Annotated in this window: 52 protein-coding genes, 1 tRNA gene, 2 pseudogenes and 1 riboswitch (2 of these 56 cut by a window edge); of the genes and pseudogenes, 26 read left to right on the top strand and 29 right to left on the bottom strand. The window is 65.4% G+C overall.

Features of this window, described 5'->3' with window-relative positions; genetic code table 11:
* The 6 genes and pseudogenes from ptsP to CVUC_RS20840 form a co-directional block, all read left to right on the top strand.
* Positions 1–2,145 carry part of the coding region annotated (ptsP, locus tag CVUC_RS11290; RefSeq protein WP_101685819.1) for a phosphoenolpyruvate--protein phosphotransferase on the top strand (this coding region is incomplete at its 5' end). The annotated region extends 378 nt beyond the left edge of the window, so 2,145 of the 2,523 annotated nt are shown.
* On the top strand, positions 2,142–3,896 hold the full coding sequence (gene nagE, locus CVUC_RS11285) for an N-acetylglucosamine-specific PTS transporter subunit IIBC (protein WP_096032376.1): 1,755 nt from the start codon (positions 2,142–2,144) through the stop codon (positions 3,894–3,896). The genes ptsP and nagE, both read left to right, overlap by 4 nt.
* Before the next feature lie 126 nt (positions 3,897–4,022).
* Positions 4,023–5,264: a Na+/H+ antiporter NhaA gene (gene nhaA, locus CVUC_RS11280; RefSeq protein ID WP_096032377.1), complete on the top strand. Its 1,242-nt coding sequence runs from the start codon at positions 4,023–4,025 to the stop codon at positions 5,262–5,264.
* A gap of 462 nt (positions 5,265–5,726) precedes the next feature.
* Positions 5,727–5,881 (top strand): annotated as a pseudogene (locus CVUC_RS11275) (hypothetical protein).
* Positions 5,882–6,612: 731 nt separating this feature from the next.
* Positions 6,613–7,044, top strand: a complete 432-nt coding sequence (locus CVUC_RS11270) for a hypothetical protein (RefSeq protein ID WP_096032378.1) — start codon at positions 6,613–6,615, stop codon at positions 7,042–7,044.
* Entirely contained in the window at positions 7,023–7,244 is a 222-nt protein-coding gene (locus CVUC_RS20840; RefSeq protein ID WP_096034720.1) for a helix-turn-helix transcriptional regulator, read from the top strand. The genes CVUC_RS11270 and CVUC_RS20840 overlap by 22 nt, the downstream gene beginning before the upstream one ends.
* A gap of 193 nt (positions 7,245–7,437) precedes the next feature.
* Here CVUC_RS20840 and CVUC_RS19735 read toward each other — a convergent pair whose 3' ends face one another.
* Positions 7,438–7,674 (bottom strand): hypothetical protein, encoded by a 237-nt coding sequence (locus CVUC_RS19735; protein ID WP_125469913.1) that lies wholly within the window; start codon positions 7,672–7,674, stop codon positions 7,438–7,440.
* A 25-nt stretch (positions 7,675–7,699) separates the two neighbouring features.
* On the opposite strand from CVUC_RS19735, the gene CVUC_RS11255 reads away from it, so the two are divergent.
* A complete protein-coding gene (locus CVUC_RS11255) occupies positions 7,700–8,974 on the top strand; it encodes a WcaI family glycosyltransferase (RefSeq protein ID WP_096032380.1) in 1,275 nt (424 codons plus the stop codon).
* Positions 8,975–8,978: 4 nt separating this feature from the next.
* Here CVUC_RS11255 and CVUC_RS11250 read toward each other — a convergent pair whose 3' ends face one another.
* Genes CVUC_RS11250 through gmd form a run of 9 tightly spaced genes read right to left on the bottom strand, consistent with a single transcriptional unit; the run spans position 8,979 to position 20,052 of the window.
* Positions 8,979–9,893: a glycosyltransferase family 2 protein gene (locus CVUC_RS11250; RefSeq protein ID WP_096032381.1), complete on the bottom strand. Its 915-nt coding sequence runs from the start codon at positions 9,891–9,893 to the stop codon at positions 8,979–8,981.
* A 3-nt stretch (positions 9,894–9,896) separates the two neighbouring features.
* The gene (locus CVUC_RS11245; protein WP_096032382.1) at positions 9,897–12,500 is read right to left on the bottom strand and encodes an aldo/keto reductase; all 2,604 of its coding nucleotides are present in this window, start codon (positions 12,498–12,500) and stop codon (positions 9,897–9,899) included.
* Entirely contained in the window at positions 12,497–13,099 is a 603-nt protein-coding gene (locus CVUC_RS11240; protein WP_096032383.1) for a putative colanic acid biosynthesis acetyltransferase, read from the bottom strand. The genes CVUC_RS11245 and CVUC_RS11240 overlap by 4 nt, the downstream gene beginning before the upstream one ends.
* Complete coding sequence (locus tag CVUC_RS11235) at positions 13,096–14,274, bottom strand: glycosyltransferase (RefSeq protein WP_096032384.1); 1,179 nt, start codon at positions 14,272–14,274, stop codon at positions 13,096–13,098. Before CVUC_RS11235 ends, CVUC_RS11240 begins: the two co-directional genes overlap by 4 nt.
* Before the next feature lie 11 nt (positions 14,275–14,285).
* Complete coding sequence (locus CVUC_RS11230) at positions 14,286–15,350, bottom strand: acyltransferase family protein (protein WP_096032385.1); 1,065 nt, start codon at positions 15,348–15,350, stop codon at positions 14,286–14,288.
* Complete coding sequence (locus tag CVUC_RS11225; protein ID WP_096032386.1) at positions 15,343–16,644, bottom strand: O-antigen polymerase; 1,302 nt, start codon at positions 16,642–16,644, stop codon at positions 15,343–15,345. Before CVUC_RS11225 ends, CVUC_RS11230 begins: the two co-directional genes overlap by 8 nt.
* Positions 16,645–16,662: 18 nt before the next feature.
* Positions 16,663–18,030 (bottom strand): lipopolysaccharide biosynthesis protein, encoded by a 1,368-nt coding sequence (locus tag CVUC_RS11220; protein WP_096032387.1) that lies wholly within the window; start codon positions 18,028–18,030, stop codon positions 16,663–16,665.
* Between the two features lie 14 nt (positions 18,031–18,044).
* Positions 18,045–19,010, bottom strand: coding sequence for a GDP-L-fucose synthase (gene fcl / locus CVUC_RS11215; RefSeq protein ID WP_096032388.1), 966 nt, complete (start codon positions 19,008–19,010; stop codon positions 18,045–18,047).
* On the bottom strand, positions 18,976–20,052 hold the full coding sequence (gene gmd, locus CVUC_RS11210) for a GDP-mannose 4,6-dehydratase (RefSeq protein ID WP_096032389.1): 1,077 nt from the start codon (positions 20,050–20,052) through the stop codon (positions 18,976–18,978). Before gmd ends, fcl begins: the two co-directional genes overlap by 35 nt.
* Positions 20,053–20,613: 561 nt before the next feature.
* Between gmd and CVUC_RS11205 the strand changes: the two genes are divergently transcribed.
* Positions 20,614–21,798: a glycosyltransferase gene (locus tag CVUC_RS11205; protein WP_205685764.1), complete on the top strand. Its 1,185-nt coding sequence runs from the start codon at positions 20,614–20,616 to the stop codon at positions 21,796–21,798.
* Positions 21,799–21,830: 32 nt separating this feature from the next.
* Complete coding sequence (locus CVUC_RS20835) at positions 21,831–22,064, top strand: tyrosine-type recombinase/integrase (RefSeq protein ID WP_096032391.1); 234 nt, start codon at positions 21,831–21,833, stop codon at positions 22,062–22,064.
* Positions 22,065–22,166: 102 nt separating this feature from the next.
* On the opposite strand, the gene CVUC_RS11195 is transcribed toward CVUC_RS20835, so the two are convergent.
* The 4 genes from CVUC_RS11195 to CVUC_RS11180 form a co-directional block, all read right to left on the bottom strand.
* A tRNA-Ser gene (locus tag CVUC_RS11195) sits at positions 22,167–22,256 on the bottom strand.
* A 204-nt stretch (positions 22,257–22,460) separates the two neighbouring features.
* Positions 22,461–23,306, bottom strand: coding sequence for an MBL fold metallo-hydrolase (locus CVUC_RS11190; protein WP_164468056.1), 846 nt, complete (start codon positions 23,304–23,306; stop codon positions 22,461–22,463).
* Positions 23,307–23,395: 89 nt separating this feature from the next.
* On the bottom strand, positions 23,396–24,103 hold the full coding sequence (locus CVUC_RS11185) for a hypothetical protein (RefSeq protein ID WP_096032393.1): 708 nt from the start codon (positions 24,101–24,103) through the stop codon (positions 23,396–23,398).
* A gap of 98 nt (positions 24,104–24,201) precedes the next feature.
* Positions 24,202–25,230: an RluA family pseudouridine synthase gene (locus tag CVUC_RS11180; RefSeq protein ID WP_096032394.1), complete on the bottom strand. Its 1,029-nt coding sequence runs from the start codon at positions 25,228–25,230 to the stop codon at positions 24,202–24,204.
* Positions 25,231–25,322: 92 nt separating this feature from the next.
* Here CVUC_RS11180 and CVUC_RS11175 point away from each other — a divergent pair, with 92 nt between their 5' ends.
* Positions 25,323–27,812 (top strand): TonB-dependent receptor, encoded by a 2,490-nt coding sequence (locus CVUC_RS11175; RefSeq protein ID WP_010918342.1) that lies wholly within the window; start codon positions 25,323–25,325, stop codon positions 27,810–27,812.
* Between the two features lie 186 nt (positions 27,813–27,998).
* Positions 27,999–29,693 carry an alkaline phosphatase D family protein gene (locus tag CVUC_RS11170; protein ID WP_096032395.1) on the top strand — a complete coding sequence of 565 codons (1,695 nt, stop codon included), beginning with the start codon at positions 27,999–28,001 and terminating at the stop codon, positions 29,691–29,693.
* Positions 29,694–29,802: 109 nt separating this feature from the next.
* Here CVUC_RS11170 and CVUC_RS11165 read toward each other — a convergent pair whose 3' ends face one another.
* Positions 29,803–30,429, bottom strand: coding sequence for a LysE family translocator (locus CVUC_RS11165; protein ID WP_010918344.1), 627 nt, complete (start codon positions 30,427–30,429; stop codon positions 29,803–29,805).
* Positions 30,416–30,835: a phosphoribosyl-AMP cyclohydrolase gene (gene hisI, locus CVUC_RS11160; protein WP_010918345.1), complete on the bottom strand. Its 420-nt coding sequence runs from the start codon at positions 30,833–30,835 to the stop codon at positions 30,416–30,418. The genes CVUC_RS11165 and hisI overlap by 14 nt, the downstream gene beginning before the upstream one ends.
* A 90-nt stretch (positions 30,836–30,925) precedes the next feature.
* On the opposite strand from hisI, the gene CVUC_RS11155 reads away from it, so the two are divergent.
* Both CVUC_RS11155 and CVUC_RS20420 read left to right on the top strand, forming a co-directional pair.
* The gene (locus CVUC_RS11155) at positions 30,926–31,810 is read left to right on the top strand and encodes a DUF817 domain-containing protein (RefSeq protein WP_096032396.1); all 885 of its coding nucleotides are present in this window, start codon (positions 30,926–30,928) and stop codon (positions 31,808–31,810) included.
* Positions 31,807–31,952, top strand: a pseudogene (locus CVUC_RS20420) (hypothetical protein); the annotation flags it as partial. The gene CVUC_RS11155 and the pseudogene CVUC_RS20420, both read left to right, overlap by 4 nt.
* A gap of 5 nt (positions 31,953–31,957) precedes the next feature.
* Here CVUC_RS20420 and folE read toward each other — a convergent pair.
* Positions 31,958–32,596, bottom strand: a complete 639-nt coding sequence (gene folE / locus CVUC_RS11145) for a GTP cyclohydrolase I FolE (protein ID WP_010918347.1) — start codon at positions 32,594–32,596, stop codon at positions 31,958–31,960.
* Positions 32,597–32,791: 195 nt separating this feature from the next.
* Between folE and cysS the strand changes: the two genes are divergently transcribed.
* From cysS to CVUC_RS11115, 6 genes are read left to right on the top strand one after another with little or no spacing between them, the layout of a single operon-like run.
* Positions 32,792–34,183 carry a cysteine--tRNA ligase gene (gene cysS / locus CVUC_RS11140; protein WP_096032397.1) on the top strand — a complete coding sequence of 464 codons (1,392 nt, stop codon included), beginning with the start codon at positions 32,792–32,794 and terminating at the stop codon, positions 34,181–34,183.
* Positions 34,184–34,185: 2 nt separating this feature from the next.
* On the top strand, positions 34,186–34,647 hold the full coding sequence (locus CVUC_RS11135) for an SRPBCC domain-containing protein (RefSeq protein WP_010918349.1): 462 nt from the start codon (positions 34,186–34,188) through the stop codon (positions 34,645–34,647).
* A 6-nt stretch (positions 34,648–34,653) separates the two neighbouring features.
* A complete protein-coding gene (locus CVUC_RS11130; RefSeq protein ID WP_010918350.1) occupies positions 34,654–35,115 on the top strand; it encodes an iron-sulfur cluster assembly scaffold protein in 462 nt (153 codons plus the stop codon).
* A gap of 52 nt (positions 35,116–35,167) precedes the next feature.
* Positions 35,168–35,422, top strand: coding sequence for a membrane protein insertion efficiency factor YidD (gene yidD, locus CVUC_RS11125; protein WP_010918351.1), 255 nt, complete (start codon positions 35,168–35,170; stop codon positions 35,420–35,422).
* A complete protein-coding gene (gene thrS, locus CVUC_RS11120; RefSeq protein ID WP_096032398.1) occupies positions 35,419–37,386 on the top strand; it encodes a threonine--tRNA ligase in 1,968 nt (655 codons plus the stop codon). Before yidD ends, thrS begins: the two co-directional genes overlap by 4 nt.
* On the top strand, positions 37,386–38,312 hold the full coding sequence (locus CVUC_RS11115) for a glycosyltransferase family 2 protein (RefSeq protein ID WP_010918353.1): 927 nt from the start codon (positions 37,386–37,388) through the stop codon (positions 38,310–38,312). The genes thrS and CVUC_RS11115 overlap by 1 nt, the downstream gene beginning before the upstream one ends.
* Positions 38,313–38,531: 219 nt before the next feature.
* On the opposite strand, the gene CVUC_RS11110 is transcribed toward CVUC_RS11115, so the two are convergent.
* Genes CVUC_RS11110 through CVUC_RS11100 form a run of 3 tightly spaced genes read right to left on the bottom strand, consistent with a single transcriptional unit; the run spans position 38,532 to position 41,469 of the window.
* Entirely contained in the window at positions 38,532–38,897 is a 366-nt protein-coding gene (locus CVUC_RS11110; RefSeq protein WP_096032399.1) for a hypothetical protein, read from the bottom strand.
* Positions 38,894–39,793: a hydroxymethylglutaryl-CoA lyase gene (locus CVUC_RS11105; protein ID WP_096032400.1), complete on the bottom strand. Its 900-nt coding sequence runs from the start codon at positions 39,791–39,793 to the stop codon at positions 38,894–38,896. The genes CVUC_RS11110 and CVUC_RS11105 overlap by 4 nt, the downstream gene beginning before the upstream one ends.
* On the bottom strand, positions 39,790–41,469 hold the full coding sequence (locus tag CVUC_RS11100) for an ArnT family glycosyltransferase (protein WP_096032401.1): 1,680 nt from the start codon (positions 41,467–41,469) through the stop codon (positions 39,790–39,792). Before CVUC_RS11100 ends, CVUC_RS11105 begins: the two co-directional genes overlap by 4 nt.
* A 56-nt stretch (positions 41,470–41,525) precedes the next feature.
* Here CVUC_RS11100 and CVUC_RS11095 point away from each other — a divergent pair, with 56 nt between their 5' ends.
* Together CVUC_RS11095 and CVUC_RS11090 are read left to right on the top strand one after the other, a co-directional pair.
* On the top strand, positions 41,526–42,263 hold the full coding sequence (locus tag CVUC_RS11095) for a glycosyltransferase family 2 protein (protein ID WP_096032402.1): 738 nt from the start codon (positions 41,526–41,528) through the stop codon (positions 42,261–42,263).
* A gap of 98 nt (positions 42,264–42,361) precedes the next feature.
* A complete protein-coding gene (locus CVUC_RS11090) occupies positions 42,362–42,784 on the top strand; it encodes a hypothetical protein (protein WP_024265559.1) in 423 nt (140 codons plus the stop codon).
* Here CVUC_RS11090 and CVUC_RS11085 read toward each other — a convergent pair.
* Positions 42,781–43,245 carry a tRNA (cytidine(34)-2'-O)-methyltransferase gene (locus CVUC_RS11085; RefSeq protein WP_012639987.1) on the bottom strand — a complete coding sequence of 155 codons (465 nt, stop codon included), beginning with the start codon at positions 43,243–43,245 and terminating at the stop codon, positions 42,781–42,783. The two genes, CVUC_RS11090 and CVUC_RS11085, sit on opposite strands and share 4 nt — an antisense overlap.
* Before the next feature lie 204 nt (positions 43,246–43,449).
* Here CVUC_RS11085 and petA point away from each other — a divergent pair, with 204 nt between their 5' ends.
* Genes petA through CVUC_RS11070 form a run of 3 tightly spaced genes read left to right on the top strand, consistent with a single transcriptional unit; the run spans position 43,450 to position 46,138 of the window.
* A complete protein-coding gene (petA, locus tag CVUC_RS11080; RefSeq protein ID WP_096032403.1) occupies positions 43,450–44,001 on the top strand; it encodes a ubiquinol-cytochrome c reductase iron-sulfur subunit in 552 nt (183 codons plus the stop codon).
* Between the two features lie 5 nt (positions 44,002–44,006).
* Entirely contained in the window at positions 44,007–45,287 is a 1,281-nt protein-coding gene (locus CVUC_RS11075; RefSeq protein WP_096032404.1) for a cytochrome b, read from the top strand.
* Between the two features lie 5 nt (positions 45,288–45,292).
* Positions 45,293–46,138 (top strand): cytochrome c1, encoded by an 846-nt coding sequence (locus CVUC_RS11070; RefSeq protein WP_010918362.1) that lies wholly within the window; start codon positions 45,293–45,295, stop codon positions 46,136–46,138.
* Between the two features lie 67 nt (positions 46,139–46,205).
* Here the strand turns inward: CVUC_RS11070 and CVUC_RS11065 are convergent, their stop codons facing one another.
* From CVUC_RS11065 to ychF, 5 genes are all read right to left on the bottom strand, one after another.
* Positions 46,206–46,979 (bottom strand): hypothetical protein, encoded by a 774-nt coding sequence (locus CVUC_RS11065; RefSeq protein ID WP_096032405.1) that lies wholly within the window; start codon positions 46,977–46,979, stop codon positions 46,206–46,208.
* A 65-nt stretch (positions 46,980–47,044) separates the two neighbouring features.
* Positions 47,045–47,578: a SixA phosphatase family protein gene (locus tag CVUC_RS11060; RefSeq protein ID WP_096032406.1), complete on the bottom strand. Its 534-nt coding sequence runs from the start codon at positions 47,576–47,578 to the stop codon at positions 47,045–47,047.
* Positions 47,575–48,252 (bottom strand): dienelactone hydrolase family protein, encoded by a 678-nt coding sequence (locus tag CVUC_RS11055; protein WP_096032407.1) that lies wholly within the window; start codon positions 48,250–48,252, stop codon positions 47,575–47,577. Before CVUC_RS11055 ends, CVUC_RS11060 begins: the two co-directional genes overlap by 4 nt.
* Positions 48,252–48,932: a dienelactone hydrolase family protein gene (locus CVUC_RS11050; protein ID WP_096032408.1), complete on the bottom strand. Its 681-nt coding sequence runs from the start codon at positions 48,930–48,932 to the stop codon at positions 48,252–48,254. The genes CVUC_RS11055 and CVUC_RS11050 overlap by 1 nt, the downstream gene beginning before the upstream one ends.
* 64 nt (positions 48,933–48,996) lie before the next feature.
* A complete protein-coding gene (ychF, locus tag CVUC_RS11045; RefSeq protein WP_010918367.1) occupies positions 48,997–50,097 on the bottom strand; it encodes a redox-regulated ATPase YchF in 1,101 nt (366 codons plus the stop codon).
* Between the two features lie 124 nt (positions 50,098–50,221).
* Between ychF and CVUC_RS11040 the strand changes: the two genes are divergently transcribed.
* Positions 50,222–51,052 (top strand): pirin family protein, encoded by an 831-nt coding sequence (locus CVUC_RS11040; RefSeq protein ID WP_096032409.1) that lies wholly within the window; start codon positions 50,222–50,224, stop codon positions 51,050–51,052.
* A 69-nt stretch (positions 51,053–51,121) separates the two neighbouring features.
* Positions 51,122–51,348, top strand: a riboswitch (cobalamin riboswitch).
* A 118-nt stretch (positions 51,349–51,466) separates the two neighbouring features.
* Positions 51,467–53,800: a 5-methyltetrahydropteroyltriglutamate--homocysteine S-methyltransferase gene (metE, locus tag CVUC_RS11035; RefSeq protein WP_096032410.1), complete on the top strand. Its 2,334-nt coding sequence runs from the start codon at positions 51,467–51,469 to the stop codon at positions 53,798–53,800.
* 25 nt (positions 53,801–53,825) lie between these two features.
* On the opposite strand, the gene CVUC_RS11030 is transcribed toward metE, so the two are convergent.
* The 3 genes from CVUC_RS11030 to CVUC_RS11020 form a co-directional block, all read right to left on the bottom strand.
* The gene (locus tag CVUC_RS11030) at positions 53,826–54,575 is read right to left on the bottom strand and encodes a tetratricopeptide repeat protein (protein ID WP_096032411.1); all 750 of its coding nucleotides are present in this window, start codon (positions 54,573–54,575) and stop codon (positions 53,826–53,828) included.
* Between the two features lie 2 nt (positions 54,576–54,577).
* A complete protein-coding gene (gene pth, locus CVUC_RS11025; RefSeq protein ID WP_096032412.1) occupies positions 54,578–55,195 on the bottom strand; it encodes an aminoacyl-tRNA hydrolase in 618 nt (205 codons plus the stop codon).
* Positions 55,196–55,282: 87 nt separating this feature from the next.
* On the bottom strand, positions 55,283–55,658 hold the 3' portion of the coding sequence (locus tag CVUC_RS11020) for a 50S ribosomal protein L25/general stress protein Ctc (RefSeq protein WP_010918373.1). It continues 218 nt past the right edge of the window; 376 of the gene's 594 nt are visible here — the last part of the coding sequence; the start codon falls outside the window, past its right edge; the stop codon is at positions 55,283–55,285.

Below are 55,658 nucleotides of genomic sequence, written 5' to 3'. Positions count from 1 at the left end.
ATCGTGCGCCGCGACCAGGACCGCCAGATCGGCGTGGGCCAGTTCCTGATGGAGCTGTCGCCGATCGCGGGCGCATCGCTCGCCGCTGCGTCCGGAACCGCAGACCAGATCACCCGCCAGATCATCGTGCCCCTGGCCCACGGGATCCATGCCCGCCCGGCCGCGCGGATCGCGCAGATGGCCAAGACCTTCGCGTCGGACCTGACCCTGGTGACCGGCCCGCGCCGGGCCAACGCCAGGAGCCCGGTGGGGCTGATGTCCCTGGCCATCCGCCATGGCGACACGATCCAGCTGCTGGCCTCGGGACCGGACGCCCAGGCGGCGGTGGCGGCCCTGGCCGAGCTGATCGAAGGCGGCATGGGCGAGGGCGCGCCGGTGGCCGCCAAGACCTCCCCGACCAAGACAGAACCCTCCGAACCGCCCCCGCCCGCGCCACTGCCGCGCGACGGGGTGCTGAAGGGCGTGCCGGCCGCGCCGGGCCTGGCCATCGGCAAGGCCGTGCGGCTGTCGACCGCCGAGATCGTGGTGCGCGAGGCCGGCGAGGGCGTCGCCCACGAGGAAGCGGCCCTGGTCGCGGCCCTGGAGACGGTCCGCGCCCGGATCGGCAAGGCCGCCGAGACCGGCGACAAGGCCCGCAAGGCGATCCTGGCGGCCCACCAGGCGTTCCTCGACGATCCCGAACTCTATGCCGGCGCCCATCGCCTGATCGTGGACGGCAAGAGCGCAGGCTTTGCCTGGCGCCGGGCCGTGGGCGGCTATGTCCAGGCGCTGCAGGCGCTGGGCGATCGCCGCATGGCCGAACGGGTCGATGACCTGATCGACCTGGAACGCCAGGTCCTGCGCGCCCTCAGCGGCGAGGAAGAGACGGGCGCGGCGCTGGCGCCGGGCTCGATCCTGCTGGCCGACGAGCTGTTGCCCTCGCAGCTGATGGGCGCAGACCCCGCCGCCCTCGCCGGCTTCGCCACCGCGCGGGGCGGGCCCACCTCGCACGTGGCCATCCTGGCCGCGGCCATGGGCGTCCCGGCCCTGGTGGCCGTCGGCGGGGCGCTGTCGAAGGTCAAGGACGGGGCGACCCTGATCCTGGACGCCGATGCGGGAACCCTGCGCGTGGCCCCCGACGCCAAGGCCCTGGAGGCCGCGCAGACGGCGCTCGCCCAACGCCAGCAGCGCAAGGCCGCCGCCAAGGCCGCCGCCCATGAGCCGGCGGTGACGCGCGACGGGGTGCGTATCGAGGTCTTCGCCAACACCGGCTCGGTCGCCGACGCCCAGGCCGCCGTGGCCAACGGCGCCGAGGGCTCGGGCCTGTTGCGCACCGAGTTCCTGTTCCTGGACCGCGACACGCCGCCCGACGAGGACGAGCAGGCCCGCCAGTACCAGGCCATCGCCGAGGCCCTGGACGGCCGGCCCCTGATCATCCGAACGCTGGATGTCGGCGGCGACAAGGCCGCGCCCTACCTGCCGATCCCGGCCGAGGAGAACCCGGCCCTTGGCCTGCGCGGGGTGCGGGTCAGCCTGTGGCGGCCGCATCTGTTGAAGGCCCAGCTGCGCGCCATCCTGCGGGTCGAGCCGCGGGGCCAGTGCAAGATCATGGTCCCGATGGTGGCCAGCCTTGATGAGCTGCGCGCGGTGCGCGCGGTGCTGGAGGAGGCCAAGCGCGAGCTTGGGATCACCGATCGCGTCCAGCTGGGGGTGATGATCGAGACCCCGGCCGCCGCCGTCACCGCCGACCTGCTGGCGGCCGAGGCCGACTTCCTGTCGATCGGCACCAATGACCTGACCCAGTACGTGCTGGCCATGGACCGGGGTAACCCCGAACTGGCCGCCGGCATCGACGCCCTGCACCCGGCGGTGCTGCGGATGATCGACCAGACCTGCCAGGGCGCAGCCAGGCATCATCGCTGGGTGGGGGTGTGCGGCGGCCTGGCCTCGGACCTGGACGCCACCCCGATCCTGCTGGGCCTTGGGGTCGCCGAGCTGTCGACCACGGCCTCGATCGCGCCGGACGTGAAGGCCCGGGTGCGGGCGCTGTCGCTGGAGGCCTGCCGCGCCCTGGCGGCCCAGGCCCTGGAGCAGACCTCGCCGCAGGCGGTCCGCGCGCTCGTGCAAGGCCAGACCAACACCCCCCTCGGAGGCTTGAACCCATGAGGTCTCCGCTCGAGATCCTGCAGCCGCTGGGCCGGGCCCTGATGCTGCCGATCGCGGTGCTGCCGGTGGCGGCGCTGCTCCTGCGCATCGGCCAGCCGGACCTGCTGGGCGCGCCGGCCCTGGCGGCGGCCACCCACGGGATGTCGCTGTCGGTGGCCAACACCTTCGGCGCGGCCGGCGGGGCGATCTTCGCCAGCCTTGGCTTGATCTTCGCCATCGGCGTGGCGGTGGGCCTGGCCCGCGAGAACCACGGCGCCGCCGGCCTGGCGGGCGTGGTCTGCTATGTCATCGCCACCAAGGGGGTGGAGGCGCTGCTGGTCGCCCCGCCCGAGGTGGCGGCCAAGGCGGTCGAGGGAGCCAAGGATCTCGCCATAGCCGCCTGGAAGGCCAAGGAGATCGGCAAGCTGTCGATCCCGGTGGGCATCCTGTCGGGCGTGATCAGCGGCGCGCTGTACAACCGCTACAGCACCATCCAGCTGCCCGAGTACCTAGCCTTCTTCGGCGGCCGGCGGTTCGTGCCGATCGTGGCGGGCCTGGCCGGCGTCGTCCTGGCCCTGCTGTTCGGCGCGTTCTGGAGCACGCTGGAGGCCGGCGTCGACGGGCTCAGCGGCCTGGTCACCGCGTCGGGCGATCTGGGCCTGGTCGTCTATGGCCTGCTCAATCGCCTGCTGATCGTCACGGGCCTGCACCACATCCTCAACAATGTGGTCTGGTTCATCCTGGGCGACTTCAACGGGGTCACCGGCGACCTCAACCGGTTCGCGGCCGGGGACAAGACCGCCGGGGCGTTCATGAGCGGGTTCTTCCCGGTGATGATGTTCGGCCTGCCGGCCGCGTGCCTGGCCATGCTGCACACCGCGCGGCCCGAGCGTCGCAAGGCGGTGGCGGGGATGCTGGGCTCGCTGGCCCTGACCTCGTTCCTGACGGGCGTGACCGAGCCGATCGAGTTTACGTTCATGTTCCTGGCGCCGGTGCTGTTCGCCATCCACGCGCTGCTGACGGGCCTGTCGATGGCCCTGATGAACATGCTGGACGTCAAGCTGGGCTTTGGGTTCTCGGCGGGTCTGTTCGACTATGTGCTGAACTTCAACAAGGCCACGCGCCCGCTGCTGCTGATCCCGGTGGGGCTGGTCTATGGCGCGCTCTATTACGGGGTCTTCCGGTTCGCGATCCTGCGCTTTGACCTGAAGACCCCCGGCCGCGAGGACGAGGCGCCGCCCTCCGCCCAGGCGGTGACCACCGGCGGCGGGCGCGGGGCCGACATGCTGGCGGCGCTGGGCGGCGCGGCCAATCTGGTCAGCGTCGATGCGTGCACCACCCGTCTGCGGCTGATCGTGGTCGACCAGGGCCTGGTCAACGAGCCGGCCCTCAAGGCGCTGGGCGCCCGGGGCGTCGTCCGGCCCTCCGACAAGGCCCTGCAGGTGGTGCTGGGGCCCATCGCCGACACCGTCGCCGGCGAGATCCGGCACGCCATCAGCGCTCCGCCCGCGCCGATCACCGCGCCGGCTCCCGATGTCTCCCAGGCGGCCAAGGCCCTCCTGGCCGCCCTCGGCGGCGCCGACAACCTCCGCGACCTCTCCGTCCACGCCAGCCGACTGCGCGTCGTCCTCAACGACCCCCAACGCGTCGATCAAGCCGCCCTTCACACCGCAGGCGTGCGCGGCTTTGTTCGCGTGAGCGAGCACGCGGCGCACGTCGTCCTGGGGCCGGAAGCCCAGCGGATCGGCCAGGCGGTTCGCGCGATGATCTAGCCGTCAAAGCCGCTTCGACGGCTTGCCCGTCCGGGTGTCTGATGCGATAGGCCGGGCTTGGGTGGTCGATCGTCTTGGTCGATCAGGGTTTACGTTGGTCGGGCCGCCAGCGCGGAGACCCGCGCCATGCTGCAACGCGTCCGCAAACTGTCCCTTCTGAGAGAGCTTCTGGAAAGCGGGGCCGCCGGCGGTCTGCTTCTGATGGCCTGCGCCGTTCTTGCCCTCTTCGTCGCCAACTCGCCGCTGGCGGAGGGCTATTTCCACGCCCTGCATGTCCCGTTCGCTGGGCTTGATCTGCTGCACTGGATCAACGACGGCCTGATGGCGATCTTCTTTCTGTTCGTCGGCCTGGAGATCAAGCGAGAGTTCCTGGACGGGCAGTTATCGACCTGGGCCAACCGCGCGCTGCCATGCATCGCTGCGGCGGGGGGCGTCGTTGTTCCAGGCCTCATCTACGCAAGTCTGAACGCCGGCAGTCCAGAGACGCTGCGCGGCTGGGCAATTCCGACGGCGACGGACATCGCCTTCGCGCTGGGCGTCCTCTCGCTTCTGGGATCACGCGTCCCGACCAGCCTGAAGATCTTCCTCGCGACGCTGGCGATCGTCGACGACCTCGTGGCGGTTCTGATCATCGCCGTGTTCTATACCGCTGAACTCAACACCGCCGCCCTGATGGGCGCGGGGTTCGTCACCCTGGTGCTGGTGGGCTTCAATCGACTGAAGGTGAAGCGGCTCGCGCCCTATCTGCTGATGGGCGCGGCGCTGTGGTGGCTGGTCCTTCTGTCCGGAGTTCATGCGACCATCGCCGGCGTGGTGCTGGCCATGACCATCCCCTTGCACGCCTCGAAGGCTGCGCCGGACGACGCGACCTCGCCGCTGCATCGCCTGGAGCATGCGCTCTCGCCCTGGGTGGCCTTCCTGGTGGTGCCGATCTTCGGCTTCGCCAATGCGGGCCTGTCGTTCGCCGGCATGACGCCGTCGGTCCTGGCGGAGCCCGTGACGCTCGGCGTGGCCCTGGGGCTGTTCTTCGGCAAGCAGATCGGCGTGTTCGGGGCGGCGTGGCTCGCCATCCGCCTGGGCGTCGCGCGCCTGCCGGTGGCGGCCTCCTGGGCGCAGCTCTATGGGGTCAGCCTGCTCTGCGGCATCGGCTTCACCATGAGTCTCTTCATTGGTCTGCTGGCGTTCCGCGACGCAGCGCTGCAAAACGAGGTGAAGGTCGGCGTGCTGGTCGGCTCGCTCAGCTCGGCCCTGATCGGCGCGACCCTGCTGAGCCTGACGAAAAGGCGGCTACCGGCTGTCGATCAGTCGCGCGATCATCAGGCTGACGCTACCGCGTTGGACGACCTCGACCGCGGAGACGCGCGCTGAGGCCGAAGGCCCTCGAGGCCTACCGCCACCCTATCGACGACCATTCGGAATGAAATGGCGCTCGAAGTGCCAGTTAGTGTCGATCAGCTTGCGTTCTGGACACAAAGCGCGCTAGCAAGCAGCCCCCTCGCCACCCCACCGGTGAGGCAACTTGGGCGGCGCCCTATCGGGGGAGGGCCGCCCGTCCTTGCTTGGGTCAGCACGACACAGATTGCACCCTCGCGTCGCGGCGATGCGAGCGTTACGCTTTTGGGTGTCTGTTTGCAGGGGAGTGGCGGAGAGGGTGTCCGCTACTTGGTGCTTATGGTATTGAATTTCTTACATTTGTAGCCCGCTCGCCCACATTTTCACCCACATTTCAGAACGGCTGCACGAGCGCTTCTTTCCCCCGTATAGGGGGTGATTTCTTGAGATATTGGGGGCCTTTCAGCCTCGGGTGCTGAGGTGGGACCATCGAGGCGGTTGGCCACCCGTCAGCCTGGCGACGCGCCTGTTCTGGTCAGCGACAATGCGAAGACTCGCCAGATGCTGGGCTGGTCTCCGTCGCGCGATCTGGATGCGATCCTGTCCAGCGCCTGGCGGTGGCGCTCGGCGCAGCCGGTCGCGTCGTGAAGTAGCGCCTCCAGGAGGCGGATTTCGGAGCGGCGGTTCGACGGTCGCGCCCGAGATGGGCAAGCGGCGAGGATTGGTATAGCAAGGCATGTCGCGCGATAAGCGTGTTTGGCCTGGGTGATGTGTCTTGTTTTGTCCGATCGCGCTGGCTATTCGGTCGTCTAGCGTAAGGCGGGAGTTTTAAAGCGAATGGCTGAAGAGACCGTGCGTCGTCGGCGTCGGCAGAAGAGAAGCTCAACCGCAGCCAAGCTTCGTCAGCAGGCCAGGATCAGGAAGATTATTTGGATTTCCGTCGGCGTGGCGCTCGGGATCGCTTTGATGGCTGTACAAATTCGGTACTCTTTGTTGAACGGAAATTAGCTTTTAAATCGGAAATATACTGACCTTTCGGAGCCGGTGATTGTCCGATAGATGCTCGCCTGGTAAAATATTCTAGAGAATTCTGGCGAGAAACCTGAGCGCTTTCAACCGGCGGGGCGCGTGCTAATCGTATTGCACTATGACTTGGAGCGGCCAAGGCTCGCCACCAAAGCGTCGCCTGGCCCGAGTACAGACCTCCGGGGGGGGGCATCTCGCCGACTGGGTCTTGGGCTTGGTCGTTCTGAACGCGACCGGGATTGCGGCGCTCTGGCGATGATCTCGAGTAATAAGGGGCGATCCGTTCTCGGCTCTTGAGCGTAGCTCCGGATAGGCGTCCCCCGAGCATCACCGAGTTTTCTCCGCCCTGTCGCCCTACGTGATCAGCGCCATCGCTGCTGCGGAGGCGGTTTCGGCAAGCTCGCTGAAAGGCGATCTCGTCACGCTCGATGCGCTGAACACCGGCCGCGCGTTCGCGCTGCTGGATAGCGGCTGGCGGCTCATGGAGTGCTCGGCGGGGTTCGAAGCGCTCTTCAAGTCGCAGGCGACGCTCAGCGTGAGCCGAGGGCGGCTCGTCGCGAGCCTTCCCGGCGAACGGACGATGGTGGAGCGGTTCCTCGCGGCCTTGATCGGCGTGCGCCGGCTGCGAAACGCACCTTCTCCTCTGCGGCTCCGCTCGTCCGAAGGAGGGCGGGGGCTTGTGTTGCGCGCGGTACCGGTACCGCCGACCAACCAGGTGTTTGAGCTGTTCCAGCCGGCCGCCGTGTTGACCCCGACCGATCTGGACCGATCAAACCGCGTCCGACGCTAGGACCTGATCGCTCTGTTCGACTTGACGCCGAAAGAGGCCGAGATCGCCGCCTTGTTGGTGAAGGCGGCACGATCGAGAGTGTCGCGGTCTCCTGGGACATCAGCGAAAACACAGTCCGCCATCATCTAAAGTCGGTCTTTGGGAAGATCGACGTATCGCGACAGTCTGAACTGGTCAGCGTTGTTTCTAAGCTCGGCTGATCGCGCCTGACTAGGCTGATCCCGGGAGAGATCTTCCGGGTGAAAATATTCAGGCAATCTCGAACTTTTTCTGAGCCGAAACGAGGCTGGAGGTTGTCCGTCACGCGTCGATTTAGTACGGCCCTATAAACGCGCGGTCGAGAAATCCGGGCTATACACTGGTGGGGACCACGTGCTGATTTCAATTGCTCCGTCAGCGGGCCAGCGACGCTGCGTCGCTAAATCGTCGCCGGTCGCAGCCGAGATGCTGATGCGCGCGATAGATGCTCAGGTCCACCGCGGCGTTCGCGCGGACCGATTGTTCTTCCCCCTCGACAGCGCCGACGCGGTCTTCATCGCCGCGGTAGCCCCCACTCGTCGCGTCGACGACTTCCCGGATTTCTCTTACGTCTACCCCACCGCCGAAATGACGCGCCACGGCTTTACCCATGCCGGCATCGGTAGGGGCTCGGGCGATGAATGAAGGGCGCGCGCGAACAAGCGGACCGGATAAGCCGCTGAAGCTGTTGGTGATAGGCCTGAACTACGCGCCAGACTTCATCGGCATTCCAAAATACACCACCGAGATGTGCGAGGAATTGGCGCGCCGAGGCCACCAGGTCACGGTTGTGACGGCACCGCCGTACTATCCGGCTTGGGAGGTTCCGGCGGCCTATCGCGGTGCTTGGCGATCGGAGACGCTGAATGGTGTCCGCCTAGTTCGTGCGCCAATCTACGTGCCCAAGAAGCCCAGTGGGGTCACGCGCCTTCTGCACCACCTCTCTTTCGCTGCGACATCGCTGCCGGCTGCAACTTTCACCGCGTTGTCTCAACGTCCCGACGTCGTCCTCACGGTTGCCCCTTCACTGATGTCCGCGCCTGTGGCTCTGATCGCCGCCAAGCTTTCGGGGGCCAAGTCGTGGCTCCATATTCAGGACTTCGAGGTCGACGCCGCCTTTGAACTCGGCATGCTCAGGGGCGAGCGCGTCCGCAAGTTGGCGCAGCAGCTTGAGCGCTGTCTGTTGTCCGGCTTCGACCGGGTCTCAACGATCTCAGCCAGCATGCGCGGTCTGCTGCTTCGTAAGGGCGTCGAGGATGAGGCCGCTCTGGAAATCCGCAACTGGGTGGATGTCGACACGGTCACGGTCTGGCCGACCAGTGACACTTCCTATCGCCAAGCGCTGCAGATTCCGGCCGATCACGTCGTGGCGCTCTATTCAGGCAACATGGCCAGCAAGCAAGGCCTGGAGACCTTAGCCGAGGTCGCGGCGCTGCTGGAAGCGCGATCGGCCAAGGTCACGCTGCTCCTTTGCGGGCAGGGGCCGCTGAAAAGCGTGCTCGAAGAAGCCTGCGCTAACCGCCCGAATGTGCGCTTCATGGATCTTCAGCCGATTGAGAAACTGCCTGAACTCCTGGCCACCGCCGATGTCCATCTACTGCCCCAGCGGGCCGAAGCCGCCGATCTGGTGCTTCCGTCGAAGCTGACGGGCATGCTGGCTTCCGGGCGTCCGGTCGTCGCCATGGCCGATAACGGTACAGGATTGGCCACTGAAGTCGAAGGCTGCGGCCTGATTGTTACCCCAGGCGATGCGGCGGCGATGACCGGGGCGGTTCTGCGGTTGGCGGAAGACGCGCCGCTCCGACATGAACTTGGCGTCGCGGCGCGTGATCGAGCAGAGCAGCGCTGGCGCCGCTCCGCAGTGATCGACGGTCTAGAAGCGCAGCTGAAGCGGATCGGCGCTGAGATTTAAGGCGTCAGCTATTGAGGCGAAGGCCTGTCAGCCGAGTCAACTCCGCTAGAGCTTCTTCCTTGCCGAGGCCGTCTATTGCGGTCTCAAGCTCAAGAATCTTTGCGCCTACAAGGTATCTGTACCAGAAGCCCTGGAGCACGTGATAGATCGCGCCTTCGCGACCGTCCAAGAAGCCTAGCTGAAAGATATAGCGGTACAGGAAATAGCCCAGAGCGCTGAGCTGGAACGGAATGCGGTTGTAGATGCGCTCCTTGATCAAGCGCGTCACGGCTGCCTTCTTCGACGTCTGGTCCGAGGTTAGGTCAACGTCGCGTGCGAAAAGATGGCGTTTCTGATTGATGACGTCGACGGCTTCACGCGTGGCGTACTTGTTGTGCTTATCGGTGAAGAATGTCAGGTCGTTCAAATTGACATCCGAGAAGCCGCCTTGGAAGGTCACGGTGCGACCGTGATCCAGAAGCATATGCTCGTCCATCCAGCGCTGTTCGATCCGGCCGATGCCCCTGCGCCAGATGCGTAGGAGAATGAGCGGGTAGCGGCCGCCGTGCTTGACCCAGCGCCCCATGAAGATGTGCTTGCGCTTGAGGTTCACGCCAGTCACCTCGGCCGGAAGAGTGGGCAGCTTGGCGGCGATTTCGGCGACGAGGTCCGGCTCGATGATCTCGTCAGCATCCAGACGCATCACCCAGTCGGATGTGATCGGCGCATTGTCGAGGCCCCATTGGAACTGCGCGGCGTAGTTCACCCAGCGGTTCGACAAGACCTTGGCCCCGCGCTGCTCGGCGATCTCGATCGTCCCGTCCGTTGAGCCGGAGTCGATCACGAATACCTCAGTCGCGATGCTCGAGATCGCGTCGAGGCAGCGACCGATATGCTTAGCCTCATTGTGCGTGAGGATAACGACGGCGAGTTGGCTCATGGGTCAGTGCGCAGTCCAGTCGTAGCTCTGAAGCAGGCTTACGAGTTCGGGGGTGGATGGGCGATTGGCTCGAGCCGTGTTGAAGGCCAGATTCTCTGCGCTGAACATTGAGGCCAGTACGATCCCGTCCCTGTTGCTGGACAGCGCAAAATCCATAAGCGCCGCTGTCGCGATGTCGCGATGCGAGCCGCAGAAGCCCATTTGCGAAAGTTTGGCCCGCAGCACTTCGTCGTCTTTTACCGCTTGGGTCAGTTTGGATAGGGCACCGCCGACACCAAAGACGCTGTGTGTGACCCGCAAACCATCGAGTGGGGTCAGCGGGGCTTCAAAAGGTCCGGCGCTGTACTGCGCCATTCGATAGAGTGGAAATTCCACCAAGCCCTGTTCCGCAATCCAGCGATCGCCGGCTATGCCGATCATGCGCGCATAGCCCTTGTCCAGAATGGTTTGGAGGGCGGCTTGCACATCCTCGCGCCGGACGTCTTCAAGACTGGGTTCGTGCAGCGCCAGTACATCGACGTAGTCGACGCCAAGACTCTTCAGGCTGCGTGTGACGCTGGCCTCGATGGTCTTGGCGTCGATTGGGGCGCGAATGGGCATCGGCCGCCGGCGTGCGATGGCTTCGCGCAGATGCGGGGCCAGCTTTAGCGTCGTACGCAAGACCGGCTTCAGCAGCCTGGCTTTCGCTGAAAGCTGGGGAGGATCGATCCCAACCTTGGTGCAGATCGCGACCCTATCCCGCTTTCCCCTCAAAAACTGACCCAACAAAGTCTCGGCGGCGCCGTCGCCGTACGGAGGTGCGACATCAAACCAAGTGACGCCGTGATTGTATGCGTGCTCAAGAGCGGCAAGCCCCTGTCCGGCGGAAATCCGAGATCCCAGCGATGCGCAACCAAAGCCGATCGCGGAGACGTCCCGGCTAATCGGTTCGGCGAAGACTTGCCGCATGGCGGGATTCCTTATCACTCGTGAGCTCGGGACGGATCGCGTCGTTTGCGGACCATCAAGGGCTTTGGTCTTGGCTAGATGGTCCGCCAGTCGAAACGCCAGAGCAACACCGAGGAATGTCGGATTGGCTTGCCCTGATGAGGGAAAGACGCAAGTGGAGGCAAGATAAAGGTTGGAGACGTCGAAGGTGCGACAGTTTCTGTCCACGACGCCCTCGCCGGCCTCGTGAGCCATTCGGGCGCCGCCGACTTGATGAAAGCCATCTGTCGCTTGTTCCCAGATGCTTTGATGGCGTCGTTCAGGCGCGTCGCGATAGATTAACTCTCCGACCCCGGCTTTTCTCAGGGCCTGGTCGAGAAGGTCGTGAGAGCGAAGTACCGATCTGACGTCGCGCTCGGCGTATCGGAAGTCGATCTTTAGGCGCGGCAGACCGTAGGCGTCGACATCGTTCGACAGCGTCACGCGGCTGTCCGGGCTGGGCGATTGCTCCGCATGGTAATGCAGGGCATATCGGCCGGCCCTGTTCCGGATGAGGAAGCCGGGCTTTCGCGGTCGCCCATAGCGCGCACGAAGAATCTCTAGGCCGGTGGTAATGGTGCTGACTGGCTGTCCAACGACATTGGCTAGATGCCGCATCAGACGATATGGTCTAGGACCCAGATGGCTAAGGCGCACGCCGGGCGAGAGGAGTTTGCCGCCAACCGGCGAGGCTAGAGCCAGCCAGACAGCCGAAAGGACGCCACTACGATGGTTGGTGTTGTGGAACGGTGGGTTGTCGATCCAGAACGCCGTATTGAAGACCCCCTCGCGCAACTGCGTCGCCTTGGACAAGGTAAAGCGTCGGCGCGCGAAGGCGCCGCCCTCCAAGAAGAAATCGTGCTGGCCGACTGATCCGGGGTCGCTTAGCTGCAGATCGGCGATCTTGCCGGAGATATGGCCCATATAGCCGGTGCCAAGGGACGTTCCGAAGAGGGTTGGGTGGCGTGCCTGAGTCGCCAGCAACAGGCGAAGTGTCTCGAGGCCGCCGCACGCCAACACATAGCGCCGAGCACGGACGGTTTCGACGCGGTCACCGTGCTTGACCGACAGTCCATCTATAGCGGTCGCCGCGTCGTTGAGGAGCAGACCTACGACCGTCGCGTCAAGCACGATCTCGGGACCGTTCGGGCCCTGCAGGGCGCCAGCATGCCGCACACTCATGTCGATCTCGGGCGCCCAGCGTTCGAGCTGATCGAACTGGGCGTCGCCGTAGTGCAGCGCTTGGGTCGCGAAACGCGAGGGGCCGCATCCGAAGAAGCTGGCGGCCGCATCATACCAAGGCCTGACTTCTTCATGGTCGATTGGCCAGGCAGCTTCCAAAACGAAAGGGCGCGGCTCGAAGTCGACGTCGTCGTAGGGGACGCAGCGCCCGCCCCACCAACGTGAGGTGCCGCCAAGGGCGCGCCGAACGGCGACGTCCATTCCGGCGTGCCGCTTCACGTCCACGATCCGCGCGTCCGACAGGTCGGCCTTGTCGAGCGTGGCATCTTTGGTTCCCGACTCCAGGAGAAGGACCGAGAGGCCGTGGGCTCGGCAGCTAAGCGCCACCGCGAGGCCAAGCGGACCTGTCCCGACGACACAGACGTCGGGCATCGCGGTCGAGCCTTGCGGGGCGATCATGCGCGTGTCTTGGACCGGCGGATCACTCCCGGTCCATCTCGCACGATGCGCTTCTTCAAAGGTTTTGCGGGGTTCCCCGCATAGACTGTCCAAGGCTCAAGCGATTTGAACGCGACACCGCGCGCGCCTAGCACCGCGCCTTCGCCGACCACCACGCCGGGGCCGATGAACGCTTCGGCCGCGACCCACGCTTGAGGCTCGATCACGATGGGCCTGCTGATCAGCTGGAAGTTCGGATCCGAGATATCATGCGACCCCGCGCAGATATGCGCGCCCTGCGACACGAGCGCGTAATCGCCGACGGTGATCCGGTCCATGCTGTAGCAGTTGACGTTTGGTCCCAGGAACGAGAACTCGCCCATCGTCAGGTTGGCGGGGTACCAGACGCGCACACTGGGATAGACGCCTGCTGTTGGCGCGATCTTGGCCCCGAAGGCCACGAGCAGCAGTCGGCGCCAGCGATGCAGCGGCGGCGGCGTCCAGGACGCGAACACGGCCCACACGATCGACCACAGCACGCGATAGAGACGGTGGCTCAGGCTGAAGCTTTTGCCGCTCTCCCAGGTGTTGTGGGTCTCGGCGTCGAGGATGTCGCTCACAGCGCGCTCTTTATGGTTTGGATGAGGGCAGGGGCGACATTCGCAACGTCGAAGTGGGACTTGAAGGCCTGAAACGCGGCTTCGCGCATGGCCATCCTATGACGGGCATCCATCACCATCCAACCGCGCAACAACGCCTCGGCCCCTTCGGCGTCGTCGTTTTCTACCAGACCCGCTCCGGAGGCCTGGATTTCACGCCAGATGTTGACCTTGTTAGTGATCAGAACCGGTGCTCCGCAAGCCATAGCTTCGGCGACAACGATGCCAAAGTTCTCCTGGTGCGATGGTAACACGAACGCCTCGGCACCACGGTAGGCACCCCATTTGGCGTCGCCTTTCAGCATACCAGGCCAATGTATGCGGTCAGTGATCCCGAGCGCTTTCGCGCGGGCCTGGAGCACCGACACGAGACCCTCTTGGTCCGGGCCCGCGATCACGAGCTGCAGGTCGGGCTGCAGCGCGGCCACCTTCGCGAAAGCATCGATCAGGAGATCGCAGCCCTTCTTGCGGTGTATACGACTGAGGAAGAGCAGATAGGGGCGCTCGCCGACTGCCGGCACCAAGGTTCTGAACGCTTGACGCTGCGCCGGCGAGTCCGTCGGGGGAGCTGCGGTGCCGTAACCCACGACTTCTTCATTGTAACGCCACAGGGGGAACTGCCCCCGGGCAAGACGGCATTCCTCTTCGGAGGTGAAGAACACCTTGCGGGCCCCGGCCAGCAGGCGGCCCTCTACAAGTAGCCAGAAAAGGATCTTGGCTAAGTGCTTTAGCGGGTACGTCTTCCGGAACCAGGGATCCATCATTCCGTGGGTGAACACGAAATAGGGCGTCTTGCCCCACGGAAGCGTCATCGAAGCGCCGAAAGCCGTAAAGTTCCACAAGCCATTCACGATCACCGCGTCATAGCGATGAGCATTGCGCCGCAACCAAGGGATCAGTCGAGGCGAATATCCATAACGTCTGAGAAGGCCGCGACTGGCGAAACCGTTATCCTCCGGGCCAAGAGGATGAATCTTCAGGCCGAAGGACGCAATGAACGGTGCGGACGGCTGATCAACCGTTACCAGTTCTCGCTCGCAGATAGACCTTGAGGTCTCACTCTGGCGAATGATCCCCTCGATCGGTCCGCCCGACGCGGGATCTGCAGTCGCAATGACGTGTAAGACTTTGAGCATCAATGAGCTGGCTATGAACTATGGGAACTATGAGCCAGATGCTCTCGACGTTTAAGCGATCGTGGCGTCATTCTCATAATAGGTCTCTCGACACACTCGTAAAATACAACACCGCCAGCAAGGCCAATGCCTACGACTAGCATATAGGCCACGACATCAGGAATACCGATAAAGCGTTCCGCGACCACAATCAGCTTGCACGCGGCGGAAACGAAGAGGAAATGAACAAGATAAATCGAATAAGAGGCATCGCCGATATACTTGGGTATTTTTCCAACTGAGAATCTGTATAGGGATTCGCAACCCGCTAGCCCGAAGACGATCAGGGCGTCTGCGCCCCCAAAAGCAAGCACCGCACTTAGGTCGTGCGACTGCATCTTGCCCGACGCGACACTTATCCAGGCCGCGACGCGCAGAATAATCCCGAATGCCACGGCCGCCGCAGAGAAGCGAACGAAGCCGGTTCTCAAGAGCGCAGCGGCTGCGATCCCGAATACGAACAGAATATTGTAGTGAGAAAACAGCGTTTGGAGCGGCGTGCCATAGCCCGATACGCCCAAGGTCAAGCTTAGGCCAAACCAAGCGGCGATTGCGAGGTATCCGAGTTTCTTGCTCAATAGCGTCACGGCGAACAAGCTGTAGAACAGCAGTTCGTGGCTTAGAGTCCATTCAACGGCGAGAAGCGGCTGGGTCTCCTGAGGAAGAGCGAAATACGCGGAAGCGATGGAAAGCCAGGCGGCGTCAAGTGTGAAGTGGTTCGTTACGAACAGCAGCGCCAAGGCGAACGTTAGCGCAGCCCAGAGTGGCGGAAAGATGCGCCGCGCGCGCTTCCACGCGAACTCCTTGAAGCTCTGCAAGGAGCTCGGTTCGGCCGCATGCATATAGGCCATGATGAAGCCGCTGATAACAAAGAAGAAATGCACGCCGCTATCGGCGGCTTTGGCGGCCGGGACTATCTCGTGCCCGATATACTTGGGCAGCCCGAGTGTGATTTCAGCATGGTAGAAAAGGACCGCCAGCGCTGCGAACGCTCGCCCCGCCTGCAAGGTTTGAATTTCCTTGGGACGGTCAATCATGTCGATTTCCGGCCTGCTGCATGGCGAATTTGGCGGCGTGAGCTCTTTCAGCTCTCTCCTTGAGCAATCGTTGTCTCGAGGCCGAGAAGTTAGCGATCGAGATGTTCACCCAGCATATGAAGATGAGTGTGAACATGTTCAGGAGGTCGATGAAAAGGCCGTCTCGGATCGACGAGAAGAGTAGGGTTGCGATACAGACGGTATAGGCTGCGCCAAGCACGGAGCGTTCACCGGATCTGGGTGTCAGCACGCCAAGGGCGGCGCCGAAAAGGGTGGACAGTACAATCAGGCCGATCGGGCCGTAGTAGTAATAGAACTCTCCGAACAGGCCGAAGGTGACGCCTCCGAGAACGTCGCCGTAGTAGACATATCGCGCGACAATGGGGCCGATGGGCTCCTTCGAGCCCACGATGCTCGAGGGAAGCATCCATCGCACAAGCGTCACCGTAGACTCTGTCGCTTTGGGCGATATGCGCTCACGAAGATCGGTCACGACGGCCATGGGGTCGACGATCGAATAGGAAGACATGAACGTGGCGGCGGCGGAGCCCGAGGCCTCGCGCAAGTCCCGGCCCTGAGCCGTGGAGCGCATGAGGTCGCCCGCGTAGACCAGCATGATGGCCAGCGCAAAGCAGGCGATCAGGGGGGCGAGCTTCACGCCCCGGTTTGTGGCGAAGTAGATGGCCGGGACCAGTAGAGACATAACCGCGTTCAGGCGGCTGCCGACCGCCAGAGAAAGAGCCGCCGTCACGAGCACGATTGTCAGCGTGACCCAAACCTTCCTCTTGTCGCCGCTTTGGATCGCCGAGATTGAAAGGAAGCACGCCTGAAAGACGACGAAGGGGAGGAGGAAATAAATGATGGTCTGAAATTTGGTGGCGTTCCGGACTTTCGACATCAGGGCGTTGGCCGTGCCAAGCACCCCGCCCGGCGAGATCGCCATCAGGAGAATCATCGAAGTAATCGCCAAGATCCAGATCACGAGCGTGGCGTTCCAATGGAGCGGCGCTCGGCGAGCAGGCGCGCGGGCGACGCTATGCGTGGGCCCAGCGTAGCGTCCAGTGCTAGCTCTTACCGCTGCAATATAGCCAGAGAATACGCATAAAGCTGCGATGCACAGATAGACCACGCTCACGAAGACGCGATCGTGCAGTTTGAGTGCCTCAATGAGGAAGTTCTTATCCTTATCGAATGTAAGAACAATCAACGGACCAAACGTCCCGATGAGCCACAGGGCCAGGAAAGCTCTTAAGGTTGGAAACCTTTTCTCTCGGGATACATTCGTTGTTTCCATCTTGAAAGGCCCTGTATACTAAGACTTTTTGAGCATGCTTGCGCGGATGTGATCCAGCGTTGCCCTTAACTCGCTTGCGCCCATGGAACTTTCTCGTCGCCAAGCGTATCCGATGACGCCAAGCATGGCGAGTTCACCTATCAGCGCCACCATGGCCGCTGTCGTGGCCGTCGGATGAGAGAGCACTACTGGGGCTGCAGCGACCGCTATGGCGATCAAAGTGTAACTGAACGCGAACACCTGAGGCCTGTTGATGGCGATGAAATACTGGCTGATAGATTGCCAGATCGCCTGGATCAAAACCGCGGCGGCCAGTGCGGCGAACAACTGATGGTCCGCGGTCAGGCGACCGTGAGAGAGGATCTTCAGCCCGAACGGGCCCAAGAGCGCGATCGCCAATGCTACCGGCGTGAACAGAAACACCGTCGTAGCGATGTTGATGACCATGATCACGTTGGCCGAGCGCTTGTCGTCTCGCGCGAGGGCGCTGGTCAGTTCCGGAAGCGTCGCGCGGGTTATAAGGCTCGTAAACTGAGCAGGCGCGCGTGAGATCGTTCTCGCGGCGCCAAACAGGCCCGCCATGGCCGCCCCTGAGACGAGTCCGAGGGACAGCACAATACCTTGAAGGCTTATCGCGCTGGATACGTTCAGGTTGAAAGTCGCCACAGCGGGAGCGAATAGTCGCCGCAGTTCGCTTACGTCCGAGTTCTTCGGAGACAGGTGGAACCATGGCGCCCGCTTGCGAGCGTTGAGGAAGAAATTAGCGCTCAAGATGACGCGGATGACCAGCATCGCGCAGGACGCCGCGAGCGCGTGATATCCGAGCGCTGCGACAGCGAGGACGGCGAAGCCTTCAAGCGGATATGTGATTTCCTGCATCATCGTTCCGAAGGCGTAGTTGCCGCTGCTTCGGTACACGACGTGAAGTAGGTTCATCTGAATCGCGAAGAAGGCGTGTATTGATAGTATGGATATGCAAGCCAGGAGGCTTCGATCGACATTTATCAAATGAACGAAGCTTCCTGAGAGCAGCCAGATCGCAAGCGAGATGACGAGGATCAGCAGCGCTGCGACGCCGGAGACTAACGTCCAGACAGCGGAAAATGTCTTGTTCGCCTGTCGCGGATCGTCCTGGGTCAGGCTCTTGATCATCGACGCGGCGGCGGCGTTGCCGAAGCCGAAATCGCTCAGGGCGATATAGGTCGAAATAGCCGTAAGCATGAGCCACTGACCGTAGCCCGCCGCTCCCCATTTCGCGGTCAGCACCGGCACCGACGCCACTTGGAGCGCAAGCACCCACAGCCGGCCGAGCAGGTTCGCGCTAATGCCGTGGGCGATACGGCGCACGTCCGGACGGGATATCAGGCTACGGAGGCGACCGAGCATCGCGGAACTCGCGTTCAAGCTTTGATGAAGGCGTTATAGGCTTGAGTAATCCCCTCGTGCAGCCCGATCGACGGCTTCCAGCCCATCCCCCGCAGCTTGTCAGCGCTCATCAGCTTCCGCGGCGTGCCGTCGGGCTTGGAGGTGTCGGTGATGATCTCACCCTTGAAGCCCACGACCTCGCAGACCAGCTGGGCCAGTTCCAGGATGGTGATGTCCTCGCCCGAGCCGACATTGACGTGCTCAAAGTCCGAATAGGTCTTCATCAGGAACACGCAGGCGTCGGCGCAGTCGTCGGCGTTCAGAAACTCGCGGCGCGGCGTGCCCGTGCCCCAGATCGTGATGCTGTCGGCGCCGGCCAGCTTGGCTTCGTGGGCCTTGCGGATCAGGGCCGGCATCACGTGGCTGCTGTTCAGGTCGTAGTTATCGCCCAGGCCGTACAGGTTGGTCGGCATGGCGCTGATGAAGTCGCAGCCGTGTTGCTTGCGATAGGCCTGAGCCAGCTTGATGCCGGCGATCTTGGCGATCGCGTACCACTCGTTGGTCGGCTCCAGGGGGCCGGTGAGCAGGGCGTCTTCCATGATCGGCTGCGGCGCGAACTTGGGATAGATGCACGATGAGCCGAGGAACAGCACCTTGCCGACGCCGTTGCGCCAGGCCGCGTCGACGATGTTCGTCTCGATCACGAGGTTGTTGTAGAGGAAGTCGGCCGGATAGGTGTCGTTGGCCAGGATGCCGCCGACCTTGGCCGCGGCCATGAAGATGGCGTCCGGCTTGTTGTCGGCGATCCAGGCTTCGACGGCGCTCTGGCGCTCGAGGTCGAGCACCTCGCGCCCGGCGGTCAGGATTTCACAGCCTTCCGAGGCCAAGCGGCGGACGATGGCCGAGCCTACCATCCCGCGATGGCCAGCCACCCAAACGCGCTTGCCCTCGAGGGGAAAGATCACGTCATTCGGCATTGCGGCGCTGCTCCCGGGCGACATTGATCATGTCGGCGGCGACCATCTCGGCGCAGAGCTGCTCCCACTTGGTTTCGTGCACCCAGCCGAGCTTTTCCTTGGCCTTGGTCGGGTCGCCGATCAGCAGTTCGACCTCGGTCGGGCGGAAGTAGCGGGGATCGACCTCGACCAGCACCTTGCCGGTCTCCGCGCACGTGCCCTTCTCGTCGACGCCGGTTCCCGACCAGTTGATCGAGACGCCGACTTCCGAGAAGGCCTTGGTCACGAAGTCGCGGACCAGGGTGGTTTCACCGGTGGCCAGGACGTAGTCGTCGGCCGTTTCCTGCTGCAGCATCAGCCACATGCCCCGCACGTACTCGCGGGCGTGACCCCAGTCGCGCTTGGCGTCGAGGTTGCCGAGATAGAGCTTGTCCTGGAAGCCCTGCTTGATGGCCGCGACGGCCCGCGTGATCTTGCGCGTGACGAAGGTCTCGCCGCGCAGCGGGCTCTCGTGGTTGAACAGGATGCCGTTGCTGGCGTGGATGCCATAGGCCTCGCGGTAGTTCACCACGATCCAGTAGCCATAGAGCTTGGCGGCGGCGTAGGGGCTGCGCGGATAGAACGGTGTCTTCTCGCTCTGCGGCACCTCTTGGACGAGGCCATAGAGCTCCGAGGTCGAGGCCTGGTAGAACTTGGTCTTCTTTTCCAAGCCCAGGATGCGGATGGCTTCCAGCAGGCGCAGCGTGCCCGTGGCGTCGGCGTTGCTGGTGTATTCCGGAGTTTCGAAGCTGACCTGAACGTGGCTCTGGGCGGCCAGGTTGTAGATCTCGTCCGGCTGGGTCTGCTGCACGATCCGGATCAGGTTCGTGCTGTCGGTCATGTCGCCGTAGTGCAGGAAGAAGCGCGGGTTCGGCTCGTGCGGATCTTGATAGATGTGCTCGATACGGCCGGTGTTGAACGACGACGAACGCCGCTTCACGCCATGCACCGTATAGCCCTTCGAGAGCAGCAGCTCCGACAGGTACGCGCCATCTTGCCCGGTCACGCCCGTAATGAGCGCAACCTTACCATTGCTTTCAACCGTCATTAGGTCCCCACCACTCAGAACGCGGCTATTCAGCCTTGCGTGCAGCGCTCATAGCGCAAGCGATCCATTGATGCGACCGATATGTTTTGGTGCTGGGAGGCAATCTTCCGGCGACAACCAAGCGAGCAGCGATGGTATGTGGGCGCCGAGACATTGGTTAATCAGTCATCAATGCGATCTTTTTCTCAGTTTTGAGACTGCTCAGCGGTGATGTTTCGATCAATCTTTTGCTCGCGCGTCGCGATGTAATCTGCATGGCGGCTAGATATTCCATGGCTGCAGCTGATATAGCGCTTGCCGCCTTAGATCTTTGGGTCTCACCTAAGGGCAGTAGTTCGACATCCAGCTTCATGAGCGGCACCTCTGGCCTGAGTTGCCGGGCACTTGGCGGCGTCGAACCCGTTTGAGTGATGCTGCGCCACAGATTTCGTGTACGAGTCACTTCCACTTCATTAGAGGGTCGATTTGGCTCTTTCCGTTTTGAGCCCTGGGGGGGGCATGAGAGTTCTACATGTTATCGCGTCCGCGGATCCGAGATCCGGTGGACCTTTAGAAGGCATATTGCAGCAGGATCGAGCTTTTTCGGGCTATGTGGTCAGTGAGCTTGTGACGCTGGATGCGCCGCAATCTGACTTTCTCGAATCTTTTCCTCTAACCGTTTTCGCGCTAGGGAGCGGTAATATTGGTCGGCGCGATCGGACCTTGCTCTCGCGTTATGGTTTTTCGTTCGCCTATGTCGAATGGCTGAGACGAAATGCTACTCAGTACGATTGCGTCATCGTTCATGGGCTGTGGAACTTTGCGACCATGGCGGCGGCTCTTGTGCTGCCCGTCGTCATGAAAGATCGCTATTATGTCTACGCTCACGGGATGATGGACCCGTGGTTTGCTAGACACGACCCCAAGAAACACTTCTTCAAACGCTTATCCTGGCTCGCGTTCGAGGGGCGGTTACTTTCTCGGGCGCGTGCCGTGCTGTTTACCGCCCCAGAGGAGGAAGATCTCGCGAAAGGGCAGTTCTGGGGCTGGTCCTACAACGGCGCTGTCGTCGGCTACGGCGTGGCTGAGCCGCCTCAAAGCCGACCCGAGGACGGTCTTGCTTTTCACGAGATTCTGCCTGCCCTGAGTGGACGGCGGTTCCTACTTTTTATGAGCCGTATCCACCCCAAGAAGGGCTGCGATCTTCTTGTCAGCGCCTTCGCGCACGTTGCCGAAAACCACGATGTCGACCTGGTCATCGCCGGGCCCGATGAAATGGGACTCATGCCGGGGTTAAAGGCATTGGCGTCAGAGTTGGGGGTCAGTGAACGAATTCATTGGCCGGGGATGCTTCAGGGAAGCGCCAAATGGGGCGCCTATCACGAGGCGGAGGCCTTCATTCTACCTTCGCATCAGGAGAACTTCGGCGTCGTCATCGCTGAGGCAATGGCATGTGCTTTGCCCGTTCTGACCACCAATAAGGTCAACATCTGGCGCGAAGTAGAGGCTAGCGGGGGCGGGATCATCCGCAATGATGACGAGGAAGGCGTCGTTGAGCTCTTGCGGAGCTGGTTGGCCTTATCCGACGTGCAGAAGCGGAAGATGGCTGAATCGGCACGCCGTGGTTTCGAGCGACAATTCTCGGCGCAGTACGTCGCGAAACGCTTCCTAGATCTTCTCTCCGGCCATGGCGTACATGGCGCTTTAGAAGCTGCCTCCGCTGTGTCACGTCACTCGCCCAGCGAGGCAGGCTCGCGACCAGCGTAAGCGACAACAGAATCGAGATAACCGGCCGCGCCATGCTGGACCGGACCAACGGCCTTGCGGCCGGTCGGCTGCGCAGGCGGATACCCGATGGCTCAACCCCTCACGGTCTTCGCAAGGCTGCTGCACGCCGTCTCGCTGAAGCCGGATGCACCCCTCTCCAAATCATGGCGATCACCGGACACCGTAGCCTGAAGGAAGTGACCCACTACACCCTAGCAGTGAACCAGGTGGCTCTAGCGGAAGAGGCAATTAACGCGATCAGCTAGCCCGAGAGTACTTCTCGGGAACATTCGATTGGCAAACCCTAGGCGGTGGTTAGCCAATTTGCCTAAAAGGTCATTGTAAAGGTTATGTTTTTTTGAGGGGGCTGGCGGAGAGGGTGGGATTCGAACCCACGTTACGCTTTCACGTAAACCGCATTTCGAGTGCGGCGCATTCGACCACTCTGCCACCTCTCCAGGCGCCGTTCAGGAGGCCGATAATTGCCGCCCGAGGTCGAGGGCGCGATACCTAGCGGCGTCGCCCAGAAGACGCAAGCCCCCGGTGCGCTTTCTTTCGAAGCTTTTTTGCGGTCAGCGCCGCAGGCGGGAAATCATCCGCCTGCAACCGAATTTGGCGGCCGCCTGGCGGGCGGACTTCGCCGCCGGTCTGCGGCCGGACCGTCAGAGCTTGCTGAGATCCACGGAAGGAAAGCGGGGGCCGGACTCCGGCGGTGAGGGGGGGCGGCCGGCTCGGATGGCGACGCGCAGCGCTGCTGCGGCAAGGTCCGGATCGGGCAGGAAGGCGTCGGCTGCGGTGCGCAGGGCGATGAAGTCCAGCTGATCGATCGTGTCGTTCAGCTGGATGTTGGACGCCTTGGCGTCCGCAACGGTCGACTCACAGGCCGCCGTCGCAGAGACGCCGGGCAGGATGCGGGTCTCGGGCGGCAAGGCGAGTATCTTGCGGGCGTCGTCCCACGCCTTGCCGGCGTCGGCGCCGGGGATGTCGCAGCGGCCGGAACCTTCGGCGGGCGCGAGCACCAGATCGCCCGTGAAGACCATGTCGGCCATCCGGTAGGCGACCGCGCCGGGCAGGCGACCCGTCAGGGCGATCGGCGTAATCTCAAGGCCGCCCATGGGGAAGGTGTCGCCGTCCTGGGCCAGCTTGTCGAAGTCCCAGCCGTCCAGGTCGACCATGGTCTCGCCGAACTGGGGCGCCAGACGCTTCAGGCTCTCGACGACGCCGGCCCCGATGCACACCGACGCGCCGGTCTCGTACTTCAGGTGGCCGGCGGCCGAGAGGTGACCGGTGTGGAGGCCGGTTTCCAGGATCCAGGTCGGGCCAAGGTCCTTGGCGCGGATGTCGGCGATGATCGCATCGACAAAGCGGGTGTCGATCTCTTCCGTGACCGGATCGAAATCCAGTACGGGATCGACGATGGCGCAGAGAAAGGTGGCCGGGTCGACGACCAGGTAGCTCACCGTCCCAGTGGCGGGATGGCGATAAGAAGTGATTTCCGGCTGCATCAATAAGCCTCAGACGCCCGAGGCGCGCACCATGGCGCGCAAGCCGTTAAACATGAGCGAACAGCCGCGCTCTAAAAACAGTTTTCTTTCAGCTAGCGAGACGGGGTCGCGCCGGCGCAAGGATGGGCGCCGTCACGCATGCCTTCGACCCACAGGGGTTCGATATAGCGTCCGCCGCTTCGGAAGCCTGGCGCGCACCCGTCCGGCACGCCCCCCGAAGCGTTGGACCCGCCGGTCATGACAGAAAGGGCGATGGATTGGCGCTCGCCGCCCCGCACGCGGCCGAAGCCAGGGGCATAGCCATAGCCATAGCCATAGTCGTACCCGTACCCGTATCCGGGGCCATAGGCGTCGTAGCCCGGACCGCCATACCAGCCGCCGTGCTTGCCAAAGTCGGTCTTGGAGACCGCGACGCCGATCGTGGCGCTTTCGCCGACAGGAAACAGCGCCGACGCATAGGCGCTGCGATAGCCGCCCGTGCCGACTGAGACGCCCATGGAACCATGCACCTTGCGCTTGCCGTCCTCGTCGCGTTCGGCCGGCAGGACGCCGCGCGGCGCATCTTCCGCCGGGGCGTTGGCGGCGATGAACGCGGCGATCTGCTCCTGGGTCGTCAGCGGCCGCGACGGGGTGGTCGAGACCGAAGGCGGCGTGTCGGGCGCGACGGCGGTGAGGGCCTTGGCGGACATCTTGGCATGGGCGGTGGCGATGACCTCGTCGTCGCCGGGCAAGGTGGTCGCGGCCTGGGCCGAGCCCGCAAGGGCTGCGGCGAGGGCGAAGGTCGCAAGATAAGGCCGCATCGGGACGCTCCACTTTGGCGAGGCTGAACCCTGCGGCGCCAAGCCAGCACAATTAGGGCGCTTTTGTTGCGCGGGCGCAAGCTTGGGCTTGCCTGGCTTCAGAGCGTGGCGAGGGCGACCTCAAGGGCGTCCATATCGGCGGGAAGCGGGGTCTCGAACCGCAGTGTCTCGCCGGTGATCGGGTGGACAAAGCCCAGCACCGCCGCATGCAGCGCCTGCCGCCGGAGACCCGCCGCCTCGATCCGCTCCCGGACGGCCGCCGCCGGCTGCGCGGCGCCATAGACGGGATCGCCAAGACAGGGTGAGCCCTTGCTGGCCATGTGAACGCGGATCTGGTGCGTACGGCCGGTTTCGAGCCGGCACGCCACGCGCGCGGCGAGCGGCCGATCCGCTGGGCCGAAGGCGGTCTCGACCCTGTAGTGGGTGATGGCCTCGCGGCCGCCCGCGCGCAGCACGGCCATCTTCTTGCGATCTCCGGGCGAGCGGCCGATCTGGGTCTGGATCGTGCCGGTCGGCGGGTTGGGCGCGCCGCGCGTCAGGGCCACGTAGAGCCGATCGATGTCGTGGGTGGCGAACAGGGCCGACAGACCCCGATGGGCCGCGTCGCTCTTGGCCGCCACCATCACGCCCGAGGTGTCCTTGTCGAGGCGATGGACGATGCCGGGCCGCGCGACGCCCCCGACGCCTGACAGGCTGGCGCCGCAGTGGTGCAGCAGCGCGTTGACCAGGGTGCCGTTATAGGTTCCCGGCGCCGGATGCACGGCCATGCCGGCGGCCTTGTCCACGACGATCAGGTGGGCGTCCTCGTAGAGGATCGACAGCGGCAGGGCCTCGGGCTCAGGATCGGCGGGGGCGGGCGGCGGGACGACCAGGCTGTAGACTCCCGCCCGAGCCTTGCGCGAGGCGTCGGCGACCGTCTCGCCGTCAAACGTCAGCCGACCCTCAGCGATCAGGGCCTGGAGCCTGGCGCGCGACAGGTCGGCGAACAGGGGCGCCAGCACCTTGTCCAGGCGCTGGCCGGCCAGATTTTCCGGAAGGTCTGCGGTGAGGCGCTCGCCCTGGCTGTCGTCGGGCGGGGCGACATCGTCGAGCAGGTCGTCGTCCGCGATGTCGTCCACGTCGTTCACTGGGGTTTCATGGCTCCGTCATCAGCTCGTCGCGCCGCCGACACGCTGGGCGCCTAGGTGCGTGCTCAAGTTTCGTATTTTGGGGATAGTCCATGCGCGCCTTCCGCACCACCACGCTGTTGTCCGCCAGCGCTCTGAGCCTGCTCGTCGCCGCTCCGGCCCTGGCCGCCGGTCAGGAGAGCGCTCCGGCCAGCAACAACGAACCCGCGCTGCTCGGAGAGCTCGTGGTGACCGCCCAGAAGCGCGCCCAGGATCCGGTGGACGTGCCGATCGCCGTGACCGCCTATTCGGGCAAGTTCCTGGAAGCGATCGGCGTGAAAGCGTTTGACGAGCTGTCGGCCTTCACGCCGGGCTTCCTGGTGCAGAACCAGTCGAACAACAACTCGGGCTTTGTGATGCGCGGCATCACCTCCGACTCCGGTTCGGCCACCGATGAAACCCGCGTCTCGATCTATCAGGACGGCGTGCCGATCTCGCGCTCGCGCGGGTCGTATGTCGAGCTCTTCGACATGGAGCGTGTCGAAGTCGCCAAGGGCCCGCAGTCGACGCTGTTTGGTCGCGGCGCCCTGATCGGCGCGGTGAACCTCGTTCAGAACAAGGCCAATCCGGGCGGGTTTGACTGGGCCTTGCGGGCTGAGGCCGGCACGCGCGGCTACCGCGTCGGCGAGGGCATGGTGAACTTCGCGGTCGGCGAAAGCTCCGCCCTGCGCATCGCCGCGCGCCTCCGCCAGACCGACGGCTATGTGAAGGACGCTGCGGGCGGCGACCCCTACGACTCCACCGACAGCCAGGCGGTGCGGGTGGGCTTCCACACCGAGGCGGGCGGGCTGAAGTTTGACCTGATCGGCAACTACCAGGTCGACGACACCACCGGCACCTCGTTCAAGAGCAACACGTTCAACCCCAGCAATCCGATCACCGGCCAGGCGCTGAGCGACACCTCGGTGGGTGGCTTCGCGACGCTGGCCCCTGGGGCGGGCTTCGAGGGCGGCGCGCCGCTTGGGCTGGACCGCAAGGTCTATGGCCTGACGGCGCTGGCGGACTACCGGATCAATGACAGCCTGACCCTGTCGTCGATCACGGCCACGCGGGCCTTCCACTCGACGGAGGTTTTCGATCCGGACGGTTCGTCCCTGCCGATCCTGACCTTCGCTGAGGATGCGCAGGGCCGCCAACAGAGCCAGGAACTGCGCCTGCGCTACGACGCCGGCGGCCGTTTCTCGGGCTTTGTCGGCGCCAACTATTTCCACGAGACCGGCTCCTGGCGCATCCCGGGCCAGATGGACGAGCGCCTGGTGCTGGCCCTGCTGGCGGGCGCCTCGCCGCTGGGCATCAGCCGTCCGACGCCGCAGCCGCAGGCTGTCCTGACCAACCCGGCCTATCTGGCGCAGGTGCTGCAGCTGGGCTTTGGCATCCCGTCCTCGCTGGCGACGGGCTTCGCGTCCAACCTGAAGCCGATCCATCGCGAAGAGTTCGCCAACTACAGCGAAAACACCACCTATGACGTCTATGCCGACGGTACGCTGCGCCTGACCGACAAGCTCGAACTGACGGCGGGCGTTCGCTACACCAGCGAAGACCGCGAAGCGTCCTATCGCTCGACCGTCCAGAACGGCCGCTCGATCCTGGGCGTCCTGCTGGCCGCGCCGACGCCGACCAACCTGTTCCTGGCCGCGCAGCCGAACGCGGTGAACAATGCGGCCCTGCCGATGCTGGGCCTGCTCAACCAGCCGACCGCCAACAACGGCGACACCTTCAGCAAGTCGATCTCCGACAGCGGCGTCACCTGGCGTCTGGTGGGCCGTTACGCCGCGTCCGAGGATCTGAGCCTCTACGCCTCGTTCGCGCGCGGGCGTCGCCCGGACGTGATTTCGACCAGCGCTCCGGCCGCGCCGCTGGGCCAGCCGCGCTTCGGCATCGTGAAGGCCGAGGTCGTCGACAGCTACGAAGCCGGCGCCAAGGGCAAGCTTATGGACGGCCGCCTGTACCTGTCGGGCGCGGTGTTCCGCTATGACTACGACAACTTCGCCACCACCTTCCGTCAGGGCGCGCAGATCGTGACGCTGAACGCCGGCAAGGCCAAAGCCTATGGCTTCGAGGGCGAGGCGCGTCTGCAGGCCGGTGACTTCTGGACCCTGTTCGGGACCTACGGCTACAACCACGCCCGCCTCGAAAGCGGCCTGCGCAAGGGCAACCAGTTCCGCCTGTCGCCCGACCACGCCGTGTCAGTGGGCGCGCTGTTCAGCCGCGAGGGCCTGGGCGGCAAGGTCACGTTCACGCCGACCTACACCTGGCGTTCGAAGATGTTCTTCGACGACAACAATGACCGCGCGGACCTGCAATCGGCCGGTCTCTTCCCCGACACCCGGCTGGACGAGTTCCAGGACGCCTACGGCCTGCTGAATGTCCGCCTGGGCTTTGGCGCCGTGGATGATCGCTGGAAGATCGAGGCGTTCGTCGAGAACCTGAACGACAAGCGCTATCTGAAGGACGCGGGCAATACCGGCGACAGCTTCGGCATCCCGACCTTCATCGCCGGCAAGCCGCGCTTTATGGGTATTGGGATCACCTTCCGCCACTAAGACGTACGCGCCCGGCTCGACGTGGCGCATGTCGGGCCGGGACGCCTAGAGCGCTCCCCGATCAGTGTGAAGTGGTGATCGGATCGAAAAAACGCTCTAAATTTTTGAAATAGAGCCCTTTTTATCCGATCTGATTGGTTCAGTCAGATCGGAAGGGGCTCTAGAAGGGCATCCGGGGAGAACATCATGACCATCGATCGTCGCAGACTGTTGGGCTTGCTGGGCGTTTCGGGCGCCGCCGCCGGTGAGGCCGCCGCTCAACCGATCAGCTACTTCAAGGGCCCCGTCGCCTTTGAGCACGGCGTGGCCAGCGGCGATCCGGGCCTTACCTATGTGATCTTCTGGACCCGTGTGACGCCAAAGCAGGCGACCACCGGCGACATCGACGTCGATCTTGAAGTCGCCGCCGACCCGGATTTCAAGACCCTGGTCACCGCCAGCCGCGGCCTTCGCGCCCGCGCCAGCCGCGACTGGACCGTCAAGCACGACCTGGATGGCCAGGGGCTCAAGCCGGGGACCGAGTACTGGTACCGCTTCAAGGCCAATGGGGTCACCTCGCCGGTCGGTCGGACCAAGACCCTTGTGAAGGGCGCGGCCAAGGACGCGGTGCTGGCGGTGGTCTCCTGCAGCCTCTATCCGAACGGCTACTTCAACGCCTACGACGCCATCGCCAAGCTGCCGCGCGTCGACGCCGTCGTGCATCTGGGCGACTACATCTACGAGTATGGCGGCGCGCCGCAGGACTACGGCATGAACTCGCCGGTGGCGAAGTCCCGCACGCCCGAGCCGCCGCACGAGATCGTCACCCTGGACGACTATCGTCGCCGCCACGCGCAGTACAAGACCGATCCGGCTCTGCAGGCCGCCCACGCGCGCGCGCCGTGGATCGTGGCTTGGGACGATCATGAGACCGCCAACGACAGCTGGGTCGGCGGCGCCGAGAACCATGATCCCGACAAGGGCGAGGGCGACTGGACGGCCCGCAAGGCCGCCGCCCTGAAGGCCTATTACGAGTGGATGCCCATCCGCGAAGCGGCCCTGCCGGAAGCGGCCTGGCGGTCGTTCCAGTTCGGCGACGTCGCGTCCTTGCTGATGGTCGAGACCCGGCTGACCGCCCGCACCCCCGAGCTGAGCTACGACCGGGACATGCCGATCGTCGATGGCAAGCCCGATGTCGCGGCCTTCGTGGCCAAGTGGAAGGATCCGTCGCGCCGGATGATGGGCGAGGGACAGGAACAGTGGCTGGCCGGCCAGGTCGGCGCCTCGGTCCAGGCCAAGACCGCCTGGCAGGTTCTCGGCAACCAGGTGGTGATGGCGCGCGTCGCCTCGGCCAACCTGAAGGCCACCATGGGCGAGGCGGCCTATGGCGACCTGCAGGCCAAGCTGCCGGAATACGCGCGTAAGCGGGTGGATCAGTCGGTGGCGATGTCGGCCTTCGACGTGCCGTCCAATCTGGACGCCTGGGACGGCTATCCGGCCGATCGCCAGCGGGTCTACGACATCTTTACGGCCGCCAAGGCGCGTCCGATCGTGCTGGCCGGCGACAGCCACATGTTCTGGGCCAATGAACTCTGGAACGACGCGGGCCAGAAGCGCGTGGCGGTCGAGTTCGGGACCACCTCGGTTACCTCGCCCGGCTATGGCGACTACCTGCCCGGCGTGCCGATCGGCGAGGCCTTCGTGCAGCGCAACAAGGAAGTGAAGTACGCCCACCCCAGCGCCAAGGGCTTCGTGCTGCTGACGCTCGAACACGGCAAGGCGACCAGCGAACTGATGGCGGTCTCGACCATCATGAAGCCGACTTACGAGCTGGCTGCGATGAAGCGCTTCGTGGTCACGCCCTCGGCTGACGGCGGGGTGGAGGCGCTGCGCGAGGCTTAGAGGGCGTTAGGTTTAAGTGTGAGCGGTTAAACCGCTCGAACGCGCTCTAAGTCTATGAATTAGAGCCTGTTTATCTGGTTTAGAGGTTTCCATCTAAACCAGACAGGCTCTAGCGCCGGTCCAGCGCCAGGCGCAGTCCGAACGCCACGAACACCAGGCCGGTGGTCCGGTCCAGCCAACGGACCACCCCCGGCAGTCGCAAAAGTCCTGCGATCGGGACGGTGGCCGCGATCAAGAGTGCGAACCACAACAGGCCCTCCACGACATGGATCGTCGTCAGCAGAAGGCCAAAGCGCGCCGGATCAACGCCGACCGGCATGAACTGGGGCAGAAACGAGACGTAGAAGATCCCGACCTTGGGATTGAGCAGGTTGGTCAACAGACCCCGGCGCAGCGCCGCCATCGGACCTGCGTCCACGGCCCTGGTCTCGCCGGGCTCAAACGCCTCGCGCGGCTTCAGGATCATCCGCAGGCCCGTCCAGGCCAGATAAAGCGCGCCGACCCATTTCAGCACCGTGTAGGCGGTTTGGGACGCGGTCAGCAGGGCGCCGACTCCGAACGAGGCGGCCGCGCCCCAGATCAGACATCCCAGTCCGATCCCGATCGCCGCGCCGGCGGCGCGACGCGGGCCTTCGGCGGCGGCCGTGCGGATCACCAGCGCGGTGTCCAGGCCCGGCGTCAGGGTCAAGAGACCTGCGGCCAGGGTGAAGGCGATCAGGGCCTCAGGCGTGGTCATGGAGCGGCGCTTCGCGTTCGACCAGCACCCCGTTCTCCAGCACACGATAGAAGCACGACCGGAAGCCCACATGGCAGGCCCCGCCGTCGCCGCGCGGTCGCACCTTGAGCAGCACCGCATCCTGGTCGCAGTCGACCCGCAGCTCGACCACGTCCTGCAGCTGGCCGCTGGTGTCGCCCTTCTTCCAGAGTTCGTTGCGCGAGCGACTGAAGTAGTGCGCGATCTGCGTTTCGACGGTCAGCTTCAGCGCCTCGGCGTTCATCCAGGCCAGCATCAGGATCTCACCAGTGTCGGCGTGCTGGGCCACCGCAACGACCAGGCCGTCGGCGTTGAAGCGCGGCGCGAGGGCAAAGCCCCGTTCCAGATCGTGCTTGCTGTGGGCTTGGGGGAACAGGTCGGTGCTCATGGCGCCACATATGGCGCAGGCCGCTGGTCTGCGCTAGTTTCCGCGCCGCTTCTGGGGGACGGAGCGCGGCGACGCGCTCCGTGGAACGCGATGAACCTGAAAGACCGCATCAAGGCCGGCGTGGCGACGCTGGATGAGCGGGCTAGGCCGTGGGCGCGGAAGTCGCGCTGGAACGGCTACGCCTACGAGTTTCTTCTGTTCGGCCTGAAGCAGGCCTGGGCCTGCCTGTTCGGCGGGCTGATGCTGGCCCTGCTGGTCGGCACCAAGCTTTTCTGGCCCGAGGCCGCCCCGATCGCCCGCTATGACTTTCTCGTCGTCGCCGCGATCGCCATCCAGGCTTCCCTGCTGGCGCTGAAGCTGGAGCGTTGGGACGAGGCGCTGGTGATCTTCATGTTCCATGTGGTCGGCACCATCATGGAGCTGTTCAAGACCGCGCACGGCTCGTGGATCTATCCGGAGGACAGCGTCCTGCGGATCGGCGGCGTGCCGCTGTTCACCGGCTTCATGTACGCCTGCGTCGGCAGCTATATCGCGCGGATCTGGCGACTGTTCGACATCACCTTCATCCGCTATCCGCCGTTCTGGACCACCCACATCCTGGCGGTGCTGATCTACGCCAACTTCTTCACCCACCACTACATGATCGACATCCGGGTGGGGCTTTTCGCGCTGTCGGTTCTGCTGTTCGGGCGCACCTGGTTCGTGTTCACGCCCGACCAGACCGCGCGTCGCATGCCCATGCTGATGGGGGCGGTGCTGGTGTCGCTGTTCATCTGGTTCGCCGAGAACCTGGGCACCTTCGCCGGGGCGTGGATCTATCCCAACCAGGCCGACGGCTGGCAGATGGTGCCGTTCGAGAAGATGGGCGCCTGGTACCTGCTGATGCTGATCAGCTTCGTCCTGGTGACGCTGGTGCATCCGCCGGTGCACGCTTGCGTGGCTAGGATCCGCGAGGGGATCTGGCGAGCGGCTTGAGGGGCGGCTATCGCCTGAGCAAGATCATCGCGTGTCATCCCGGCCGCAGCGTAGCGGAGAGCCGGGACCCAGGGGCAGTCGCACTGGATTTGGCCCCCGGGTCCCGGATCGGCCTGCGGCCGTCCGGGATGACACGGGTTTTTGCTGTTACTTCTTCACCAGATCCATGAAGCGCTGCTGCAGGACCTTGTCGGTCTTGAACACGCCGCGGAACTGGGTGGTGATGGTCGAGACGTCGTGGTGGTGGACGCCGCGGGTGCTCATGCACTGATGCTCGGCGTCGATCAGCACGGCGACGCCGGCGGCCGAGAGGTGATCCTCGATGGCGTCGGCGATCTGCATGGTCATGGTCTCCTGGGTCTGGAGACGCTTGGCGAAGATCTCGACCAGGCGCGCCAGCTTCGACAGGCCCACCACCTTGCCGGTCGGCATGTAGGCGATCCAGGCCTTGCCCAGAAACGGCGCCATGTGGTGCTCGCAGTGGCTCTGCACGTCGATGCCGCGCAGCATGACCATGTCGTCATAGCCCTGCACGTCCTCGAAGGTGCGCGACAGTTCCTTGGCCGGATCGCCGTGATAGCCGGCGAACCACTCGTCGAACGCCTCAACGACGCGCTTGGGCGTGTCGATCAGGCCTTCGCGCTCCGGATTGTCGCCGGCCCAGGCCAGCAACGTCCGCACGGCGGCCATGGCCTCGTCCTTGGAAGGGCGCTGAACGGGTTCAAGATCAAGACCGGTCGTGTCGTCAGAGCCGATCAGGGTTCGCTCGCGGGTCAGTGCGTCCATTTTGGAGGGTTTCTTTCCACGGGCTGAGTTGCGCCGAGACGCCGATCGCCTCGGAATGACGCGTGCCACCCGTTTCACATACGGCCGGGCCGGAAACTTAGACGCATCACGCCGTGGCCCTGGCCGTAACAGAAAGCTATATGGGGCCGATTACGGGGTGGGCAACACCCTTCCTCTACGTCAGAACCCAGAGTCATGACCCTGAAGATCCACGACACCCTGACGCGCGAGAAGCGCGACTTCGTTCCCGCCGATCCCCAGCGGGTGACGATGTATGTCTGCGGTCCGACGGTCTACAACTACGCACACATCGGCAACTTCCGGCCTGTGGTCGTGTTCGACGTGCTGTTCCGGGTGCTGCGTCACCTCTATGGCGAGGACGCGGTGGTCTATGCGCGCAACGTCACGGACGTAGACGACAAGATCAATCAGAAGGCCGCCAACGAGGGCGTGCCGATCAGTGTGATCACCGATCGCTACCTGGCCGCCTACCACCAGGACGCCGACGCCCTGGGCGCGCTGCGGCCGACCCTGGAGCCGAAGGCCACCGAGCATATCGGCGCCATCCTCGAGATGATCGGCCAGCTGGTCGAGAACGGCAGCGCCTACGCCGCCGAGGGCCATGTGCTGTTCGACACCCAGAGCTTCGCCGACTACGGCCAGCTGTCGGGCCGGCCGCTGGACGAGATGATCGCCGGCGCCCGCGTCGAGGTCGCGCCCTACAAGCGCCATCCGGCCGACTTCGTGCTGTGGAAGCCCTCTAAGGAAAACGAGCCCGAGTGGGAAAGCGCCTGGGGCGCGGGCCGTCCGGGCTGGCACATCGAGTGCTCGGCCATGATCGACAAGGCGCTGGGTCAGACGATCGACATCCACGCCGGCGGCATCGACCTGACCTTCCCGCACCACGAGAACGAGGTCGCCCAGAGCCGTTGCGCCCACAAGACCTCGGTGCTGGCCAACTACTGGATGCACAACGGCTTCCTCGACATGAGCGGGGAGAAGATGTCCAAGAGCCTGGGCAACGTCATCATCCCGCACGAACTGCTGGAGACGACGCCGGGCGAGGTCATCCGCTGGGCGCTGCTGTCGGCGCACTATCGCCAGCCGCTGGACTGGACGCCCGAGCTTCTGGAGCAGAGCAAGAAGTCGCTGGACCGCCTCTACGGCGCCCTGCGTCGCGCCAAGGATGTCGCGCCCGACCAGGCCATGGAGGCGCCCGCCGAGGTGATGTCCGCCCTGATGGACGACCTCAATACGCCGCTGGCCACCTCGGCCTTCTTCGAAGTGTCGAGCGCGATCGAGAAGGCCGTCACGGCCGGCGACACTGTCGCCATCGCGGCCAATAAGGCCCGCCTGCTCGAAGCCGGCGCCCTGCTGGGCTTCCTGCAGGCCGATCCGGACGCCTGGTTCGAAGGCGACGCTTCGGATGAGTTGAAGGCCCAGGTCGAAGACCTGCTGGCCAAGCGCGTCGCCGCCCGCGCCGCCAAGGACTGGTCCGCCGCCGACGCCATTCGCGGTGAGCTGGACGCCCTGGGCGTGGTGGTCATGGACGGCCCCGCCGGCGCCACCTGGCGGATGAAGGACTGACCATGCAGCGCGCTGTCGAGCATCGCATCGGGGTCCAGGCGCCGGCCGAGGTGATTTGGGAGGTCGTCTCCGACTTCGAGGGCTGGACCCATTGGAATCCGCTCTATCGCCGGGCCGAGGGCGTTATGAAGGTGGGCTCCACCCTGGTGCTGGAGCAGCATCTGCCGGGCCAAGCGCCGATGGTCATCCAGCCGGTGGTCCAGGACTGGGTGCCTTACGAGCAGCTGCACTGGCGCTCGAACCGGCTGGGCGGTTTCGTCACCGCGATCCGCTATCTCGAGATCGAGGCCATGGGGCCCGCGAACGCCACCTTCTCGAACGGTGAGCTGTTCATGGGCATGCTGCTGCGGTTCGTCAGCCGCGACGAGCGTCGCCGGCTGAAGGCGGCGTTCACCCAGATGGGCGAGGCGGTGCGCGATCGGGCCGAAGCTGTCTGGTCCGAACGCTCCAGCAACCCCACCTAGGCGACGATGATCGACGACCTCTACAGCGCCAAGATCCTGGGGCTCGTGGCCAACATGCCGCGTGCGGGGCGTCTGGCGGCGCCCGACGCCAGCGCCGAGAAGACCGCCAAGCTCTGCGGAAGCCGGATCACGGTCGATGTGATGGTCAAGGATGGCAAGGTCATCGACTACGCCCAGGACGTTTCGGCCTGCGCGCTGGGTCAGGCCGCAGCCGCGATCCTTGGCGCCCACGTGATCGGTGCGGAACTTTCGGACATCGAGTTGGCGCGCGACTCGCTTGCCGCTATGCTGAAGACGAACGGCTCGCCTCCCGCGGGCCGGTTTGCGGAGCTCGCCGTGCTGGAGCCGGTCAAGGACTATCCCGCTCGTCACGCTTCGACGCTTTTGGCGTTCGAGGCGACGGTCGAGGCTGTCCGTAAGGCCACAGGCGCCGGTGAAACGCGAACTAGCACCGCCGGCGCGGCTTGATCGCCACCCCCTTCGGGGTGTGTAACCGCATCGCAACAATTCGCGCGCCGGCATGACCTTCTACGAACGCACCGTCGACCTGGGCCTTAGAGCCTACAAGTTGACGCTCTCGCCCCTCATCGGGCGTCAGTGCCGCTTTACACCGAGCTGTTCGGAGTACACGGCCGCCGCTCTTAAGGATCATGGCCCGCTCAAGGGCTCCTGGCTGGGGTTGCGACGGATCTGCCGCTGCAATCCGTTTGGTGGATCGGGCTACGACCCGCCGCCGCCGCGACACCAGCCACGCAAGTGGAAATGTGAAGAATGATCGATCTGGTTTTCCCCGACGGCTCGTCGCGTCAGTATCCTGACGGCGCGACGGGGCGCGATGTCGCCGCCGCTATCTCCAAATCGCTGGAAAAGAAGGCGCTGCTGATCAAGCTGGACGGACAGGTTCTGGACCTGGACCGTCCGCTGACGCCTGACCTGCTGACGGGCGAGCGCAAGTTCGAGATCCTGACGCGCGAGGCGCCCGAGGCGCTAGACACCATCCGCCACGACACCGCCCACGTCCTGGCCGAGGCGGTGCAGGAGCTGTTCCCGGGCACCCAGGTCACGATCGGCCCGAACGTCGAGGACGGCTTCTACTACGACTTCGCCCGCGACGAGCCGTTCAGCCTGGACGATCTGGAAAAGATCGAAAAGCGCATGAAGGAGATCGTCGACCGCGACGAGAAGATCACGCGCGAAGTCTGGGATCGCAACGAGGCGATCGCCCACTTCGACGGGATCGGCGAGCAGTACAAGGCGCAGATCATCCGTGACCTGCCGGACACCGATACGATCACGGTCTATCGCCAGGGGAACTGGAAGGATCTCTGCCGGGGTCCCCACCTGCCGTCGACCAAGCATGTCGGCAAGGCCTTCAAGCTGACGAAGCTGGCCGGCGCCTACTGGCGCGGCGACCAGAACAACGCCCAGCTCCAGCGCATCTACGGCACGGCCTGGGCCTCGGAAGCCGATCTCGAAGCGCATCTGAAGCGCATCGAGGAGGCCGAGAAGCGCGATCACCGCAAGCTGGGCAAGACCATGGACCTCTTCCACATCCAGGAAGAGGGCAAGGGCATGGTGTTCTGGCATCCGAAGGGCTGGGCCCTCTATCGTGTGCTTGAGGACTATATGCGCCGCCGCCTCGACGCGGCCGGCTACAAGGAAGTGAAGACCCCGCAGATCCTGGATCGCAGCCTGTGGGAAAAGTCGGGCCACGCCGAAAAGTTCGGCCACGCCATGTTCATGTGCGAAAGCGCCGAGGGCGAGGTCCTGGCGGTCAAGCCGATGAACTGCCCCGGCCACATCCAGATCTTCAATGTCGGCCAGAAGTCCTATCGCGAGCTGCCGCTGCGCATGGCCGAGTTCGGCGCCTGCCACCGCTACGAGCCGTCGGGCGCCATGCACGGCATCATGCGGGTGCGGGCCTTCACCCAGGACGACGCCCATATCTTCTGCCGCGAGGAGCAAGTCACCGAGGAGAGCGCCCGGTTCATCGAACTGTTGCGCTCGGTCTATAACGACCTTGGCATGACGCTGGCGGACACCAAGTTCTCGACGCGCCCCGAGCTGCGCGCCGGCACGGACGAGACCTGGGACAAGGCGGAGGCTGCTCTGGCCGCCGCCGCCGAGGCCGCTGGTGAAACCCTGACCCTGCAGCCGGGCGAAGGCGCCTTCTATGGCCCCAAGCTGGAATTCTCGCTGAAGGACGCCATCGGCCGCGTCTGGCAGTGCGGCACGCTGCAACTTGATTTCGTGCTGCCGGAACGATTGGACGCCGAGTACGTTTCGGAGGATGGTTCGAAGAAGCGTCCGGTGATGCTTCACCGTGCGATCTTGGGGTCCTTCGAGCGTTTTATCGGCATTCTGTTGGAAAACTTCGCGGGCGCTCTGCCCGTGTGGTTGGCTCCGACGCAAATCGTCGTGGCCACGATTACCTCTGACGCCGATGACTATGCCCGTGAGGTCGTTGAGAAATTGACGAAACTGGGCATGCGTGCAGAGCTGGACCTGCGAAACGAGAAGATTAACTATAAGATTCGCGAGCACAGCCTCGCGAAGGTGCCAGTGATCGCCGTGGTGGGACGTAAAGAAGCGGAAACGGGGCAATTGGCCCTTCGTCGCCTCGGCGGCGAAGGTCAGAGCGTCCTGTCGCTTGAAGAGGCGCTGCGCGTGCTGAAGTCTGACGCCACGCCGCCTGACGTCGCGCGGGCCCTGGCCGTCCAGGAGGCCGTGACCGCCTGATGAACAGCATTCTCCCGTCCGTCTCGACCCTTGCCGTTGGTGCGCGTCCGGCTCGTCCGAACGTGTCTGTCGTCATGGTCGTCTATCGGACGGGCGAAGCGCTGGTCGAAAGCATCCGCCATGTGCTGGCCGAGCCGTTGGTCGATGAGTTCATCATCGTCGATAACGGCTCGTCCTCGCGCGATGAGGACATGCTGCGCTCGCTGGCGCTGACCGAGCCGCGCGTCGTGCTCAAACAGGGCCACGGCAATGTCGGCTTCGCGCGCGGCGCCAATCTGGGCGCGGTGACGGCCGGCGGCGAGTACATCGTCTTCCTCAATCCCGACGCCAACCTGCAGCCCAGCTGCGTGGCCTCGCTGGTGACGGCCTTCAAGGGCCAGCCCGTGCCCACGATCGTGGGGGCACGTGTGCTGAACACCGACGGCAGCGAACAGCGCGGCGGTCGTCGAGGTGACGTCACACCGATCAGCACCGTGCTGAGCTTTGGCCAGCTGACCCGCCGCTATCCCAAGCTGGCCGGGTTCGAGATCCACCGCGAGAACGAACCGCTGCCCGGCGCGCCCGTGCCGATGCCGACCATTTCGGGCGCCTGTTTCGCCATGCGCCGCGCCGACTTCGTCGCGCTGAACGGCTTTGACGAGGGCTACTTCCTGCATGTCGAGGACATCGACCTGTGCTGGCGTGCACGCCGCGCCGGCGGCCAGGTGCTGTTCCAGCCCAACGCCGAGGTCGTTCACCTGGGCCACACCAGCCTGGAACACCCGGTGAAGGTCGAGTTCCACAAGGGCGTGGGCCTGACCCGCTACTTCATCAAGCGCGCCGACAGCCTGCAGCTGTTCGCGGCGGCGGTGCTGCTGGCGCCGGCCATCATGCTGATGAGCGTGTGCCGCCCGCTGCTGTGGAAACTGACGGGCCGGCCGATCTAGAGGCAGGGCTGGGGGCGGCCAACGGCCCTGGACGGACATGTTCCCCTCTCCCCTTGCGGGAGAGGGTGGCCGCCAAAGGCGGTCGGGTGAGGGGTCGCGCTCGGCTATCCTGAGAGGCTTTTCAACCCCTCATCCGTCAGCTTCGCTGACACCTTCTCCCGCAAGGGGAGAAGGAAACCTTGGCCCGCAATCCACCCAAGACCGCCCGCAAACGTCCGCCTACATCGGCGCGATGGTCTCGAACCTCAGGCCATCCGGGCCCTCGATCGAGGTCGGCGCCTTAAGGTTCCTGGCCGGCAGCATCGCCCGGTAGCGCTCGTACATCGCCTTGACGTCGCGACCGGGCTTGGCCGTCAGGCATTGGTCGAACTCCCCCTCGCGGCCCCAGGGTTTGCGTTCGGAGCGCGCGATGTCGCGGTCGACCTGGATAGCGGCGGCGACCTTGTCGGCGAGAACATGGTCGATCCCTGCGCCATAGCTGCCGAACTTGATCGTCACGTCGCAGCGCGCGGGACCCGCGTCCGCGACGGGCGCGGCGACGCAGGCGGACAGGCCGAGGGCCAGCAGCAGGGCCAGGGATCTCATGCGGGGAAGCCTCCGGCGCGGGCCAGGGACGAGGCGGGAGCCTTGCCCAGGCGTTGGCTGATGTCGCGGCCGATCTGGATCAGCGCCGCCAGGTCGTAACCGGTCTCGAAGCCGGCGCGTTCCAGCATGTAAACCAGATCCTCGGTGCCGATATTGCCCGTGGCGTTCGGCGCGAACGGGCAGCCGCCAAGGCCGCCGACCGAAGCGTCCAGCACGTCCACCCCCGCCTCGACGCTGGCATAGGCGTTGGCCAGGCCCGTATTGCGGGTGTCGTGGAAGTGCATCCGCAGGCGCGTGTCCGGCGCGGCGGCGCGGACAGCCTCGATCCGCCGGCGGACGGTCCAGGGGTCGGCGACGCCGATGGTGTCGGCGATGGCGATCTCGGGCACGCCCAGGGCGGCGGCTTCGCGAACGATGGCGACGACCTGATCCTGCGAGACCTCGCCATCGAACGGACAGCCGAACGCCACCGAGATGGTGGCGGTGATCGGCGGGCCGCCTTCGGTCGCCTGGCGCTCGACGATGGCGGCGAGGGTTTCGACCTGCTGCCGTGTCGTCGAGCCCTGATTGCGGGTGGCGAAGCCGTCCGAGGCGCAGACCACGACATTGGCCTCGTCGCATCCCGTCGACACGCACCGCTCCCAGCCGCGCATGTTCAAGACAAGGCCTATGCGCGAGTGGACGAGATCGGCGGGCAGGGCGGCCATGATCTCCTCGGCGCCGGCCATCTGCGGTACGCGGCTCGGATTGACGAACGACACCACCTCGGTGCGCCGGGCGCCGGCCGCTTCCAGCTTGGCGATCAGGTCGAGCTTTTCCTCGACGGAGAGCACCGTCTTCTCGTTCTGCAGACCATCGCGCGGCCCGACCTCGACGATCTGGATGAAGCGGCTCATGGCTGGGCCTCCTGGGGGGCGATGGGTTCGCCGCGATAGATCGTCAGGCGCTCTTCGTCGCCGTCGGAATAGTTCAAGCCTTCGACCACGGCCGCAGGCTTGGCGGTCAAGCCGAGCTTGGCCAGGGCGGCCTGGAAGGGTTTTTCCTCCCGCGCCTCGACGATGGCAGGCCGGCCTTCGGCGACCGCCTGAGCCGCCCCGGCGCCGTCCGTCAGCTCCGTGGTCGTCCCCAGCTGGAAGATCATGCTGGGCTCGGCGTAGCCGGTGACCGCCACCGGACCGGGCGCGCCTGAACGGGGGGAGAGGCGGGCGGAGTCCAGCGCCTTGGCGAGGTCCTTGGACAGGAACAAGGGCTCCAGCCGCGGTATCAGGCCGGCGGTCAACGCGATATGCGCCCCAACGCCCAGCGCCCCGGCGAACACCAGGGCCCGCACCGACTGCCGCCGCAGCAGCAGCACAGCGCCGACGAGCCCGGCTCCGAAGGCCAGACCGGCGGCGATGATCGTCCAGACCAGATCGCCGGCGCCGCCGAACACCGTCTGGCCATAGATCGCCACGGCCGCCAGCACCGCGCCCATCAGGACTGACAGCGCGCCGCCGATCCAGCGCGACCGCGCGCCGATCGGTTCACGTACGGCGGCGGCCATCAGCATGGCCAGCGCTCCATAGGCCGGCAGTTCGTAGTGGACCAGCTTGGTCGGCAGCAGCTCGAACATCAGCCAGGTCGGGATCAGCCAGCAGAGGGCGAAGCGCACGCCCGGTTCGTTGCGTTGCGACCAGCCCACGACCAGAGCGGCCGGCAAGAGCAGGGTCGCGGGGAACGACAGCAGGGGGGCGAGCAGGGTGTGGTAGCCGAAGGGGCCCGAGTGGCCTTCCTGACCGCCGGCCAGCTTGGGCGCCAGGTCCGCGCCGACCGCCGCGCCCCAGAAGGCGCCGTCGGTGGCGACGGTGATCATCATCGCCCAGGGCAGGGTGATGGCGGCGAACAGGATCAGGCCCCAGGTCCAGCCCAGGTCCTTCATCCAGCCGGCCTTGCGGTCCCAGATCGCCAGGGACACCAGCGCGAAGAGAGCGACCAGCAGGCCGACCGGGCCCTTGATCAGGGCCGCCAGCGCCAGGCCCAGCCAGAAGGCGAGCTTGGTCCATTTGCTGGAGGGCTCGCCCTTGAGGTGGGCCATGTAGACCCGCGCCAGCGCCGCCATGGCCAGGGTGGTCGCGCCGCAGAGGGCGGCGTCGGTCTTGGCGATGAAGGCTTCGGACGACAGCAGGAAGGTCGCCCCTAGGATTGATCCCGCCAACAGGCCGGTGCGGGCGCCGAACAGGGCCGCCGCGCCCCAGGCGCAGGCCGCCGCCGCCAGCATGGCTCCCAGCAGGGAGGGAATGCGATAGGCCCAGATCTGGCGCGCCTCGGCGTCGGACAGCGCCGTGACGCTCAGCGCCTGCATCCAGTGGATGCCGACCGGCTTCTTGAAGCGCGGCTGGTCCTGGAACTTGATGACCACATAGTCGCCCGTCTCGAGCATCTGCGAGGTGGCCTGGGCGAAGCGCGACTCGTCGCGGTCCAGCGGTGGCATGGCGAACAGGCCGGGCAGGCCGGCGATCAGGGCGACCAGCGCGGCGAACAGCGGCGCGCGCCACCCCCGGCTCCAGGCGTCGAGGCGAGATTCAAGCGTCATACCGCCTGCTTTAGCACGATCCTTTCGTGGGGAAATTTTTCCGGTATTAGAGGGCGATGAACGCCGCCCGCGCCTCCGCTCCCGATTTTTCCGTCGTCGTGCCCGTCTTTGACGAGGGCGAGGCTGCGCCGAAGCTGGCCCGCGAGATCGCAGTCGCCTTCGCCGGCGAGAACTACGAGATGATTTTCGTCGACGACGCCAGCCGCGACGACACCAAGGCGCGGCTGATCGCCTTGAAGGCCGAGATCCCGCAGCTTCGCGTGTTGGGCCATCGCAAGAACTCCGGCCAGAGCCGCGCCGTGCGCAGCGGCATCCTGGCGGCGCGGGGCGGGATCATCGTGACCCTGGACGGCGATGGCCAGAACGATCCTGCCGACGCGCCGCGTCTGGCCAAGACCCTGGCGGCCGGCCCCGAGACCCTGGCCCTGGTCGGCGGCGAGCGGGTCAAGCGCCAGGACAGCAGCGCCAAGCGTTTCGCCTCGAAGGTCGGCAATGGCGTGCGCAAGCGGCTGTTGAAGGATACGGCGAAGGACACCGGCTGCGGCCTTAAGGCTTTCCGCCGTGAGGCGTTCCTGCGCCTGCCGTACTTTGATCACATCCACCGCTACATCCCGGCCCTGATGCTGCGCGAGGGCTACGAGGTCGCGTTCCAGCCGGTCAATCACCGTCACCGCGAGACCGGCGTGTCGAAGTACACCAACCTAGGCCGCCTGAAGGCGTCGATTTCCGACCTGCTGGGCGTGATGTGGCTGCAATCGCGGGCGCGCAATCCGCAGGGCGTCGACGAGGTCTAGGCGCGCGTCAGGCGAGCCGGCTTCACCGAAGCCGAATTTCCGGCTAGGCCTTAACCATGGCGACCACACCTCGCGTGGACGCCGGAGGGGGAAGCTCGATGTTCGCGGCCGTTCCGCTGCTGGCCTTGCCGGTGATTGTCTACAATCTCGTCGCCCTGACGCTGACCGGAGGCTTCAAGGCCACCGACGCGACGGCTCGGATGAACGAGGCGCTGTTCACCATCCATATGACCTCGCGCACCGACTGGGCGGTCAGCCTGGGCGATCTGCTGATGGCCGCCTCGCTGGTGGTGCTGTTCGTCGAGCTGCTGAAGTCGACGACCAGCCGCAAGATCGCGATCATCAACCACTCGCTGTCGATGGTGCTGTTCATCCTGTGCCTGGTCGAGTTTCTGCTCGCCCCGGCCTTCGCGACCTCGACCTTCTTCCTGATCACCCTGATGGTGCTGCTGGACGTGCTGGCCGGCTTTATCGTCACCATCGTGGCGGCGCGGCGGGACGTGGATTTCGGCGATAACTAACCCGCCTCGGGGAAGCCGCCCGTCTGGCGCAGGGCCTCGCCCAGCGCCATGGCGGCCGTCGTCGCCAGATTCATCGAGCGCGCCTCGGGGCGGATCGGAATGACGATTCGGCCGTGCGCCGCAGCGTGAACCTCTTCCGGCGCACCACGACTCTCATTGCCGAACAGCAGCGTATCTCCGGGTTCGAACGAAAACCGGTGGAACGGAGTCGCGCCCTTGGTCGTGAACAGCAGAAGTCGCCCGTCAACGCGTTCCGGCGCCTTAAGGAATGTCTCCCAACTGTCGTGGCGGGTCAGGTGCGACAAAGAGCCGTAGTCCAGGGCCGCACGCTTCAAACTCTTGTCGTTCAAAGGAAAACTGCAGGGCTCGATCACGTCTAACCCTAAGCCGAAACAGGCTGTCAGTCGGATGCAGGCCCCAACGTTTTGGGGAATGCCTGGTTGAAAAAGTGCGATGCGCATAATAAGCGAACCAACCACAAGGGCAGCAGGGGCTTTGCCACGAATCGAAAGGACTTGCGGACTTGGCCCGCGCGTCCGATAGACCGATTTGACCGCTGCCTTGTGGCGGAGATCCGCTTGCGGGTCGAGCAAGATATGGCGCCGCAAGGCGCGTCTCCAAGCCGGTCGCTCCCGCGGCCTGGCGGAACCAAAGGGTGACTTAAGGTGGCCGACACCGCCGTGGGCGCAACGACCGAGCCGGAACACGGGGGTGATCCCTCCCGGCGCGACTTCATTCATATCGCCGCGATCGCCGCCGCTGCTGGCGGCGCGGCGACTCTGGCGTGGCCGTTCATCGACCAGATGAACCCGTCGGCGGATACGCTGGCCATGGCTTCGACCGAGTTCGACCTGACCAAGGTGCCGGAAGGCCAGCAGGTCACGCTGAAGTGGCGCGGCAAGCCGCTCTTCGTGCGCAACCGCACCAAGGGCGAGATCGACAAGGCTGTCGCGGACGACACCGTGTCGATGAAGGACCCGCAGAAGGACGCCGACCGCGTGAAGCCTGGCAAGGCTCAGTGGCTGGTGCTGATCGGCTCGTGCACGCACCTGGGCTGCGTGCCGACGTTCGGCGGCGGCGACTTCGGCGGCTGGTTCTGCCCCTGCCACGGCTCGCACTACGACACCTCGGGTCGTATCCGTAAGGGCCCCGCGCCCACGAACCTGGTGGTTCCGGAATACGCCTTCCTCTCCGACACCAAGGTCAAGATCGGCTAACGGATATGAGCGGACATTCGACCTACCAACCCAAGACCGGTTTCGAGCGCTGGCTCGACGCCCGTCTGCCGATTATCCGCCTGGGCTACGACTCGTTCGTCGATTACCCCACCCCGCGGAACCTGAACTACTGGTGGACCTTCGGCGGCATCCTGTCGCTGTGCCTGGCCTCGCAGCTGATCACCGGCATCATCCTGGTGATGCACTACACGCCGAGCGCCGCCGGCGCCTTCGCGTCGGTCGAGCACATCATGCGCGACGTGAACTACGGCTGGCTGATCCGCTATATGCACTCCAACGGCGCGTCGATGTTCTTCATCGCCGTCTACATCCACATGATGCGCGGCCTCTACTACGGTTCCTACAAGGCGCCGCGTGAAGTGCTGTGGCTGCTGGGCTGCGTGATCTACCTCCTGATGATGGCCACGGCCTTCATGGGCTACGTCCTGCCCTGGGGTCAGATGTCGTTCCACGGCGCCGTCGTGATCACCAACCTGTTCGGCGCTCTGCCGATCGTCGGCGAGAGCATCACCACCTGGCTGTGGGGCGGCTTCGCGGTCGACAACGCCACGCTGAACCGCTTCTTCTCGCTGCACTACCTGCTGCCCTTCATGATCGCGGGCGTCGTGATCCTGCATATTTGGGCGCTGCACGTGGTGGGTCAGAACAACCCGACCGGCGTCGAGCCGAAGTCGAAGGCCGACACCGTGCCCTTCACGCCGTATGCGACGGTGAAGGACGGGTTCGCGATGAGCGTCTTCATGATCCTCTTCGCCTACTTCGTCTTCTTCATGCCCAACGCCCTGGGCCACCCCGACAACTACATCGAGGCCAACCCGCTGGTGACGCCGGCGCACATCGTTCCGGAATGGTACTTCCTGCCGTTCTACGCGATCCTGCGCGCCGTGCCGGACAAGCTGATGGGCGTGCTGGCCATGTTCGGCGCGATCGGCTGCTTGTTCGCCCTGCCGTGGCTGGACACCTCGAAGGTCCGCTCGATGCGGTACCGCCCGACCGCCAAGGTCTATTTCATGATCTTCGTCGTGGCGTGCTGCATCCTGGGCCTCTGCGGCGCCAAGCTGCCGGACGACAAGGTGATCCCGCACCTGACCACCTTCAAGCTGATCGACGCTGACCTGAACAGCTTCGTGTGGCTCAGCCGCGTCGCCTCGCTGTATTACTTCGCCTTCTTCCTGGTGATCCTCCCGATCCTGGGCCTGAAGGAAAAGCCGCTGCCCGTGCCGGAATCGATCGCGTCGCCGGCGCTGACCGAGAAGAAGGGCTGATCCTGATGCTGCGCAAACTCTCCATCATCGCAGCCGTCGCGGGTCTGGCCTTCGCCGGCCAGGCGCTCGCCGCCGGTCACCCGCTGCCGCCCAAGGACGTCAAGTGGTCGTTCGAAGGCCCGTTCGGCAAGTTCGATCAGGTCCAGCTGCAGCGGGGCTACAAGGTCTATCGCGAGGTCTGTGCGTCGTGCCACTCGATGAAGCTGGTCAGCTTCCGCAACCTGGGCGACAAGGGCGGTCCGTTCTATAACGAGAAGTACAAGAACTCGAACGACAACCCGTGGGTCAAGGCGATCGCCAAAGAGTACGAGGTCGCCGACATCGACTCCGAGACCGGCGATCCGATCAAGCGTCCGGCGACCAGCGCCGACCACTTCCCCGCGCCGTTCCCGAACGAGATCGCCGCGCGCGGCGCCAACGGCGGCGCTCTGCCGCCGGACATGTCGCTGCTGGCCAAGGCTCGTGCGAACGGTCCTGACTACATCTACTCGCTGCTAGTGGGTTACGTGAACCCGCCGGCCGGCCTGAAGATCGGTCCGGGGCAGCACTACAACCCCTATATGGCCGGCGATCTGACGGCCTACTGGTCGGGCTCGCACGAGAAGGTCCCGCCGGGCGGCTTCATCGCGATGGCCCAGCCGCTGAAGGACGGTCAGGTGACGTTTGACGACGGCACCAAGTCGACCCTCGATCAGCAGGCCAAGGACGTCTCGGCCTTCCTGATGTGGGCCGCCGAGCCCAAGCTGGAACAGCGCAAGCAAACCGGCTTTGCGGTGATCATCTACCTCCTGCTGCTGAGCGGTCTGCTGTACGCCAGCTACAAGCGGGTGTGGCGCAACGAGTCGCACTAAGCGGCTAGCGTCTTCCCAAGATTGGAAAGGCCCGGTGGCGACACCGGGCCTTTTCTTTTGGCGGGTCTCAGGGCGCGATCGACAGGGTCCGGGCGTCGGCTGACAGACGCAGGCGATGGCGGGCCCACAAGGCGGTTCCCAAGGTTCCGCTGACGCCCTCGGGCAGGTCTTCGGCGAGCGTCGCCGGGACGTTCTCGGCCAGCACGCCTGCAATCGACAGCGCGCGAAGCCGCGCGGGCGCCTTGTGACGAGCATTGACGTCCAGCTTGCCGGCGACCCGCCCCTCGCGCGTGGAGAGCCGTGCCATGGCGCGCGAGGCCGTGTCGATCGCGAAGGCCCCGCGACGCGCCGTGGGCCCGTCACTGACGGCCGCGGCGATGGTCGGAAGCCCGTCGATCACCTCGACCGGCAGCACCACCTGCCGCTGCGCACGCCAGGGCTGGTCGATGCGAACCTGGCAGGCTGAAAAATCGATCTCGATGCTGTGCCCGGCCAGGACGTCCATGCCGATGACACCGGCGATCGGGGTGACGAAGCCGGCCCCGCGATCATCGAGGTCGGCGATGGTCACCGTCACGGCCGACGCCTTGAGCCCGGCGATCTGGACCGGCAGGGTCACCGCCTCGGTCGTGATCCCGGCCATCTGGGCCTTGGTGTTGTGCAGAAGGGTGCGCGGCGCGGAAAGATCGACCACATAGTCGCCGGCCATGTCGCCGATGGCCGCCGGGGCGATCACTGCGCCGTTCTCGAACCAGCACCGTGTCTCGCCCGCGTGCGCGACGCCCAAGGTCGCCCAGGGCAGGGCGGCGAAGGCGATCAGGACGGAAACGCGGCTACGCATGATCCCAGCCTAGCTCAGCCCAGGCGTTCACGCGATGGCGCGCAGGCGTGCAGACGGGCGTCGCCTCAGTTGGTGGGACACGGCTGGGTCGGCGCCCCGTAACGGGCATGGAGCGTACGCGGCGTGGGCGCATCGAGACTGATGATCGTCATCTGATCATAGTCACAATCGGTGACGGGGCTCGGAGCGGCGTCACCCAGAGCGCGGGCGATCTCGCCGACTGTATTGCTGTGGCCGACGATGAGTACGGTGGCGTCCTTCGGGGCTTGTCGGGCGACTTCAGCCACGCGCTGGGCATGGGCGGGAACACCGCCATCCAGCGCGATCGTCCGGATCACCAGGCCGGCGGCGTCGGCGGTGGGCTGAGCGGTCTGTTGCGTGCGCTTGAGCGGCGTCGCCAGGACCGTCGAGACCCTGGCGCCGGCCAGCGCGGCCGCCAGGGCCTGCGCCCGCGCCTTGCCGGCGTCCGACAGGTCCGGATCGCCGTTGGGCGAGACCTTCTCGCCATGGCGCACGATGACGACGGTCTGCGCCAGGGCCGGGCCGCCGGCCAGCATCAGCGAGAGGGTCATAGCAGTCAGTCGACGGATCATGTTCAAGCCTCGGCGCGGGTTCCGCTGGACCGCTGGAACAGTTGCAGCGTGCGCAAGAGCGCCAGACGCGCGCTGTCGGGATGATGACCGCTGGGCGCGACGAAGGCGTGGCCGGCGTCGTACAGATACACCGGCAGGTCGGGGTGGTGATCCCGGACGGCGTCGACGTCAGACAAAGGGATCATCGTGTCGGTCTTGCCGAAGTGCAGGATGGTGGGGACCTTGGGCGTCTCGTCGCGATAGGCGGCGATATCCCCGCCGTAGAACGCCGAGACCGCCGACAGGCCTTCGCAGCGGCAGGCGGCCAGCCAGGCGGTCGTGCCGCCATAGCAGAAGCCCATGGCGTAGACCGGCCCGTTCAGGGCGTCGATGCAGGCCTGAACGCGGGGTAGGGTGCTCGCGCCCCAACCCGTCCGCTCCCCCATGGCCATGCGGGCGTCGAGGATCGAAGGCGTGGTGTCCTCGACCGGAAACGCTGCGTCCGCCGCATCCATCAGGCTGGGGAGCATCACCTCATAGCCCTGCTCGGCCAGGCTGTCGGAAAGCTGACGCAGATGCGGCGTGACGCCCCAGATCGCGTGCAGCATGACGATCCCGCCCCGCCGCGCCTCCAGGGGCGGCGCATGATAGGCGGCCAGGGGCGCGCCTTCGCGGGTTGCGAGCGCGATCCGCTCGCCCATCAGCCCGCCCCGTGCGCGGCGAAGAAGTCCACGGTCCGCTGACGGGCCAGTTCGGCGTCGGCGAGGTCGGAGTCGGGGCGGCCGTCATTGTTGAAGCCGTGGCCGCTGGCCTCATAGATATAGACGGGAACCTCGGGGTGGGCGGCCCGCACCGCCGCCTTGACCTCGTCGGCGGGGATATGCGGGTCCTTGCGCCCCAGATGGACGATCACCGGCGCCTTCAGCGCGAACTTGGCCATGCCGGCGACCTGACCGCCGTAGTAGCTGGAGCCCGCCGCGATCCCCTCGCAGCGTGAAGCCGCCAGCCAGGTCATGGTGCCGCCGTAGCAGTAGCCGACCACGAAGACGGGGCCCCGGGCCTTGAGAAAGTCGACACAGGCCTGGAGGTCGCCCATGGCGTTGTCGGGGCCGTTGGCCAGGGCGTGCTTGACGCCGTTCTCGAAGCCCGCCGGGTCGTGCAGGGCGGTAAAGCCCTTCTCCTGACGGTCGAACATCGAGGGGGCGATCACCTCAAAGCCGCGCGCGGTCCACCGGGCGACGTCCTGGTGGACGTATTGATCCAGGCCGAAGATCTCCTGGATGACGATGACGCCACCCTTGCGCGGGCCTTCCGGCTCGGCGTGCAGGGCGGTGAACGTAAAGCCGTCATGGGCGGCGGTCAGGGTGATGGTCTTGGCCACAAGCTTACTCCCCAATGAAAAACGGCCGGAGCGTTTCTGCTCCGGCCGCTGGTATTCTGGTTGCTTAGACGTTGAAGCGGAAGTGCATCACGTCGCCGTCCTTGACGACGTATTCCTTGCCTTCCGACCGCATCTTGCCGGCTTCCTTGGCGCCGTTCTCGCCGCCCAGCTTGACGTAGTCGTCGAAGGCGATCGTCTCGGCGCGGATGAAGCCCTTCTCGAAGTCGGTGTGGATCACGCCGGCGGCCTGCGGGCCGGTGGCGCCCACGGGGATCGTCCAGGCGCGCGCTTCCTTGGGGCCCACGGTGAAGTAGGTCTGCAGGCCCAGCAGGCTGTAGGCTTCGCGGATCAGGCGGTTCAGGCCCGGCTCGGCCAGGCCCAGGGTCTCGAGGAACTCGGTGCGCTCTTCCTCGTCCAGGAGAGCGATCTCGCTCTCGATCTGGGCTGAGATGACCACGCTCTTGGCGTTGTCGCGGGCGGCGCGCTCGGCCACCAGGTCCGAGAACTTGTTGCCCTTGTCGGCGCTGGCTTCCTCGACATTGCAGACATAGAGGGCCGGCAGCGAGGTCAGCAGCTGCAACATGGCCCAGGCCTTGGCGTCTTCCTTGTCGACCTGGGCGGCGCGGGCCGGACGACCGGCGCGCAGCTGCTCCAGCGCCAGGTTGATCAGGCGCAGGGTCTGGATCATGTCCTTGTCGCCGCCGCTCTTGGCGCGCTTCTCGACGTTGGGCAGACGCTTTTCCAGGCTCTCCAGGTCGGCCAGCATCAGCTCCATCTCGATGATCTCAAGATCGCTGATCGGGTCGATGCGGCCCTCGACGTGGGTGATGTCGCTGTCCTCGAAGCAGCGGGCCACGAAGGCCACGGCGTCGCAGTCGCGGATGTTGGCCAGGAACTGGTTGCCCAGGCCCTCGCCCTTGGACGCGCCGCGCACCAGGCCCGCAACGTCGACGAAGTTGATCCGCGCCGGGATGATCTCCTTGGAGCCGGCGATCTTGGCCAAGGCGTTCAGGCGCGGCTCGGGCACGGCGACATCGCCGGTGTTGGGCTCGATCGTGCAGAACGGATAGTTGGCGGCCTGGGCCGAGGCGGTCTGGGTCAGGGCGTTGAACAGGGTGGACTTGCCGACATTGGGCAGGCCGACGATGGCGACTTTCAGGGCCATGGAACTCTCGTGAATTTCGTTGGCGCGCGCTTAGCACGGATGGCGCCGAAAGGCGAACCGGCGCGCCGCCTCTTGCGCGAACCGCAACAAGATCTGATATCAATCGCCGAGCAAGGAGCCCGCCATGTCCGTCCGTCCGGTCCTGAAGATCGTCAAAGGCCAGCCCACGTCGGATGGCGCGGGCGTGCGGCTGACGCGGATGCTGGGCACCCCGGAAGCTCAGATGTTCGACCCGTTCCTGATGCTGGACTGTTTCGACAACGATCAGGCGTCCGACTACATGGGCGGCTTCCCCGACCACCCGCATCGCGGCTTCGAGACCGTGACTTACATGCTGGAAGGCCGGATGCGTCACAAGGACAACACCGGCCGCGAGGGCGTGATCGGTCCGGGCGGGATCCAGTGGATGCGGGCCGGCAAGGGCATCGTCCACTCCGAGATGCCCGAGCAGGCCGACGGCCGCATGCGCGGCTTCCAGCTGTGGGTGAACCTGCCCGCCCGCTTGAAGATGACCGCGCCGGGCTATCAGGAGTTCGAGACCGACAGCATCCCGGTCGAGGCCCGCGACGGCGGTGTGACGGTCAAGGTGATCTCGGGCGCCACCGACGCTGGGACCGCCGGCCCGATCGGCGGCGGCGCGGTGGACGCCCTCTATTTCGACGTCGTGCTGCCGGCGGGGACGGTATTCGAGGAGCCGGTCGGCGACGACCGTAACGCCATGCTGGCCGTCTATGAGGGCAAGGTCCGCGTCGCCCACGACACCGTCGAGTCGCTGTCGGGGGTGTTCCTGGGGCGTGGCGACACCGTCCGGGTCGAAGCCGTCACCGACGCCCGCGTCCTGCTGCTGGCCGGCCGCCCGATCGGCGAGCCGGTGTTCTGGCACGGGCCCTTTGTGATGGACACGCGCGAGGGGCTGATGCAGGCGTTCGATGATTTTCAGCGCGGACGGTTCTGATCCGTAGCGCCCCCAGGAAATCACATAAAGAAATCTTTATATCTAAATTGACGCCTTGGCCCTCGCGTGGTCTGTTGCCGCTGTCGTGGTCTGCGGACGTTCGCGTCCGGAGCTAAGAGGGAAGTCGGTGAGGGCGTGAAACCCTGAATCCGGCGCTGCCCCCGCAACTGTGAGCGGCGAGCCGCTGTCCGTTTCGTGTCACTGACGCGCCGAGCTGGTTCGGGGATGCGTCGGGAAGGCCAGGGCAGGGGCGATGACCCGTGAGCCAGGAGACCTGCCTCGACAGATAACGTCCTCCGGCGGGGTGTCCGGTCTGGCCGCTTGCTCAGCGTGACCGGACCATAGCGCCCGTGCGCGCTCGATCGCGCGCGTCCCGATCAGCCTCGCCACAACACCGGCAGAGGCTTTTCAACAATGACCGTCACCATCGCCACCCTGGGCTTTCCCCGCATCGGCCCCAAGCGCGAGCTGAAGTTCGCCCTAGAGGCCTATTGGGCCGGGAAGACCGACGCGGATGCGCTGCTCGACACGGCGCGCGACCTGCGGGCCAAGACCTGGACGCGCCAGGCCGCGCTGGGCGTCGCCCACGTGCCCAGCAATGACTTCTCGCTGTACGACCACGTGCTGGACACGGCGGTGATGGTCGGCGCGATCCCCGCCGCCTACGGCTGGTCGGGCGGGACGGTCGACCTGGCGACCTATTTCGCCATGGCGCGCGGCGACCAGGGGCGTCCGGCGGCCGAGGCGTGCGGCCCGGGCTGTGGCCACGCGCCCGGCGCGGACGGCGTTCCGGCGCTGGAAATGACCAAGTGGTTCGACACCAACTATCACTACCTGGCGCCCGAGCTGTCGCCGGGTCAGGCCTTCGCGCTGTCGTCCAGCAAGCCGGTCGACGAGTTCCTCGAGGCCAAGGCGCTGGGCGTCCACACGCGTCCGGTGCTGCTGGGCCCGGTGACGTTCCTCAAGCTGGCCAAGACCAAGGCTGAGGGCTTCTCGCCGCTGTCGCTGCTGTCGGCCCTGTTGCCGGTTTACGGCCAGGTGCTGCAAGGCCTGGCGGCGGCCGGGGCGGACTGGGTGCAGATCGACGAGCCCTGCCTGGCGTTGGACCTGACGGACTTCGAACGCGCCGAGCTGCGCCGCGCCTATGGGGCCCTGACCCACGCCGCGCCCGGCCTGCGTCTGATGCTGACCAGCTATTTCGGCGGCTATGGCGAGAACCTGGCGACGGCGGTCAATCTGCCGGTGGAGGGCCTCCACCTCGACCTGGTCCGCGCGCCGGGTGAGCTGGAAGCCGCCCTGGCCGCCAGCCGCGAGAGCCTGGTGCTGTCGCTGGGCGTGATCGACGGCCGCAATGTCTGGCGCGCCGACCTGCCGGCCCTGCTGGATCGCCTGGAGCCCGTGGTGGCGCGACGCGGAAGCGACCGGGTGGTGCTGGCGCCGTCGTGCTCGCTGCTGCACACGCCGATCGACCTGGACCTGGAAACGGCGCTGGATCCGGAGATCCGCCAGTGGCTGGCCTTCGCGGTCCAGAAGGTCGAGGCGCTGGCGGTGCTGGCCCAGGCGCTGAACGGAGGCCGAGCCTCGGTCGCCGCGGCGCTGGAAGCCAGCGCCCAGGCGGCGCGGGCGCGGGCGACCTCGCCGCGCATCCACGATCCGAAGGTCGCCGAACGCCTGGCCGCCGTGACGTTCGACATGACCCGCCGCCGCTCGCCCTACGACCAGCGTCGCGAGGCTCAGCGGGCGCGGCTGAACTTGCCGCCGCTGCCCACGACGACGATCGGGTCCTTCCCCCAGACGACCGAGGTACGCCAGGCGCGGGCGGCCTTCGCCAAGGGACAGATCAGCGACGCGACCTATGAGGCCTTCCTGCGCCAGGAGACCGCCCGCGCGGTGGCCTGGCAGGAGACGGTCGGCCTCGACGTGCTGGTCCATGGCGAGTTCGAGCGTAACGACATGGTCCAGTATTTCGGCGAGCAACTGGCGGGCTTCGCCTTCACCCAGAGCGGCTGGGTGCAGTCCTACGGTTCGCGCTGCGTGCGGCCGCCGATCCTGTTTGGCGACGTCTCGCGGCCGGCGCCGATGACGGTGGACTGGTGGCGCTACGCCCAGGGGCTGACGCGGCGACCGATGAAGGGGATGCTGACCGGACCGGTGACGATCCTCAACTGGTCGTTTGTCCGCGACGACCTTCCGCGCGAGACCGCCTGCCGGCAGATCGCCCTGGCCATTCGCGACGAGGTCGTCGACCTGGAGGCCACCGGGGCGGCGATCATCCAGATCGATGAGGCGGCGCTGCGCGAGGGCCTGCCGCTGCGACGCGGCGACTGGGGCGCCTATCTGGACTGGGCGGTCGAGAGCTTCCGGCTAGCGGCGTCCGGCGTGGCCGATGCGACCCAGATCCACACCCACATGTGCTACTCGGAGTTCAACGACATCATCGCCGCCATCGGGGCGATGGACGCCGACGTGATCTCGATCGAGACGGCGCGGTCGAAGATGGAGCTGCTGGACGCCTTCGTCGGCTACGCCTATCCGGCCCAGATCGGTCCGGGCGTCTATGACATCCACTCACCCCGTGTTCCGGCCGTCGAGGAGATGACCACCCTGCTGGCGGCCGCTCGTCAGCGGCTGGCCGGCGAGCAACTGTGGGTCAATCCCGACTGTGGCTTGAAGACCCGAAAGTGGCCGGAAACTCAGGCGGCGATCGCCAATATGGTCGAAGCCGCAAGGCGCGCGCGCGTGTCTTAAGGCGCACCCAGCGGGGCGGTCGGCGTCAGTTGACCGCCCCAGCCGCGAAATCGCGCCAGCCCTTGGCCTCCTTGCGGAAGTGGGCGTGGGTCTTGGCCAGGCGCTTGTCGATCTCGGCCAGCTGAGCGCGCGCCTCATCCTGGCGGCCCTGGCTGGCGAGGAAGACAGTATAGCGGGCCACGCCCTCGAAGCCTGGATAGTGGTCAGCCGCCCAGCGCAGGGCGGTCTCGGCCTGCTCTTCGCGACCCAGGGCATGATAGACCCTGCCCAGCGCCAGCATAGTGTGAGGGGTGCGGCCGGCGGTCGGGGTTTCTCCCAGCTTTTCGAGCAGTGGCAGGGCCTCGGCGGGGCGGTTCAGCTCGATCAGGGCGTTGGCGCGGCCCAGCAGCAGCTGCGGATCATCGGCGTAGAGGCCCGCGAGGCTTTCGGCGTAGAGCGCTTCGGCCTCAGCGTGCCTGCCCAATTCCGTAGCGGCGACGGCCAGGCGGACGCGGTTGGCCACCGTCGGCGCGTCTTCAACCGCCTTGGCGGCTTCGCGATACTCGCGCTGCGGATCCAGCGCCTGGCGGGCGGCCGCGCCCACCTTTTGCGCGGTCCGTCCGCGCAGCAGCTCAGGCAGGATCACCGCGACCAGATAGACCACGCCGCCGACCGGCTGGAACAGCAGGATGATCCACAGCCAGTACATCTCGCGATGGGTCCGAACGACGTGGACGCACAGGGCGATTGAGAACAGCAGCGACAGGCCCAGCAGCGGCAGGGGCAGCGAGAACATCGTCAGTCGTCCTTGGCGGGCTTGCGCGGGTCGGCCTTGGGCGCGGGGGCCAGGCGCATGACCTCGGCCTGGTAGCGCTCGTCGTCGCCGACGGCGGCGAAGGGCAGGGCGTCGGCGATGGCGTCCAGCATCGGGTCCAGCCACTGGTGCTCGACCTTGTGAAAGTCGCCCAGCACATAGTGCATCACCGCGTCCTTGTGGCCCGGATGGCCCACGCCGATGCGGCCTCGGCGGAAGGCGTCTCCAACCTGGCTGGTCACCGAGCGGATGCCGTTATTGCCCGCCGCTCCGCCACCCGACTTCATGCGGAAGCGGCCCGGCGCCATGTCGATCTCGTCGTGGAAGACGATGACGTCGGTGGGTTGCAGCTTGAAGAACTTCATGGCCTCGCCCACGGCGCGGCCGCTTTCGTTGTAGTAGGTCTTGGGCTTGAGCAGCAGCAGCTTGACCGGCCCGTCGGGGGTCGAGACTTGGCCTTCGCAGGCCAGGCCCTGGAAGCGCGCGCGCCACGGTGCCGTGCCCCACTTTCGCGCCAGGGCGTCCACGGCCATGAAGCCGACATTGTGGCGGTTCTTCTCGTACTTGGGCTCGGGATTGCCCAGGCCGGCGAGGATCAGCATCGCGAAGATCTCGGGTGTTCAAACAAAAACGGGCGGACCCGAAGGCCCGCCCGTCTGTAATGCGCTTCGATCCGAAGACCGAGAGACTTAAGCGGTCGTGTCGCCGGCGTCCGATTGAGCGGCCGACGAGGCCTTGACGTTGGCGATCACGAAGTCGCGGTCCATGGCCGGCTTCACGCCTTCCGGCAGCTTCACTTCCGAGATGCGGATGACGTCGCCGATGTCGTGACCGGCCAGATCGATGACCAGTTCCTCGGGGATCTTGTCGGCCGGGCAGGCCAGCTCGACGGTGTGACGGATGACTTCCAGCGTGCCGCCCTTCTTCAGGCCGACCGAGGTTTCGTGGTTCTTGAAGTGCACCGGCACTTCGATCTTGATCAGCTGGTGCTCGTCGACGCGGTACAGGTCGAAGTGGACCGGCTCGTCGGTGACGGGGTGGAACTGCACGGCCTTGGCGATGACC

This window comes from Caulobacter vibrioides (assembly GCF_002858865.1).
GTDB lineage: Bacteria > Pseudomonadota > Alphaproteobacteria > Caulobacterales > Caulobacteraceae > Caulobacter > Caulobacter vibrioides.
The sequence above is the reverse complement of the archived record's forward strand: the minus strand, read 5'-3'. Positions and strand labels throughout refer to the sequence as shown.

What these genes read in the sequence shown, in the direction of transcription:
- nagE (WP_096032376.1), top strand. Translation starts at nt 2,142, where the DNA reads ATGAGGTCTCCGCTCGAGATCCTGCAGCCGCTGGGCCGGGCCCTGATG.
- nhaA (WP_096032377.1), top strand. Translation starts at nt 4,023, where the DNA reads ATGCTGCAACGCGTCCGCAAACTGTCCCTTCTGAGAGAGCTTCTGGAA.
- CVUC_RS19735 (WP_125469913.1), bottom strand. Translation starts at nt 7,674, where the DNA reads ATGGGTAAAGCCGTGGCGCGTCATTTCGGCGGTGGGGTAGACGTAAGA.
- CVUC_RS11255 (WP_096032380.1), top strand. Translation starts at nt 7,700, where the DNA reads ATGAATGAAGGGCGCGCGCGAACAAGCGGACCGGATAAGCCGCTGAAG.
- CVUC_RS11250 (WP_096032381.1), bottom strand. Translation starts at nt 9,893, where the DNA reads ATGAGCCAACTCGCCGTCGTTATCCTCACGCACAATGAGGCTAAGCAT.
- CVUC_RS11245 (WP_096032382.1), bottom strand. Translation starts at nt 12,500, where the DNA reads ATGATCGCCCCGCAAGGCTCGACCGCGATGCCCGACGTCTGTGTCGTC.
- CVUC_RS11235 (WP_096032384.1), bottom strand. Translation starts at nt 14,274, where the DNA reads ATGCTCAAAGTCTTACACGTCATTGCGACTGCAGATCCCGCGTCGGGC.
- CVUC_RS11230 (WP_096032385.1), bottom strand. Translation starts at nt 15,350, where the DNA reads ATGATTGACCGTCCCAAGGAAATTCAAACCTTGCAGGCGGGGCGAGCG.
- CVUC_RS11225 (WP_096032386.1), bottom strand. Translation starts at nt 16,644, where the DNA reads ATGGAAACAACGAATGTATCCCGAGAGAAAAGGTTTCCAACCTTAAGA.
- CVUC_RS11220 (WP_096032387.1), bottom strand. Translation starts at nt 18,030, where the DNA reads ATGCTCGGTCGCCTCCGTAGCCTGATATCCCGTCCGGACGTGCGCCGT.
- fcl (WP_096032388.1), bottom strand. Translation starts at nt 19,010, where the DNA reads ATGTCGCCCGGGAGCAGCGCCGCAATGCCGAATGACGTGATCTTTCCC.
- gmd (WP_096032389.1), bottom strand. Translation starts at nt 20,052, where the DNA reads ATGACGGTTGAAAGCAATGGTAAGGTTGCGCTCATTACGGGCGTGACC.
- CVUC_RS20835 (WP_096032391.1), top strand. Translation starts at nt 21,831, where the DNA reads ATGCTGGACCGGACCAACGGCCTTGCGGCCGGTCGGCTGCGCAGGCGG.
- CVUC_RS11185 (WP_096032393.1), bottom strand. Translation starts at nt 24,103, where the DNA reads ATGCGGCCTTATCTTGCGACCTTCGCCCTCGCCGCAGCCCTTGCGGGC.
- CVUC_RS11175 (WP_010918342.1), top strand. Translation starts at nt 25,323, where the DNA reads ATGCGCGCCTTCCGCACCACCACGCTGTTGTCCGCCAGCGCTCTGAGC.
- CVUC_RS11170 (WP_096032395.1), top strand. Translation starts at nt 27,999, where the DNA reads ATGACCATCGATCGTCGCAGACTGTTGGGCTTGCTGGGCGTTTCGGGC.
- CVUC_RS11165 (WP_010918344.1), bottom strand. Translation starts at nt 30,429, where the DNA reads ATGACCACGCCTGAGGCCCTGATCGCCTTCACCCTGGCCGCAGGTCTC.
- hisI (WP_010918345.1), bottom strand. Translation starts at nt 30,835, where the DNA reads ATGAGCACCGACCTGTTCCCCCAAGCCCACAGCAAGCACGATCTGGAA.
- CVUC_RS11155 (WP_096032396.1), top strand. Translation starts at nt 30,926, where the DNA reads ATGAACCTGAAAGACCGCATCAAGGCCGGCGTGGCGACGCTGGATGAG.
- folE (WP_010918347.1), bottom strand. Translation starts at nt 32,596, where the DNA reads ATGGACGCACTGACCCGCGAGCGAACCCTGATCGGCTCTGACGACACG.
- cysS (WP_096032397.1), top strand. Translation starts at nt 32,792, where the DNA reads ATGACCCTGAAGATCCACGACACCCTGACGCGCGAGAAGCGCGACTTC.
- CVUC_RS11135 (WP_010918349.1), top strand. Translation starts at nt 34,186, where the DNA reads ATGCAGCGCGCTGTCGAGCATCGCATCGGGGTCCAGGCGCCGGCCGAG.
- CVUC_RS11130 (WP_010918350.1), top strand. Translation starts at nt 34,654, where the DNA reads ATGATCGACGACCTCTACAGCGCCAAGATCCTGGGGCTCGTGGCCAAC.
- yidD (WP_010918351.1), top strand. Translation starts at nt 35,168, where the DNA reads ATGACCTTCTACGAACGCACCGTCGACCTGGGCCTTAGAGCCTACAAG.
- thrS (WP_096032398.1), top strand. Translation starts at nt 35,419, where the DNA reads ATGATCGATCTGGTTTTCCCCGACGGCTCGTCGCGTCAGTATCCTGAC.
- CVUC_RS11115 (WP_010918353.1), top strand. Translation starts at nt 37,386, where the DNA reads ATGAACAGCATTCTCCCGTCCGTCTCGACCCTTGCCGTTGGTGCGCGT.
- CVUC_RS11110 (WP_096032399.1), bottom strand. Translation starts at nt 38,897, where the DNA reads ATGAGATCCCTGGCCCTGCTGCTGGCCCTCGGCCTGTCCGCCTGCGTC.
- CVUC_RS11105 (WP_096032400.1), bottom strand. Translation starts at nt 39,793, where the DNA reads ATGAGCCGCTTCATCCAGATCGTCGAGGTCGGGCCGCGCGATGGTCTG.
- CVUC_RS11100 (WP_096032401.1), bottom strand. Translation starts at nt 41,469, where the DNA reads ATGACGCTTGAATCTCGCCTCGACGCCTGGAGCCGGGGGTGGCGCGCG.
- CVUC_RS11095 (WP_096032402.1), top strand. Translation starts at nt 41,526, where the DNA reads ATGAACGCCGCCCGCGCCTCCGCTCCCGATTTTTCCGTCGTCGTGCCC.
- CVUC_RS11090 (WP_024265559.1), top strand. Translation starts at nt 42,362, where the DNA reads ATGTTCGCGGCCGTTCCGCTGCTGGCCTTGCCGGTGATTGTCTACAAT.
- CVUC_RS11085 (WP_012639987.1), bottom strand. Translation starts at nt 43,245, where the DNA reads ATGCGCATCGCACTTTTTCAACCAGGCATTCCCCAAAACGTTGGGGCC.
- CVUC_RS11075 (WP_096032404.1), top strand. Translation starts at nt 44,007, where the DNA reads ATGAGCGGACATTCGACCTACCAACCCAAGACCGGTTTCGAGCGCTGG.
- CVUC_RS11070 (WP_010918362.1), top strand. Translation starts at nt 45,293, where the DNA reads ATGCTGCGCAAACTCTCCATCATCGCAGCCGTCGCGGGTCTGGCCTTC.
- CVUC_RS11065 (WP_096032405.1), bottom strand. Translation starts at nt 46,979, where the DNA reads ATGCGTAGCCGCGTTTCCGTCCTGATCGCCTTCGCCGCCCTGCCCTGG.
- CVUC_RS11055 (WP_096032407.1), bottom strand. Translation starts at nt 48,252, where the DNA reads ATGGGCGAGCGGATCGCGCTCGCAACCCGCGAAGGCGCGCCCCTGGCC.
- ychF (WP_010918367.1), bottom strand. Translation starts at nt 50,097, where the DNA reads ATGGCCCTGAAAGTCGCCATCGTCGGCCTGCCCAATGTCGGCAAGTCC.
- CVUC_RS11040 (WP_096032409.1), top strand. Translation starts at nt 50,222, where the DNA reads ATGTCCGTCCGTCCGGTCCTGAAGATCGTCAAAGGCCAGCCCACGTCG.
- metE (WP_096032410.1), top strand. Translation starts at nt 51,467, where the DNA reads ATGACCGTCACCATCGCCACCCTGGGCTTTCCCCGCATCGGCCCCAAG.
- CVUC_RS11030 (WP_096032411.1), bottom strand. Translation starts at nt 54,575, where the DNA reads ATGTTCTCGCTGCCCCTGCCGCTGCTGGGCCTGTCGCTGCTGTTCTCA.
- pth (WP_096032412.1), bottom strand. Translation starts at nt 55,195, where the DNA reads ATGCTGATCCTCGCCGGCCTGGGCAATCCCGAGCCCAAGTACGAGAAG.